The organism is Agrobacterium sp. BT-220-3 (assembly GCF_025910175.1).
GTDB lineage: Bacteria > Pseudomonadota > Alphaproteobacteria > Rhizobiales > Rhizobiaceae > Agrobacterium > Agrobacterium oryzihabitans.
The window spans coordinates 57,672-115,342 of sequence record NZ_JAPAIX010000007.1 but is presented as its reverse complement, the minus strand read 5'-3'; the positions used below and the strand labels follow the sequence as shown (position 1 = coordinate 115,342).

Genomic DNA, 57,671 nt, shown 5'->3' with positions numbered 1-57,671 from the left:
CGCGCTTGGCATCGTCAAGCGTTGCACGCGCCTCGTTCAGATCCTTGTCGAATTCCGGGTTGGAATAACGGCCGCGATTGCCCTGCCCCGCCTTCTCGCCATAGGTTTCGAGGATAGGCCCCAGCACGCCGGAGGCTTCGCCGGTTTCGACAGCGGCGCCACCCATGATGAAGCTGAATTCGAGGTTCGAGGCACGGGTGAAATAAACGCTGCCCGGCAGGGTCGCGACTTCGGTTTTGACGCCGACGCGACTGAAGAACTGGCCGATTGCCTGCGCGACCTTGCTATCGTTCGGATAACGGTCGTTCGAGGCGTGGAAGGTTAGCTGAAAACCGTCGGGATAACCGGCCTTTGCCAACAGTTCCTTGGCCTTGTTCGGGTCATAAGCATCGACCTTGATTGCCGGATCGTAACCGAAATAACCTTCGGGAACGACCTGACCGGCCGGAACGCCCTGTCCATCCATGATGCGGTCAACAAGTGCTTCACGGTTGATCGACAGGGACAGGGCACGGCGTACTTCCGGCTTCAGAAGCGGGTTCTTGCCATCCGGCCCCTTGGCGAACGGCGACTCCTCGCGGGCCTGATCCATGTGCAGATACATGATGCGGTTGCCGGCAATGTTGACGACCTTCAGCTTGTCGGATGCCTCAAGCCGGCGGGTATCGGCCGTCGGAATGCTTTCGATCATGTCGACATCGCCCGAAAGCATGGCGGCAACGCGGGCGCTCGGGTTCTTGAAGACGCGGAACGTCACCTTGTCCCAGGCGGCCTTTTCGCCCCAGTATTCGTCGTTTTTCGCCACCACCACATTATCGTCCGGCGACCAGGAAACGAACTTGAACGGACCGGTGCCGATGACGCCCTTGCCGGAGTTCATCTCGCCCGTCGTTACCTTTTCCATTTCGGCCGGCAGAATGGCGATACGGCTGAGGTTGTTGAGCAGCAGCGGCGTCGGGCCGGCCGTGGTGATGCGTAAGGTCAGGGGATCGACGGCGGTCACCTCGGTGATCGCCTTCACATAGGCCGCAAACGAGCTTGGGCTGTTGGTCGAGGCCAGCGGAATGCGCTTGATGCTGGCAATCACGTCCTCTGCGGTGAAGTCGCTGCCATCATGGAATTTCACGCCTTCGCGCAGCTTGAATTCCCAGGTCTTGTCGTCGACCACCTTCCAGGAGGTGGCGAGCGCCGGTTGGATTTGCTGCTTCTCGTCCTGGTTCACAAGACCGTCGAAAATATTGCGCGCCATCGCGCTGTTCGGGCCGACCACATAAAACTGCGGATCCATGGACGTTGTCGAAGCGGACAGACCAACGGTGAGGTCCTTTGCCTGACCTGCGAGCGGCATGGCGAAAACAGACGCTGCCAATGCGGCTGCGACAGCAGAAAACTTCATGGTGAGGACTCCTCCGGGTTGTTCCAGCGCGCACTCTCCCCGCGCGATCAAGAGGAGTTAACGCTTCTTTATGGAAAAGAAAAATTGCATTTGGTACAGAGTTCATGCCTGAATGTTATGGGAGGAGCAAAGGTTGCGATTAAAACCACGGCAGGTCGAAGCTTTTCGCAGCGTCATGATGACCGGTGGCATCACGGCTGCGGCGGAAGCCATGAACGTGACGCAGCCGGCGGTCAGCCGGTTGATCCGCGATCTCGAAGACATCGTACAGATGACCCTGTTCGAAAGAGCGGGCGCCCGGCTGATGCCGACTGCCGAAGCGACAAAACTCTATCGCGAGGTGGAGCGCCTCTATCTCGGGCTTGACCAGATCGGGCAGGCCGCCGCCGACATCCGGCTGCACAAGAATACAGTTCTGCGCATCGCCAGCGTCACATCGCTGGTGCGGCCATATCTGCATCAGGCGATCATCGACACGATCGGCGACCGGCCGGATATTCCGCTCGTAATCGACGTGGAGAACAGCCGCTACATCTGGGACATGGTCGAGCAGAACCGTTATGATCTCGGCCTCGTCTTCAGTTCTCCACGGATGGTCGAAAAGAATGCCGTCCGCCTCCACAGCGCCGGCGCGGTCGCCGCCATGGCGCCGGGCCATGAACTGGCCGGACGCAGCGTCATAACGCCGGCCGACCTCATGGATGAACGGGTGCTTATTCCGGGCAGAAACTCACCATTGAGGCTTTCCCTCGACAGGGCCTTTTCGCGTGAAGATCACCAGCCTGTCAGCACGATGGAAACATCCATGCTGAACTGCTGCCATTTCGCAGCAGCCGGCATGGGGATCGGCATCGTTGACAATACCAGCCTCCGCTCCGCCGGGGCCGAGGTTGTTGCAATTCCGTTCGAGCCGAGGATCGAAGTCTCCTATTTCGCGATCCGCCCGAGCGGCGGCCAGAGGATTGCCATTCTCGACGAAATCGTCGGGCGAATGCAGGAGATGCTGCGAGCGGAATGAATGAAACCGCAGACCGCACGGTCATCGGCCCATGCCCTCCGGCATTTGCTCCGCTCAAATGATGCCGCGGCTGCTCAGCCTTTCCTGATCCGCAATCCTTCCAGAAAGGCCCGGAAGCTTTGCACGGCTCGTCTGGACGTCGTTTCGGGGTCGTCGGAGTTGGCGATCCACTGGGCGGCACTGCTGCTCGCCGCATTGATAAAACGGGCGCATGCTTCAGGATCAATGTCGCCGATAGTCCCCTCCTGTTTCAGCGCATCGAGGCTTCGTGCAACGGCCGAGATACAGCCATTGGCATTTGGCCAGCGGGAGGGGTCACCCAGCACGGCCGGTCCGTCGCGGAACATGATACGCTGGATTTCAGGCTCCAGAGCCATGCGGACATAGCCGACATTCTCCTCGATGAAGCCCTCCCATCGCGTCTCGGCCCTTGACGAGATGTCACAGAGCCTCTTCGTCATTTCGGCATCGATTTCACCCACGACCGCCAGCAACAGGCCTTTTTTATCGCCGAAGTGGTGATAAAGCGCACCGCGGGTCAGTCCCGCTTCGGCCGTGAAGTCGTCCATGGACGCGTCGGCATATCCGATGCTGCCAAACGCCTTGCGGCCGGCGGCCAGAAGCTTCGCCCGCGTCTCGGCAATCATTTCGCTGCGGGGTTTGCGCATTTTTTCTCCTTGCTCGACATACGCCACGTATATTAGTTGACATACGTCGCGTATGCAATTATCTAATTTACATACGCCACGTATGTGTGTGGTGGATACTCCCTAAACAAGGTCCATCCCGATGTCTAATCCATACAGAGAAATTTTCCGGGCTCCCGGCGCCAAAGGCTTTTCCGCCGCAGGTTTCTTCGCCCGCCTTCCGATTGCGATGGCCCCGATCGGCATCGTCGCCATGCTGTCCCAGACCCATGGCGAATACTGGCTTGCCGGTGCCGTTTCGGCGACCTTCGCGCTGACCAATGCGGCTGTCGCGCCGCAGATTTCCCGTCTGGTGGATCGCAGGGGCCAGAGCAGCGTCCTCATCCCGGCCACCACCCTATCGGTGATCGCCTTTGCGATCCTGATCATTGCCACGAACCAGAAGTGGCCTGTCTGGACACTGTTTCTTTCGGCCTTCCTCGCCGCCGCCATGCCGAGCATCCCCGCCATGATGCGCGCCCGCTGGACGGAGATCTTCCGTGGCCGGCCAGAGCTCAACACGGCCTTTGCCTTTGAATCCGCCGCAGACGAGCTGGTCTACATTTCCGGCGCATCGCTTTCCGTCGGTCTTGCGGTCTCGCTCTTTCCGGAAGCCGGGATGATGATCAGCACCACCTTCCTTGCGCTTGGCACCTTTGCCTTCCTTCTGCAAAGATCAACGGAACCCAAGGTGCGCCCGGTTGAAAGCGGAGGCAGGCAGCGTTCCGCGATCTTCCTGCGTCCCGTCCAGATCATTACACTTGCCCTGATCTTCGTCGGTTCGACCTTTGCCACGGCCGAGGTGAGCGCAGTTGCCATCACCAAGGCACTCGGCCAGCCTGAAGCTGCGAGCCTCGTCATCGGCGTCTATGCCATTGGTTCGTTCGTCGTCGGCCTGCTTCTCGGCGCGATCAACCCCAGGATACCGCTGCATCGCCAGTTGCTGATTGCCGTCAGCGTCCTTGCGCTGACGGCTCTACCGCTGCTCTTTGCAACCACGGCAGTAGCCCTGCTGGCCTTCGCCGTGTTCCTCAGCGGTGTTGCAATCTCCCCCATCTTCATCACCGCATTCGGCCTGATCGAACGCCGCGTGCCGGAATCGATGCTGACGGAAGGCGTGACCTGGGTGATGACCGGCATCGGTATCGGCATGGCGCTCGGCGCCTTCATCTCCGGCTGGGTGATCGACAATTTCGGTCCGGACAATGGCTTCTGGGTGTCGGTTGCCGCAAGCCTGTCGACAGTCACCATCATCGCCCTCGGTCAGCGCAACCTCTCCTCAGAGGGCAGGCACACCGACACGATATCCGTGGCGCAGCCTGCCGAGTAGTGCCCTCAATCATGGACTGCCGCGATCCTCGCGGCAGCTCGTCTCAGGTGGGGCCTGCCGGTGTTTCATTGGACGGTTATCCGCCTCATCCAGACCATGACAGCCACCGCGCCGCCATCTGCATGCCCCTTCGCGCGTTCGCCGAGATAGCTGGCGCGCCCGAGGCGCGGCGTCATGTCCTTCGTCGCTTCCGCTCCCGCCTCACCGGCTGCGACCGCTTCGCCCCACGCAACCTCGACGGACTGCCCCTCGGCCAGCCTGTCACGGAAAGTGGCGGCAGCGGGATGAAGGGCATCCACCATCGTTCTGTCGCCGGGCTTTGCACCGCCAAGCTCGGAAACGGCCTCAACCGCAGCGACGAATGCCTCCGCCAGCTCTTTTGCCGTCGGTGCATCTGAGCCCGCAAGATGCCGGGCGGCCCGCATGAGGCCCGTTGCGTAGAATGGGCCTGAGCTACCGCCGATCGCCTTCCTCATGGCATCACCCATCGCCGACAGCCCGCTCGATACATCCGCGAAGGCCTGAGCCGGAAGCGCGAGGACCGCTTCGGCGCCACGCTTCATGCTGGTGCCGAGATCGCCGTCGCCTGTAACGCTGTCGAGGTCCGTCAGCTGCTGTTCAGCGGCAATCAGGGCCTTTGCGACATCTTCCGCCACCTGCCGAAGACGCGCGCCTGCGGCGGTCATTTCCCGGTCTGGCTGGGCTTCAACCGGGAGTATGGACGAGGCAAGCATGCGATGTCTGTTTACAGCACCACCGCGTGGCCAGGCGGTCGCATCCGTTGTCGCGTCGATGAGTTCGAGAGCCCGGTCATCGACCTGCATGATGGAAAGCGAAAAGCCCGGCATGTCCAGCGCCGACAGGAACGTGCCCGCCCACGCACGCTCGGCGCTTACCCCTTTCGCCTCGAGAATACTGAGCGCCGAACGGGCAACAATCGACAGCTCCATTGGCGGCGTCGAGCCCAAACCATTGACGAGGAGCACGACGCGATCTCCGCTCTTCAGCTTTCCGTCGGCCTCGATCGTGTTCAGCACAAGCGATGTCAGATCATCCGCAGAAGCGATCTCCATTCTGCGGACACCCTGCTCGCCGTGAATGCCGAGACCGACCTCGATCTCCCGCTCGCCAAGCGTAAAACCGGGTTTCCCGACAGCCGGCAGGGTGCATGAACCGAGCGAAATTCCCATTGACGAGAGCCCGGCCACAGCCCCTCGCGCCACCTGCGCAACTTCGCTTAGAGGCAACCCAAGCTCGGCTGCAGCACCGGCCAACTTGTGCACCAGCACCGTTCCGGCAATGCCGCGGCGGCGGTCGGTGGGCACGGTATCTTTCAACGCCACATCGTCGGCGACGACAACGATCTCGACGGGAATTCCTTCCGCCCGGGCAAGCTCCGCCGCAAGGCCGAAATTAAGCCGGTCGCCCGTGTAGTTCTTGACGATCACGAGCGCACCCGCCGGCCCCGCAGAAGCCCTGATTCCCGCCAGCACGGCATCGGTGCTCGGTGAGGTGAAGACGTCTCCGGCCACGGCAGCCGTCAACATGCCGGCCCCCACGTAACCCGCATGCGCCGGCTCATGGCCGCTGCCGCCACCCGAAAGCACCGCGACCTTTCGCTGATCCGCTTCCGGAAGTCCGGACCGTATCACCACGTTCTCGTTGGCAAGAAGGATGCTGGCCGGGCTGAGAGCCACGACGCCCTCCAGCATGTGGCGGACGACGGCAGACGGATCGTTGATCAGCTTCTTCATTCTTCTCTCCCGAAAGACGCTTCAGTTTGCGAGCGCGAGGATAGAGTGCTGATCGGCCGTGTCAAAGGCGTGAATGGGTCTCGTCCGGACATAATTCAAAACGAAATCAGTCCCCGACGCATCCTTCTCGTTCGCCGAGATCATAGATGCGCCCGGTGAGCCAGGCGGGCCAGTCCCGTTCAAAGAAGGATTTCCGGCTTTCATCAAAGACGCGGTTGGGGCGCGTCGATATCACCATGCCCTCATCTTTGAGCCTGACGATGATCTGCTCGCTCCGATGGTCATCTTTCTCCCTGCGAAAGCGGAATTCCTGCAGCGGGCCTGCGGCAACGTTCGGAACCAGTTCACCGTCAGCATCGCAGATCGCGCGTGCGCCCCGGCTGCCGCCGCCGTTGCGAATGAAGTGATCCAACGCCGCAAGCACTGCCTCGGAAGCAACCGCCATTTGTTGCCACTGAACGGCGCGAACCGCCTCGGCGGCCCGTCCGTAAGCGATCCCGTTCGAGCGGATCGTCACATTGAGCGAACGCGCCTCGGCAAGCGCCTGCGAAACGCTTTCGGCATCGCATATCATCCCGGCCTTGTCGCTCATGCGAGACTGGATTTCGGTGCGGATGTCCCTGGCGGACAGGCGACTATCCTCCTTCAGAATGGCGAGAAGGTCGTTCAGCCCCGCTAACGCCACCGCTTCAATATATGCCGATGACGAGGATTTCGCACGACCACTTGCGCCGATGTGTTCGGCAACGCGTGTGCCGAACACCTGCCCGGCATTCAGTGCTGCTCCGCCCGGTCGTGTCACGCCATGAGTACCTGCGGCCTCGCCAACGGAATAGCATCCCGCCAGATTGGTCCGCCCCCAGGTATCGACCATGATGCCGCCGTTCATGTGCTGGTTGTTCACCGCAAACTCAAGCGGTTCGCTGGCGATGTCGATTTTGTAGCGCCGGTAGAGTTCGATCGCGAGCGGATTCATATGCCGCAACCGGTCGATCGGCAGTTCCTTCATCGCGCCGGCGTTTTCGATGTAGCTGCGGACATCGGTGTCGAGACGATCAAGGCTGAAAGGAAGATCGCCGGTAACTGCCAGCGGATTGCGATTGAAGTCCATGAAGACCCGCCGCCCGGCCGCCGACTCACGGAAGATCGCGAGATCAACCAGACTTGAACCGAAATCGAGCATGCGGGTCGAATGGAAGGGCCATTGATAGCCCTTTCGGAAAATGTTGGACGCCATTTCCTGTGTAGTGCGATAGTAGTTCGCCAGAAAATGATGCTCTTTGCCCCCGGCATCCAGCGAATAAATATGCGGGACGGCCTGCACGTATGTTCCCGACAGGTTCCAGGGAAACCCCTCTCGCCGCGTGCCAATGCCGAACTGGCTTTCCGTCAAGTTGACGAGGTCTATCCCCGCCTCCAGCGCCAGCCCCAGAGAACCGAAACAACCATTGGGATAGACGCTGTCGCGATAAAGTTCGCCCGGCCCTCCGGCTGCAAGCACAATCACCGGACACACGAAGAGAGCGATCCCGAACGGGTTGGTATCGCTGCGTTCATGGGGCTGCATGGCGAGAACGCCGACGACCCGCCTTTCCTCGCTCAGACCTTCGGTCAATATTTTAACGACGGTGGTGTGATTGTGAAACGGGATATCCAGACGGATTGCTTCATCCGCGAGAACCTTGACCATCAGCCGCGATGTCCTCGGACCGCAGCTGGTCGCGCGGCCGACTTCGTCGTGATCGGTCTGATATCGGAGCGTCCCGCCCAGCGGGTCCTGCGGCAGGGGCAGTCCGAGGAATTGCAGCGAGGCCATCATGCGCGTAGATCCGACCGCCTCGACATAGGCGGTGTCCTCGTCCATGGCGCCGCCACTACGGATAGCCTGCGCCATTGCCTTGAAGTTGTCGCCCTGATCGGCCGTGTTCGCGGTGTGGAGGGTTTGTTTGTCGGATCCGGAACAGGCCGACGTTCCGCCCCACGCGCTCTGGCTGAGGATGACGACATCATCGCCGCGTCGCTTCATTTCCACTGCGGCCCGCAGCCCGGCGGCACCGGAACCGACCACGACGCAGCCGGCGCGATGAACCGGGACATCAATGCCGCCGAGCACGATCATCTCTTTCGGGCCGGCCGCATTCGGCAAACGCGGCATGTTCACATCCGTGAGCGCGTCAAGAATATGCTGCGGGACGGTCGCGTCCATGAGCGTTGTACTCCTCGTAAATTGCCTTGCAGGCTTCGTCTCGAATTTGCCTGATCCGCGAAATGACTATCGAACCTGCGCGCGCGCCCTCGGGCGCGTTTCATTGCGTTCGTGCGAGAAAATCGCAGGTGCAAGGGGGCCAAGGCCTCTTATCAGGTCAGCACCCTTCTCTCCGACCATGATCGTCGGCGCATTGGTGTTGCACGAGGGGACGCGTGGCATGACGGAGGAATCGCAGACGCGCAGCCCTTCCAGACCATGCACCTTGAGGTCGAGGCCGACGACGGATTCCGGCCCGTTCCCCATCTTGCAGGTGCCGACGGGGTGATGATCGGTCTTGGCATTCGCGCAGCCGTAGTCGAAAAGCTCATCATCCGTCATGACCTTGGGGCCGGGAAGACGTTCCGCCAGAATATAGGGCTTCAACGCCGCCTGCTGGAATATTTCACGGGCGATCTTGAGACCTTCCAGTGACATCTTCCGGTCATGCGGATCGGACCAATAATTGGGATCGATCAGCGGCGCGGCGGCCGGATCAGAGGATGACAGCCGCACGGTTCCGCGCGATCTGGGGTGAAGATAGGCGGAATTCAGCGTGACCCCGGCGTTTTTCAACCGCTCCACGCCCGCCTCGATACCCGACCCCAATCCCAGATGGAACTGGATATCCGGCGAGCGCGCATCCGGGTCCGCATACCAGAAACCGCCCGTTTCAAACAGCGAGGAGGCGACCGGCCCGGTACGGAACAGAACATATTCAAGCCCCGCCCATATCGTCCGGTGAAGCTTGGCAACGCCATCATAGGTATGGTCGCCGGTGCACTCGGCAATCACGAAAAGATCGAGATGATCCTGCAGGTTCGAACCGACGCCGGGCAGGTCATGGAGCACCTTTACGCCCACGGATTTCAGGTGATCCGCCGGGCCGATACCTGATTGCAGCAGAAGCTTGGGTGAGCCGATTGCGCCGGAAGAGACGAGGACCTCCCGTTCGGCGCGGATGATTTCCGAGCCGGATTTTCCGACCACCTCAACCCCTATGGCGCGTTTTCCTTCCAGCACGATGCGGGAGACGCGTGCACCGAGTTTGATCGTCAGGTTCTTGCGATGCCGGATCGGGTTGAGATAGGCGAGTGATGCGGACGATCTGCGGCGGTTGCGCTGGGTGAGCTGATAGAAGCCGACGCCGGCCTGCTGCCGGCCGTTGAAATCGTGATTATAGGGCATGCCGAGTTCCTGGCCTGCTCTGATATAGGCATCGCAGATGGGCAGGGCCGAAACCGGCATCGAGACCCCAAGCGGTCCGCCATAGGAATGATAGTCGTCGGCAAAACGCTGATTGTCTTCGGCGCGTTTGTAATAGGGCAGGATGTCGCGATAACTCCAGCCGTCGCAACCATCCTCAGAGACCCATGTGTCGTAATCGGCCGCATTGCCGCGCGTATAAAGCTGGGCATTGATCGATGAGCCGCCGCCCAGCACCTTGGCCTGGGTGTACCGCAACACCCTGCCCTTCATGTGCTTTTGCGGCACCGTCTCCCAGCCCCAGCTCGCCACGCCTTTGGTCATCTTGGCAAAACCGGCCGGCATGTGGAACAGCGGGTTCCAGTCTCCCCCACCGGCTTCGAGCAGCAGGACGTTGACATCGGGGTCTTCGCTCAAACGGTTGGCGAGCACACATCCAGCGGGGCCGGCACCGGTGATGATATAGTCGAAACGCATCGAACTATCCTGTTACACTAGAGGGATCTGATGGCCGCCGCCGGCATAAAGCGACATCGCGGTCATGACATGCGAGGGTGTCAGCCTCATGGGGCGAAATCCTCCGTCGAGATATGATGGGCAACCCTCAGCGCCTGGCTTGCAATGGTGAGCGCCGGATTGACGGCGGCCGACGTCGGCAGAAAGCTGGCGTCGACAACGAACAGGTTGCGGTGATCATAGGAACGGCAGAAGGGGTCGAGCGGCGCGGTCGCCGGGTCGTTGCCCATGCGGATCGTGCCGCACTGATGCGACGGCGTGCGTTTGTCGAAGGGTTTCGACAAGACGATCGGGAAACCGATCGATTTGAGGATGCCTTTCAGTTTTGCAACCAGCGCCAGATGAGCGTCCCAGTTGGTCCGCCGCCAGTGGAGGACGATGCGATTTCCGTCAACCATGATCCGGCTGTCGGGATGAGGAATGTCTTCGCTCATCGCGTAGAAATCGATCGCGTGTCCGGTCAGCTGCCGAAGCAGCCATTCCGGCATGCGGGGCATTGCTCCCTTCAGGATCGCCGACGAAATTTTGCCGAGCAGTTGGACGTTGCCAAGAGGCGGCCCGCCCTCGCCGTCGGACAGATAGAAGTCATTGAAGCCGAATGTCTTTTGATAGACGGCCGTGTTGCGGAAGCTTGGCGACACGGCGATCACAGCCGACGAATTGTGATTCATGAAGTTTCGCCCGACCTGATCGGAGGAATTCGCGAGACCCTTCGGATATCGCTCATCCGCCGAGCGCAGCAGCAGCACGGTCGACTGCACGGCTCCCGCAGACAGGATGACCAGTTTTGCCGTGACCGAGCGGGCCTCGCCGTGCTGCTCATAATTGACACGCTCAATGCGACCGCCCTCTCCAGCCTCAAGTCTGGTCACTCTGGCGGCGGTTTCGATTTTGACGTTCGGATATTCAAGGGCTTTGAGAAGTGCTGCGGTCTCCGCATCCATCTTGCCATCGCGAGAATTAGGATGGGCGTCCCATGGGGTCCGGCCTTTCGAAAGCCATTTTTCGATATCGATGGCCAAAGGCAGGGAGAAGGGATGCAGGCCTTTCGCCTTCAGGCGCGCCCGGACATCCGCCACCGGCGGCTCGTCCGCAACGGGGGAAAATGAATATGCGGCGGAATGTTCGGGTTCGGTCGGGTCCGCGCCCAGCTCGCCGCGAACCTGATACATCGCCTCCGCCTTGCTGTACCAGGGCTCCAGCTCTTCGTAAGGGAACGGCCAGGCGGGCGAAACGCCTTCCCTGTGCCGGATTTCGCTAAAATCTTCCTTGCGATAGCGCGACAGCACCGCGCCGTAGAATTTCGAATTTCCGCCGACATTGTAATAATTGCCGGGATTGAACGCAGCGCCATTGGCCTCGTACCAGCTCTCCTTGGGGCGAAAATGGCCCTTCTGAAAGATGGCGCGCTGGTCGCGATTGACCGGGCTGTCGGCGATATAATCACCGGCTTCGAGGATCAGGATGTCGGCGCCTGTCGCCGCAAGACCTGCGGCAACCGTCGCGCCGCCGATACCGGAGCCGATAATGATAATGTCTGGACTGTTCATCATGCCGATCCATCAAATATTCAGGCGATACGCGCCTGGCTCGTCGGATCGAAGAACACGGCCTTGTCGAGGTTGAAGGCAAGACGGGCGTTCTGGCCGGCGTGAATACGGGCATCGGCGCGCAGGCGGGCAACGACCTCCTTGCCGCCGAGCTTGGTGACGGCGAAAGTATCCGATCCGGCCGGCTCCACGACCTCGATGTGGCATTCTCCCTCGGCAAGCGTGCGGGCGTTCCTGTCCGCCCCTTCCGGGTCGGTCAGAGCTTCTGGACGAATGCCGAAAATGACCTGCCGGCCCGCATGGGACGCCAGCGCCTCCTTGCCGGCCGCAACGGGAAGACGCATCGGCGCTCCATCCGGTCTGGCAAGAGAAACGGAAAGTCCGGAGGCATCCTGCTCGATGGTGCCGGTCAAAAGGTTCATGGCGGGCGAGCCCATGAAATCGGCGACGAACATGTTTGCCGGATTATTGTAAATCTCGGCGGGCGAGCCGAACTGTTGCAGAACACCGTCCTTCAGAACCGCGATCTTCGTCGCCAGCGTCATCGCCTCGATCTGGTCGTGGGTCACATAGACGATCGTCGTCTTCATGCGCTGGTGAAGCCGCTTGATCTCGGTGCGCATGTCGACGCGCAGCTTGGCATCGAGGTTGGACAGCGGCTCGTCGAAAAGGAAGACCTGGGGGTTGCGCACCAGCGCGCGGCCCATCGCGACGCGCTGCCGTTGACCACCCGACAATTGGCTCGGCTTACGGTCGAGGAGATGGCCGATCTGGAGAATATCGGCAACCTGCTTGATCGCCTTCTCGCGCTCTTCCTTCGGAACCTTGCGGATCTCCATTCCAAACGCGATGTTTCCCGCAACGGTCATGTTGGGGTAAAGCGCGTAGGACTGAAACACCATGGCGATGTCGCGCTGCGACGGCGGCAGGCCGGCAACGTTGCGGCCGTTGATCGAAATCGTGCCCGACGTGATGGGTTCCAGCCCGGCAATCGTGTTGAGCAGGGTGGACTTGCCGCAGCCGGAAGGCCCGACGAGCACCAGAAAACCGCCCTCCTCGATTTCGATATTGATGTCCTTTAGAATTTCCAGCGCGCCGTAGGATTTGCGCAGATGAGAGATTTCGAGAAACGACATGGTTTATCCTTTCACAGCGCCGGACATGAGACCCCGTACGAAGTAGCGGCCGGAGACGATGTAAACGATGAGGGTTGGGAGGGCGGCGAGGATCGCGCCCGCGAAATGGACGTTGTATTCCTTGACCCCCGTGGACGAGGACACGAGATTGTTGAGCGCCACGGTCATCGGGGTGGAAGACGCGCCCGAAAAGGAGGCCCCGAACAGGAAGTCGTTCCAGATATTGGTGAACTGCCAGATGACCGAGACCACGATGATCGGTCCCGAGGATGGCAGAAGGATGCGGCGGAAAATCTGGAAGAAACTCGCACCGTCGATCTGGGCCGCCTGAACGAGTTCCGTTGGGAAGGCTTCATAGTAGTTGCGGAAATAGAGCGTGGTGAAGCCGAGGCCATAGATCACGTGCACCATGATCAGACCCCAGATCGAACCGGCCAGACCCAGCGTGCCAAGGATGCGCGCCATGGGGATCAACACGATCTGGAACGGGATGAAGCATGAAAGCAGCAGCAGCCCGAAGAAGACGTTCGAACCGCGAAAACTCCACTTGGTCAAAACGTAACCGTTCAGCGCGCCAACGATGGTGGAGATCGCGACAGCCGGAACGACCATCAGGATCGAATTGATAAAGAAGGGCTTGAGACCCGTCGGCTGAACGCCGATCTGCGCCGTGGACCAGGCGGAGAGCCACGGCTCGACGGTCCACACCTGCGGCAGGTTCAACATGCCCCCCTGCCGGATTTCGTCCAGGGGTTTCAGCGAATTGACCACCATCACGTAGAGCGGCAGCATGTAGTAGATGGCGAAGAATATCAGCGCCAGATAGATCAGTGCGCGCGTCAGATGGCCGTGGCTGATTGCGTTTTGTTGGTTTGGAGCGCCGCTCATCAGCGTTTCCCTCCGCGAATTTCCGAATAGAGATAGGGCACGATGATCGAGAAGATCATGATGAGCATGATGATCGCCGACGATGCACCGATGCCCATGGAGTTGCGCGTGAACGTGTAGGAATACATGAATGTCGCCGGCAGCTCGGTCGCCTGCCCCGGCCCGCCGCCGGTCAACGCAACCACAAGGTCGTAGGCCTTGATGGCGAGGTGCGCGAGAACGACGAATGCTGACAGGAAGACCGGCCGCATCAGTGGAATGATGATGCGGCGATAGGTCATGACGGTCGAGGCGCCATCGATCTGGGCCGCCTTGATGATCTCATTATCGACGCCGCGAAGGCCGGCCAGAAACATCGCCATGACAAAGCCCGATGATTGCCAGACGGCGGCGATCACCACGCAGTAGATGGCGTAATTGCGGTCCTTGATCCACGCAAACTGGAAGCTTTCCCATCCCCACAGATGCATGGTGTTCTGCAGGCCGATGCCGGGGTCCAGAAACCACTTCCACGCTGTACCCGTGACGATGAAAGACAGTGCCATGGGGTAAAGATAGATCGGCCGTAGGAAGCCTTCACCCCGGATTTTCTGGTCGAGCAGGATCGCCAGAAACAGGCCGAGAACCGAGCAGATGATGATGTAAAGCGACGCGAAGATCGCCAGGTTGCTGATCGCCCGCCACCAGTGCGGCAGCGCCCAGAGCCGCTGGTAATTCAGAAGCCCGACGAAATTGTAGGAGGGCAGCATCTTACTGTCCGTCAACGACAGGAAACCCGTATAGGCGATGAAGCCGTATACAAAAATGATAATGACGACGAAGCTTGGAGCCAGAACAAGCTTCGGTAACAGCTCCTGAAGTCGACTACGACCAGTCATCGCGCAGATATCCTTGATCCTTGAAACAGCGCCCGATGCTTGCCGTTTCGGTCAGTTGGGTAGCCGAAGGCGACAGGCTGCCTGCGAGGCGCCCGGACCGGTTCGACTGCGATTTCATGCGAGTGTTGGTGTGGTGGGGAAAACCCCCACCGCACTTTCCGCGTTTACTTTGCGGCTGCGACGGCAGCTGGCAGTTCGACGATTGCTTCATCAGCCGTCAGTTCACCGTTGAACTCACGGGTAACGACGTCATAGATCGCGTTCTTGACGGCAGCCGGGTTGGCGTGACCGTGGGCCATCGAGCCGAAGAGCTTGCCGCTCTTGTCGGCCTCTGCAAGATCGGCGATCGCCTTCTTGCCGCAGGCGTCAAAGGCCTCGTTGGACACGTCGGACCGGGCCGGAGCCGAACCCTTCACGACATTGAACGCCGACTGGAAGGTCGGGCTTTCAATTGCGGCGGCCATTTCCATCTGCGCCGGCACCTTGTCGGCAGCGACCTTGAACATGGCGAACTGGTCGGAGTTGAACGTCACCGCCCCTTGCGTTTCAGGATAACGGACGCAGACAAAGTCCGTGCCCGGCACCTTCTTCGCCTTGACGAATTCACCCTTCGCCCAGTCGCCCATGAACTGAACACCGGCCTTGCCTTCGATGACCATGGCGGAAGCAAGGTTCCAGTCGCGACCGGAGAAGTTGTCATCCACGTAAGTACGAAGTTTCGTCATGCGCTCGAAAGCGGTTTTCATTTTCTCGCCGCCAAGTGCTGCCGGATCGAGGTCGATGAACGCCTGCTTGTAGAAATCCGTGCCGAGCGACAGCACGACCGCGTCGAAAATCGTCGCATCCTGCCATGGCTGCCCACCAGCGGCGATGGGCGTGATGCCCTGCGCCTTGAAATTGTCGAGCATGGCGACCAGCTCGTCCCAGTTCTTCGGCTCCTTGCCGCCAGCCTTGTCGAGCGCCGCCTTGTTGATCCACATCCAGTTGGTGGAATGCACATTCACAGGCGCGGCAATCCAGTGGCCGTCATATTTAGAGAAGCGCTGCAGGGCTTTCGGAATAACCTTGTCCCAACCATCCTTGGCCGCCAGCTCATCGAGGTTGCCGAGAGCGCCTTCTTTCGCCCAGTCCTGAATGTCGAAACCGAGCATCTGAACGGCGGTCGGCGCATTGCCGGCGGTAACGCGGGCGCGCAGCACCGTCATGGCTTCCGTGCCGCCGCCGCCGGCGACAGGCATATCGGTCCAGGTAATGTTCTTCGCCTCAAGGTCCTTCTTCAGGACGTCGAGTGCGGCCGCCTCGCCGCCGGATGTCCACCAATGCAGAACTTCGACATTTTCCGCCGCCTGTGCAGCGCCGGCCATCATTGACACTGCCAATGCAGTGGTTGTCAGAAATTTGCGCATATGTTCCTCCCATTGTCGCAAATTAAAGCGAGGAGATCCCCGCCCCGTCACCCGTCCTCCTCAGACGCAGTCAGTCTAACCGGCTAGGCCGGTTTTTCAGTCTGCGGCATCCACCAGCTGGTTCGGCCGCCAATATGCATGTTCAGGGTCTTGGTTTCCGTATAGTCCTCGACCGCATGGCGACCGAGTTCCCGGCCGAGACCGGACTGCTTGTAGCCTCCGAACGGCAGCTCGCTCGCGCCATCCATGAAGGTATTCATCCACACCGTACCGGCCCGCACGCGGCGCCCGATCGTCAGGCATGTATCGAAATCGCGGCTCCAGACGCCTGCGGACAGGCCGTAATCGACGGAATTGGTGATCTCGATAGCTTCTGCGGTTGTCTCAAATGTCAGAACCGAAAGGACCGGTCCGAAAACTTCCTCACGCGCAACGGCCATGGCCGGCGTGACATCCGATAGAATGGTAGGCGCCATGAACTGACCCATTCCCAAGTCCAGCTTTTCTCCCCCATGAGCGATCTGTGCGCCGCTGTTTTTCGCATCTGAAACGTAACCGGAGATTTTTTCAAGATGCTGAGGCGTAATGATCGCACCGACCTGTGTCGTCGGGTCCAGAGGATCGCCTACCTTAACATTCCTGGCAAGCTCGCCGACACGCTTGACCACATCCGCCGCGATGCTTTTGTGAAGAATAAGGCGCGACCCGGCGTTGCAGCACTCGCCGGCATTAAAATAGGCCCCGAAGACAGCCGCATCGATGAACGCATCAAGATCAGCGTCCGGAAATACGATCTGCGGGTTCTTGCCGCCCAGCTCAAGCGACACCTTCTTCAAGGTCTGCGCGGCATTGACCATGGTCAGCTTGCCGACGCCCGTAGAACCCGTAAACGAGACCATATCAACGGACGGATGCGAGGTCATGATCGAACCGACTTCGGCACCGGTTCCCGTGACGATGTTGACCACACCCTTCGGCACACCCGCTTCCTGCAGGATTTCGCCGAGAACAAGCGTCGAGCCGGAACTGAGTTCCGAGGGTTTTACAACCGTGGTGCAGCCGGCCGCTAGCGCAAAAGGCAACTTCTGGCCGACAATCAGGAAAGGGAAATTCCACGGCGTGATGATCGAAACGACACCGATCGCCTCACGCAGGACGACACCGAGCGTGCCGTCACCGAGCGTATTGTAGCTTTCGCCGTGCAAATCTCTCGCAAGTGCGGCGGCATAACGCCAGATATCGACGGAACCGGCGATTTCACCACGCACCTGGGTAATGGGTTTTCCGGCCTCGATGGCGTCGAGATAGGCAAGCTCTTCGGATCGCGCGGCAATGAGGTCCGCAGCCTTCAACAGAATAGCCGAACGTTCGGAAGCAGTCATGCGAGGCCATGGGCCAGTATCGAAAGCGGTGCGCGCGGCCGCTATCGCCCGTTCCGCATCGGCCTTGGTTCCGGATTGAAAACGACTGACGACGGAGCCGTGACCGGGCGCTATCCGCTCGATAGGATCGACATTGCCTTCGATCCAGTTGCCGTCAATGAGCATCTTGAAATCTCGGGCCGTCCGGTCGCTCAGCATTTTCGGATTGATCAAAACCGTCATCACCATTCTCCGTTAAATATTGCCGGGCGCTTTGCGCCAAATGCCGCCACGCCTTCCTTCAGATCGCCGGTCTTGGCAGCCAGGATGGAGCCCAATGCTTCGACCGCCGTGCCATTGTCTTCTCCGCTTGCCGAAGCGATCATCAGTTTGACGATCTCGGACGCGGCCGGACCACGCGCGGCGACGCGCTCCGCATAATCTTTCGCAGCGGTCAGAGCATTGCCGGTTGTGGTAACGGCATCGACAATCCCAAGCGCGAGCGCTTCCTGCGCGCTGAATGTCTCACCGCCGAGCGCCATCCGGCGCACGGGCTGTGCGCCGAACCGCTTCACCAGCCGCTGCGTACCCGACCAGCCCGGCACCATGCCGAGGCTGGTTTCCGGCAGACCGATCTTGATCTGCTCCTCGGCAATGCGAATGTCCGCGATACCCGCCAGTTCAAGGCCGCCGCCAAGCGCATGGCCGTTCAACGCGGCGATCAACGGCATCCGCAGGGTTGCAAGACGTTCAAAAACCCGGTGACCGTGGCGAACCCAAGCGTGACCAAATTCCTGAGGCTGCATGCCGCCCCATGCCTTGATATCGCCGCCGGCCGAAAAGCCCTGCCCCTCGCCCGTCAGGATCGCCACACGGACCGCATTGTCTGCCTCGACCTCGTCGGCGGACGCCATTAGCGCGCCGAGCATGTTCAGATCGAGCGCATTGCGTTTTTCCGGCCGCGACACCGTCATGACCGCGATATGGCCGTCGACCTCGACGCGAACCGTGCCGTTAGCCATGGAAGGTTCCCTCCAGCACACGAGCGCTTTTTTTAGGCAACGCAAGCCGGATATTGGCTTCGGCAAAAAGCGAGGCGTCCATCACCTTGAGATTGTCGGCGACGATAAGCTCGAACTCCGACTGGTCGAGAATCTGGGTCTGCAAATCGATGCCCGGCGCGATCTCCGTCAACACGATGCCTTGCGGCGTCAGTTTCATGACGCAGCGCTCGGTGACATAGGTGATGTCCTGACCCTGTTCGATTGCCCTGCCGCCGGAGAAGGTAACGTGCTCGACCTCATTGACGAGCTTCTTCAGCTTTCCTTCCTTTTCGACAATCAACCTGCCGTCATTGATCGACAGCTTTGCCCCCGCATTGAACATGCCGGAAAAGACGATTTTTCTCGCCCTCGCCGTGATGTCTACAAAGCCTCCGGCCCCGGCGGTCACATGCGGACGGAAGGAAAGCTTCGAAACATTGACGGAACCGTCCCTGCCGATTTCGAGGAAGGACAGCAGCGATGCATCGAAGCCCGCCCCCTGAAAATAGGTGAACTGATAGGGTGACGGCATATAGGCGTCGGCGTTGGAGGCACAGCCGAAGGCGAAATCCAGCAGCGGAACCCCGCCGACCGCCCCCTGCTCGATCACCCAGGTCACCGCGCCATGCAGCCCTTCTTCCAGCAGAATTCTCGGCACATTCGCAGAGATGCCGAAACCAAGATTGACGCAACTGCCAGCCTCAAGTTCCTGCGCCACACGACGGGCAATCACCTTCTGGATATTGAACTCCGGCACCTCGAATGAATCGAGCGGATGGAAGACCTCTCCCGATATCGCCGGATCATAGGCCGTCTGGGTCGTCTGCTTCTGATCGGGATCGACCACCACATAATCCACCAGCATGCCGGGAACCCGCACATCGTGCGGCTTGAGCGAGCCTTCCTTGGTGATGCGCTTTACCTGCGCAATGATGATGCCGCCATTGTTGCGGGCGGCCAGCGCCTGATCGAGACCCCCGAGATAAGCGCCCTCATGTTCGTAGGAGAGATTGCCGCGCTCATCGGCGGTCGTCGCGCGGATGATCGTCACCTGCGGAATGATTGAGGGGAAATATAGCCAGTCCTCGCCCTCGAAAGTCACCCGTTTGACGACAGGCTCGGCCGCAGCCGAAGCATTCATCGCACAGCCCTGACGGGCCGGATCGACAAAGGTATCGAGGCCGATTTTGGTAAGCACACCGGGGCGCTTTGCAGCCGCCTCGCGATGCATGTCGAACATGATGCCGGATGGAATGTTATAGGCCGGGATTTCATCTCCGGTGACCATCTGCCAGATCAGCGGCGGCTCGGCGCTGGAAGGGCCGGACGGGTATGAACCGCCGATGATCCGCTTCAGCAGGCCCTTTTTCGCGATGTGATCGACACCCTTGATGCCGCTCATGTCACCGGCGGCAATTGGATGAAGTGTCGTGATGTCCTTCGGATGTCCGGTCGCATCGAAGCGGTCACCGATCGCCTTCAACATCAGATCGGGGCAGCCGAGACCGCTGGACGACGAGACGGAGATAATAGCACCGTCTGGAATGAGCTCCGCTGCCTGAGCTGGAGTGATGTGTTTTTTCATGACCGGCTCTCGATTCCCGTTTTGACCCGAACAGCGGTTCCGCTTTTTGAAGCTTCGACGACGGCAAGCCCGGTCGCCAGCGACCAGATGCCGTCTTCAGCAGTCGCGGCAGGCTTGCCGCCCGTGATGGCCGAGTGAAAGGCTTCGAGCGCGACCTCATAAAGATTGTCGGAACCCGTTTTGATGTCTTCCTCACCAGCCTCGGTGCGCAGCACGACAGTGCCGACCGACTTCTGGGTCATCACATTTCTGGCGATCAGGGAGCCTTCGGTGCCATGAACCTCAAAACCGGTCTCGGCATATCTGGTCGTGAAGCCATCGTGGAACTGCGCGATAAGACCATTTTCGAAACGGATGACACCCATGACGGCGTCTTCCAGTCCCTCCCTGCTCATGCCGCCGGCCTGAGAAAACGCGATGACCTCGACCGGATCAGCGCCCAGCACAAAGCGAAGCGTGTCCACGTCGTGCACGGTAATGTCGAGGATGACGCCTCCGCCCGCAGACGGCTTGTCCAGCCGCCAGCCCTGCAGATGCGGCGGCAGGTAAACCGCATGAAAGACGCGCGCACTCAGCGGCGTCCCGATCGTGCCGGCAGCGATTGCATCGCGCATCGCCCGATGCGTGGGCGCATTCCGGAGATGATGATTTGTCGCCAGAACGACGCCTGCCTTACGGGCCGCGTTTGTCATCGCATGAGCCTCGTCGAGTGACAGGGCCAAAGGCTTTTCGCAAAGAATGTGTTTTCCCGCCCGGGCAGCAGCAAGCGCCTGCTCGCAATGCAGATCATTCGTCGTCGAAATATAAACCGCATCTATGGCCGGATCGGCAAGGAGCGACGCCAGATCGGAAGCGACGTTCGGGATGCCGTTTGCCGCCGCATATTCCGCCCCGCGAACAGGGTTGGAACTCAGAACGGAAACAACCTCGCCGCCTGTTTTTCTGATCGCGTCGATCACCCACTCGCGCGCGATCGTGCTTGCGCCGATCAATCCCCAACGCACCGTCATGCCAATGTCCTCCCGACTTCATGCCGCCCTGCCCCACAGCTCTCCCGCACAACGAGCCGAACCGCCGTTGTCACCGCCTCCGCATCGGCCTTCTCCGAATTGATCTGCTTGAGAAGCAGCTGCGCTGCCCGCCTGCCAATCCCCTGGGGGTCGACGGCAATCGTGGTCAGAGCCGGAACCGTCGTCTTGGCTTCGATGACATCGTCAAAACCGACGACCGCGAAATCCCGCCCCGCCTCCATGTGCCGGGCGCGCAGCCCGTCGCAAACGCCAAAAGCCACGGCATCATTAAAGCAGACGGCGGCCGTGACCGGATCGCTTGCTTCGAGCACGCGTCCAATCGCCTCGACTCCGCCGGCACGCGAGGGCGCGCAGGGAACAACCGCCGCCTCCTGAAAAGGCAGACCGGCGACAGCCAGGGCATCCCGAAAGCCGCTGACCCGCTCGTGAAAAACCGCCGTATCGGGAAAGCCGCCCATGAAGGCGATGCGGGTGTGACCGAGCGAGGCTAGATGGGCAACCGCCTGCGCCATGCCGGCCTGATTGTCGGATGCCACCGACGAGACTTTCGCACCGGGCAGACTGCGAACAACGACCACGACAGGAATGCCGGCAGCAATCAGCGGCTTGAAGTCAAGCGGATCGGTCGCACGGGCGGGCGACACGATCAGCCCCGAGATGCCGTGTTCCCGCATGGAGGCAATCACCTCGCGCTGCCGGTCGATGCTTTCGCTGGTATTGGCAAGAAACTGAACATAGCCGGCCGATTGCACGACGGTATCAACGCCAACGGCAAGCTCCGCAAAGAAGCTGTTCGTCAGATCGTTGACGACGACACCGATGATTTTCGATTTCGCACTGGTCTGGCGCAGGTTCGCGGCGCCACGGTTATAGACATAACCAAGCTCGCGCATCGCCGCATTGACCTTGGCCCGCGTCCCCTCATTGACGAGCGGAGACCCCCGCAGCACCAGCGAGACGGTCGATTTCGACACGCCTGCGGCCTGCGCGATATCTATAACGGTTACCCGTCCGCCAGTCATTGAAGCCCTCCCATGCCTTTCCTCGAAATTGAGGCTAATTAATTGGAACGTTCCAATTTTGTCAAGCGACATTGCCGAACCAAAAATGAAAACAACGGGAAAGAGAATACAAAACTTCCAATAATTTATTTATTTCAATGTATTATTGGAGATTTTTGATTTTTGTAATTTCCTTGAATTCTTCGAGATTTGCGGCGGCACGCGCTTGAAAAATGGAACGTTCCAAAATACGCTAATGTTTCTTCCCAACAGGAGCGATGTTTATCAGGCCTGCAATGCCGGGCGAACGCGACGTTCAGCAATGCACGACCGAGCCCAAGCGACAATGCTTGCCCTTCAGTCACTATGGACAGTAGTTTACCGTCAAACGCTCAGCCTGATGAGCGATCGACCCTCATTCCGGAGCAATGAATGACAATAGAAACGCCTTCACTTGACGCCTTGCGGGCAGAACTCGCAGCGCTCCAGCTCAACACATTCAATTACGATTTCGCATGGAAACTGGGCAGCCTGATAAGACAGCGCGCGGCATCACAGGAGCTCCCTGTAGCAATCGAGATACGGCATGGTACCGACGTGGTCTTCGCCACTCTCCTGCCCGGCGCAACCATAGACAATTTCGGCTGGACACGCCGCAAATGTGCCGTCGTTCATCGCTTTCATCGCAGCTCGCTTCAGGTCCGGCTCGAATCCGAACTGAAGGGGTATGACTTCAACACCCGGTTTGGCCTGCCGACGAGCGATTACGTCGCGAGCGGCGGCGCGTTTCCGCTCACCATCCGTGGAGGCACGCTGATCGGGGCGGTGGGCGTCAGCGGACTGCCTGACGTTGAAGACCACAAGCTGGTTACACTCTGCCTGACGGAGATGCTCGCAGGCTGATTGCAAGACTGCTCTCGGATATGCGTTTTCACTCATCGTCTATCCGAGAGTTCCGCACGCTACTGCTCAAATCGTTAGTCCACAACCAAGCGATTGATTATAAAGAATTTTTCAAAACAAATGAACTATGAAGCAAACCACATATGGTTGTGTTTCCTACTGCATTTCGCCCGGTAGTTTTTCAGGTCCCGACGTTAAGGATTTGTTAACTCAATCGAAGAGAATATTAGCACATTCTTATTACCCGCTATTCGGGTGATGATTTGCTGCGGATCGCCGGGAAAATCGGCGGTGCGAAGGCATGGGGAGAGAGCATGAGGTTCGTGAAATCACGCCACATCGCATTGCTTGCAGCATTGATCTCTGCGCCCGCATCAAGCGTCGCGCAGACGTCCACCACGTCAGACTTTACAGTGCAGATCACCATTCAGGCGGCATGCCAGATCAATTCCACGACTTTGCTGAATTTCGGCAATAGTGGCTTCATCGCGGCTGAAGTGGATGCGACCAGCCAGATTGTGGTGCAATGCACCTCAAGCACACCATACTCGCTGGGGCTGAGCGCCGGAGCAGGGACTGGCGCTACGGTTGCAAACCGCTTGATGACCGGCCCCAGCGGCGCGACCGTTTCCTATTCCCTGTACCGGGATTCCGGCCACACGCAGCTGTGGGGAAATACCATCGGCACGGACAGGCAGACGGGAACGGGAACGGGCGCGGCACAGACATATACCGTTTATGGGCGGGTGCCAGCCCAGACGACACCCGTACCGGGCGTTTATACGGACACAGTAAGGGCCACGCTTACCTATTGATCGCCAGAGGGAGGATCGCGCATGCGTCTTTTTACCTTAGCGGCTGCGTTTATTGCCGGTTTGTCTGTTTCACCTTCATACGCCACATCTTTGCGGGTCTCGCCCGTTATTCTTGATCTCAAGGCACCGGCAGCGGCATCCAGTCTTCGAATATGGAATGATGCAAAAACGCCCATCAACGTTCAGGTCAGAATTTTCCGCTGGACCCAGCAAAACGGAGAGGATGTCTTAACGGCAGCAGAGGACGTCGTTGCCAGCCCGCCCATGACGCAGCTGAAGCCGGGAGCGGAAAACCTTATCCGCATCGTCCGGCTCTCCAAAAAGCCCATCAGGGCCGAGGAAAGTTACCGCGTCATCGTCGACGAATTGCCATCAAGGAGCAAATCCCCGTCCGGCACGATCACGCTGGTCGTTCGTCACTCCATACCCGTTTTCTTCTCGAATGCGGCCGCCGGTGATGCGGAGGCAACGTGGTCGGTGACGCCGCAGGCCAATGGTTATCGCGTGACGGTTTCCAACAAGGGTCTGAAGCGGCTGCGGATTGCCAACCTCAAACTGCTCGGTGGTAACGGGCAGGCAGTCGCCCAGCAGCAGGGGCTGGTGGGCTATGTGCTCGGCCAGTCCGGCACAAGCTGGGTGGTGCCGGCATCGAGTGGAAAACGAGCCGGCGGCACAATGAAGATTTCGGCGGACAGCGAAGGCGGCCCTGTCAATGCGACGGCGCGCGTCACCGGCGGATAGCCTTGCCGTTTTGGCGATTGCAGGTTTGACGATCATTTCATCGAGCAGTTTTTCCATGGCGCAGGATTTATCCCCTGCGGCATCACCGGCCCTTTTTGCCGCAGAAGAGCCGAGACAATTGCAGCTCGAAGTCTACATCAACGATGTTTCGACAGAACTGATCGCCACATTTCGTCAAGACGACACCGGCGCGCTTTTCATAGAGCCGGTCCAGCTGAGAAATGTCGGAATTACGCCCGTTGACAGTGCCGTTCGCGGCGACGGCTGGGTCGATATTTCCAGACTGCCGGATGTGACGGCACGTTACGACGAGAGCAGCCAGTCCGTCTATTTCACGCTGCCGATGGCGGCACGGGCCAGCAAGCTCATCGACGCATCCGGTAAAAATGACCGGGATGAGGACGAAGAGGCGGAGACGAAGGCCACAAGCGATCTGGGAGGTCTGGTGAATTACACGATTTACGGATCATCCGGTGGCGAAAGATGGTCGGATATTGCCGACTTCAACGGCGTTTCCGCCTTGCTGGAAGGTCGCGTCTTTGGTCCACTCGGCGTATTGTCCTCGTCTCAGGTGCTGAGCACTTCGCAGCTCGACCAGTTCGATACAAGACGGCTCGACACCACCTGGAGCTATTCCGATGAAGACACGCTGACGACCTATCGCGCCGGTGATCTGATCACGGGCGGGCTTGCATGGACACGCCCGACGCGGCTGGGTGGACTGCAAATACGAAGAAATTTCGATCTGAGGCCAGATATCGTGACGATGCCGATGCCGGCCTTTGCCGGTTCCGCAGCCGTACCATCCACTGTCGATGTCTATGTGGATAATATTCGCCGCATCTCGCAGGATGTTCCGGAAGGTCCGTTTTCCATCACCAATCTCCCCGTCGTCAGCGGTGCGGGCAATGCGCGGCTGGTGGTGCGTGATGCGCTTGGCCGCGAGACCGTGTCGGAAACACCGTTTTTTGCCTCGGCGGATTTGCTTGCAAAAGGGCTGGTCGATTTTTCCGCCGAGCTTGGCTTTGCGCGACGCGACTACGGCACCTCGTCCTTTGATTACGATGAAAGACTGTTGGGATCGGCCACGGTCCGCTACGGCTTTTCAGACAAGCTGACACTGGAAGGCCACGCGGAAGGCGGCGCAGACTTCTACAATGTCGGGTTTGGCGGGGTCTTCACACTCGGCAATTTCGGATTGGGTACGGTCTCGGGCGCAACCAGCCATTTCAAGGATGAAAGCGGTTATCAATTGTCGGCAAGCGTCGAGGCGGAATTGCTCGGCATTCAGTTCGTCGCCCGCTCACAACGCACCTTCGGTGACTACCACGATATCGCATCCGTCTCCGCAAACACGTCAGAAAACAGGAGGATATCGGGTCTTCTCAGCGCGCGTGCCCCGCGTTCCCTCGATCAGATTTCCGCTTCCACCCAGCTGGCTTTCGACGAGACGAGCCTGAATTTCTCCTACACGCAGCTTGAAACCTTCGATGAAAGGAAATCCCGGCTGCTCGGTCTTTCCGCAACACGACGGTTTGGCGAAAACGGCAATATCTTCATCACTGCCTACAAGGACCTTGAAGACGATGGTTCCTATGGCGTTTACGCCGGTCTTTCCTGGACCTTCGGGGGCGGTATTTCCAGCTCCGTCGGTTTGTCATCCAATGCCGATGGCTATTCCGTGACGGCGGATATCGCAAAATCCGAGCAGCAGACCGAGGGAAGTTATGGCTGGCGTTTGCGTGGCTCCATGGGCAACAGCGATATCATCTCCGCTTCGGGCAGCTATCGCGGCAGCGTGGCCCGCGTGGCGGCGGGTGTCGATCAATTCAATGGCACCACACAGGCCTATGCGCAGGTGGATGGATCGATCGCGATTGCAGGGGGAGATGTTTTCCTTGGCAACCGGATCGATGATGCCTTTGCCGTTGTGGATGCGGGTGCCCCCGGCGTCGAAATCTTGCTGGAAAACCGCCCCATCGGACAGACCAACCGCCGTGGCAAGATATTGCTGCCAAATCTGCATTCTTACGATGTCAACACGATCACGCTCGACCCCGGCAATCTTCCCGTCGATGCGCGTATCGACCGGACGAAGCAGACCGTCATTCCTTCGGAGGGAAGCGGGGCGGTTGTCGATTTCAAGGTGGAAACCGGGGGGCGCGTGGCGCTCATAACGCTGAAGAACGAAAGCGGCAACTTCATCGAAGCGGGATCGACAGGCACGATCGATGACAGCCGCGATTTCGTGGTTGGTTATGACGGACAGGCCTATCTCGACAATGTCTCTGAAAAACACCGGCTTCTCATCACGCAGCCGACCGGTGGCGAGTGCGAGGCGCAGATCGTTCTTGGCGATGCCGCCGAAACCCGCACGACCCTCGAAGCCATTTGCAGGAGCGTTCAATGACGATGCTGACCCGTGCCGGCCTTGCCCTCTCCGCTTTTCTTTTTGCCTCTCCCGTGCTGGCGCAGAGCTGTAGTTTCGGTATGTCGGATATGAATTTCGGCTTCGTCAACCTTACAGGCGGGAGTGCGGTGGACAGTACCGCGACACTGAACATAACCTGTTCCAACCCATTGTTGACGCTGGGCCTTTCCATTCGAATCTGCCCGAACATCAATGCGGGAAGTGGAGGCCAGTCGGGCGGGATTCGCAGGATGCTACAGGGCAGCAACGTGCTCAATTATCAATTGTATCAAAATTCCGGGCGAACGACGTCCTGGGGCTCCCTCGCTCAACCTGCGCTCGGATCGCCGCCGCCGATCGATCTGGCGCTACCCCTCCTGGTGAATAATACAAGCCGTACCGTTTATGGCAGGATTGCCGCCAATCAGGCATCTGCGGCGCGGGGCCCATATCTCTCCAGCTTTGCTGGCGCCGAGACCAGCTTCACCTATACATCGTATCTTCTACTTGCGCCGAGTTGCTCCACTGTAACCCAAAACCCCACGCAAGTACCGTTCAACGTCACGGCTGTGGTGGAGCCGACCTGCCTTGTCACAGCTCAACCCATCAATTTCGGCAATCACGGCGTTCTCAGTACCGCAGTCGATGCGAACGGTGCGATTTCGCTGACCTGCACGGCAAATCTCGCCTATAGCGTTGCTCTCAACGGCGGGCTGAGCAACAGCCCGCCGGCTTCGCGGCAAATGGTGCTTGGGGGAGCCTCGATCACCTACGGCCTTTACCGTGACACAGGCCGCACCAATGTCTGGGGAAGTGCGGCCGGGCAGATAGTCACCGGTACCGGAACGGGCAGCCCGCAGACGCTGACCGTCTATGGACGCGTGCCGGCGCAGACTACGCCGGCGCCGGGAACTTACTCGGATACCGTTGTTGTGACGGTGAGTTATTGAGGACGCACGCTCAGCGCCCGGCCAGATGAAGCGTCTCAGGGTTTCCCCTGAACACCCTCATGCAGATGGATGGGCGCATGGTGCAGATAATGCGCCACCTTTCGCTTGGCGGCGATATCGGTCCAGACGAACCGGACATTGTCCTCGCTGAGGCCGGCAGCTTTGGCGATCTCGGCCGACGGCCTGTCGTTTTCCAGGCCATAGAGGCAGATATCCATCTTGTCGTAAGGCAGAGCGAAATAGAACTCTTCCTGCGTCTGCGGCATGGAATAGGTATCGGTGGTCGGCGGGCGGGAACGGATTTCTTGCGGGATGCCGAGGTGGGCCGCGAGCTGGTAGACCTGCGATTTGTAAAGATGGGCGATCGGCTTGATATCGGCTGCGCCGTCGCCGTTCTTCACGAAGAAGCCCTGGTCATATTCCAGCCGGTTCGGCGTGCCGAGCACCGCGAAATTCAGGCGGTCGGCGTGATAATATTCGAACTGCTTGCGGGTGCGCTGCTTCATGTTCGTTGCCGCGACGATGCCCAGATAGGCTTTCGCCGTGAGACGAATCTTGCGTGTTTCACCTGATGGCGAACGAACGACCAGCGAGGAAATATTATAGGCGCCGGTGCTCATGGCATTGTCGAAGACGATCTTGGACGTCCAGCCCGGACCATATTCTGGAACGACCTCGCGGATGAAACCATCGCGCCTTTCATAACACCCCATGGCGGCGAGCGAAGGCCCGATATCTTCCAGCACACAATCCATGCCGAGCATCGTCGCTACCGCCTGCCCCAGCCGCAGGCTTTCCGGGTCGGAATCGTTTTCCGGCATGAACAGGCCAAAAACATTTGCGGCTCCAAGCGCATGAACGGCGAGTGCTGCACTGACGCTGGAATCGATGCCGCCGGAAAGGCCGAGCACCAGCCCGCGCTTGCGCAGGTCGAAACGAAGCGATCGGCGGATTTTTTCGGCGATGCGTTCGACCTCCGCCGCCGCATCGAGTTCAAGCGGCGAGAAAGGCATGCTGTGTGCGTTGTTCGTCATCGATTGTTCTCCGTATCTTGAGCAGCAAGGCGACGGCTGACCTTGCCGGTATCCGTCGTCGGCAGGAAATCGCGAAATTCAACTATTGTCGGCACCATATGGACTTCCAGATGCCGGGCACAGTGGCGCATGACGTCTTTTTCGGTGATCGCCGCGCCGGGAGCGATGACGATTGCCTTGATCGCCTGGCCGAAAACCTCATGCGCAACGCCGATGACCAGAGCGTCGGATACGCCCGGCATGGTTTGCAGCACGGCCTCGACCGCCTGCGGCGCAACCTTTTCACCGCGGGACTTGATGATATCGTCCTTGCGGGCAACGAAGGTCAGATAGCCCTCGGCATCGCAGGTAAAGAGATCGCCGGTGTGAAGGCGCATCCTGCCCGTTGCCGCGTCAGTGCGAAGCGCACGGGCCGTTGCCGCCTCGTTTCTCCAATAGCCGCGCATCACATGCGGTCCGCTGACGACGAGTTCTCCGGTGGTGCCGGGCGCTACGCTGTCGCCCATCTCGTCCACCACCTCGGTCGAAGTACCGGGTATGGCGATGCCGACCGAGTCACGTTTCCTGTCGAGGTCTTCTGGTGGCAGAAAACTGATGCGCGTGCACTCGGTCTGACCATACATGCGGAACAGCCCGACATGCGGCAGGAACGTCCGCAGCCAGTCGCCATGGACGGTCGGCAGGGGTGCGGCGGCGGCGGTGACGTAGCGCAGGCTCTCAAACAGATTTGGCGACAGATCCCGCGTCTGCATCATGATGGAGAGCATGGTCGGCACCAGCGCGAAACCGGTAATCCGTTCTTCGCGGACACGCTCGAAAATCAGATGCGGATAGGCGAAGGATTTTTCGATCACCAGCGTACCGCCGACAAAGACGCTGGAAAGCAACTGGTTGAGGCCATATCCGAATGAAAGAGGCAAGACGCCAAGAAGGATATCGTCCGAGGTATTGCCGAGATAGGAGGTGATCGAACGGACGGCCGCGTCGAGATTGTCATGCGCCAGCATCACACCCTTCGGCTCGCCGGTGGAACCCGATGTGTAGATGATCACCGCCAGATCGGTTTCGGGCAAATTCTGCGGCAGCGCGACGTGAGCTTGTTCCAGCAACGCGTCAAAATCGACACCATCGCCAGAAGGGTTCGAAACGCCGGACACGATGCGCAACAGTTCGGATGAACCGGCGGTATCCGAAACCATCTTCTCAAGACGTGCCTCCGCAACCACGGCAAAGGGCGTGGAGGTGTCCAGAATTTGAGAAAGACGGGCTTCCTTTGTCGACGGATTGACCGGGCAGACGACGGCGCCCGCCATCCAGCAACCGAAAATCGCCACCGCCATGCGCCAGCCATTGTCCATCAGAAGGACGACACGGTCGCCCGGAGTTGCACCGCGGACGATCAGAGCGGCGGCGAAAGCCTCGCTCATCGTCTTCAACTCAGCGTAATTCAGGCGCGTCTCACCAGCCACCAGCGCCGTCTTGCCGGCATGGCGCTCCGCACTTTGATGCAGGTAGTGGTCGATACGCAATGGCGCTTCCCGAAATTGTCAGGCGGTCTTCATGCGGCCGATGAAGGCCGCGATGTTGTCGATCGTATCGAGATTGGCCGGCACGATATCGGCATCGGCAACGCGGACGCCGTAGCGTTCCTCGATGAAGCTTACCAATTCGAGAATTCCGGTGGAATCGACCATGTCATTGTCGATCAACGAAAGATCGTCACCAAACGGCCGGCTTTCGTCGCCGAACAGAAAGTTTTCGATAATGAAACCGCGAATTTCGGCTTTCGTTCCGGTACTTTCAGTCGTCATATGGAGCTTCCTTCAATGTTTTGCGATGGTGTTGAGGCATTCGAAGTCGTGGCGGCATGTATAAGCTGCGTCGACAATATTCCGACGAATGCGGCGTTGTCGCGAAAGCCGGTCGCCTGCTTTTGACGCACCTTGGTTTTCAGCTTTTCGACCGCCTGGGCGTTGAACAGGCCGGCGGTCTTGAGTTTATCGGCAGAAAGCACGGTGTCGAGATAGCCGGCATCCGCAAACGCTTCCGCATCCGGCGCGCGATAGGGCTGTTTGGGCCGGTTGAGGATAACATCCGGCACCAGCTCGGTTGCTGCCTGCTTTAGGATATATTTTTCCTTGAGACCGCGCAGTTTCGCCTCCGGCGGGAGCGCGGCGGCAAAGTCCACAACGCGGGGATCAAGGAACGGAAATCGGCCTTCCACCCCGTTGGCCATCATCACCCGGTCGCCCTGGCTGGAAAGAATATAGCCGGGCAAAAGGAATGCGGTTTCGAGATACTGGGCCTGGTGCAGCGGGTGCCAGCGACGGAAATCCTCCGGCAGCTGCGCCGCGAGATCGGCCGCCGCGTCATAGTCACCCAGCTCATCCCTCAAACCGGCGGAAAAGAAGATTTTCGCCGCCGCCGTTGAACGCAGGCGAGGCCGGTGGGAAAACAGCGGCTCGTCGGTCGCTTCCGCGCCGAAGGAGAAAAACCGGGCCAGATAATCCGGCGTCTGCTGTTTCAGCCCCGGCAGATAGGGGTAAAGCCGCTGGAACAGTTTGGGACGGCGAGAAGATTGCGGCTGGCGGCTGCAAAACCGCCTTACCCGCGCCTCGCGAAAAATGTCGTAGCCGGCAAACAGCTCGTCAGCACCCTCGCCGGTCAGCACTACCTTCATGCCCCTGTCGCGTACGTGCCGGGAAAGCAGATAAAGCGGAACGGGCGCGGTGCGAAGGATGGGCGTCTGCACATGCTCCATGACCTGAGGCAGGTATTGCGCAATGTCCTCAGTCGAGCACTCGGTGGTTTCGGATGCGACGCCAAGATACTCGCTCATCGCCTTCTGCCAGATACGTTCGTCGTGCTCAGCACTTTCGAACGCCAGCGAGAAGGTGCGCAGACCCTGGCGGACGTTTTGGGCAGCAAGGGCGGAAACGAGTGAGGAGTCCAGCCCACCCGACAGATAGGAGCCGACCGGCACGTCGGCGCGAAGCCGGATGCGCGTTGCGTCGGCCAGAAGCGCCGTCAGTTCCTCCACCTGATCATCGAAGCCTGCCGACGGTGCAGCGTCCTTGCCGTCTGGATAGGAAAGCTGCCACCAGCGCCGCACGGTGGATGCGCCGTCGCACAGGATCATCATATGGCCGGGCGGCAACTCGTGGATGCCGCGAAAGGCGGTGCGCGGCGGCAGCGGGAACCAGAATGTGAAAATCTGATCCAGCGCAACCGGATCGATTTCGGCGGTCATTCCCGGCAAGGCCAGAAGCGCCGCCATCTCGGATGCGAAATAAAACGTGCCTTCATGCCAGGTATAATAAAGCGGCCGGACACCCATCCGGTCGCGGGCCAGCAGCAATGTGTCGTTTCGGGCATCGTGCAGGGCGAAGGCGAAATCGCCGTTGAACTCGCTGAGGCAATCGAGCCCCTTGTCGCGATAGAGATGCAGGATGACTTCGGTGTCGGAATGCGTACGGAACTTGTGACCACGCGCGGACAGTGTTTCGCGCAGTTCGACGTGATTGAAGATCTCGCCGTTAAAGGAAACGGCGAGATCGTCCTCCACCGTGCGCATCGGTTGCGCGCCATCGGCAATGCCGACAATGGCCAACCGGGCATGGGCAAGCCCGACATCACCGCGCAGCAGGCTGCCATGCGCATCCGGACCACGATGCTTGAGGCACGAAGCCATCAGCGCGAGGCGCTCATTTGCGCGATCGGCCGGCATGTCATGTCTGTAAAATCCGGCAATTCCGCACATTTACTCGCCCGCCTGATCGAAACTATCGCCGATGAGGCGCGTCCAGCTTTCGCCGGAAAAACCGTTGAAGAACGCTTTTCCATCCGTCGCGGATTTGATGAGCTCCGCGTCGCGGGAATGCACGATGGTGGACGCCGCATGGAGAAACGAACATTTCTTGCCGATCATCGCCTGAAGAATCGCCGGCTGGGTGCGGCCCCTTATAGCAACGAGACCGCGCTCATAGGCGTTGCGGATCAAGCGGTCGATGACGATCTGCTCCTGCCCCGGCAGAGCCATGACCTGCAACGTGCGACCTATGCCCTTCGGATTGCCGTGATAGAGAAACAGCCCCACCGCCCTGCCGCCGCGGGCTCTCACGATACGCTGCACCGGCTCACCATGCAGACGCTTGCGTCTGGCATGCTGGAGCATGGTCAGCAGACTTTCCTCGCTCCACACCGGGCGAAGCGAAAACTGCCCGACGAGTTCACGCGCGAGATGCGCGAATTCGGCATCGCTTGCCTCTTCGTCGGTAAAGCTGTCCACCTTGTCTGGATGCGATGCATAATAGGACAAGGCTCGCCCGTGGCCTCTTGCCGAAATGGCCCGGTCGATCATCACACTCAACGGCGTCAGCGCGCGGAAAGCGCTGGAAAAGCGCGTAGCAGCGAGCTCGGCTCCCAAGGACGCCGGGCGCAAAATCCGCAGCCAGTCCAGACTGTAGGTGGACAGCAGGTGGCCGCGCATCGTCTTCCACATTTCGGTGGAAACATCGTTGATCGTCTCACCGAATGTCAGGTCCTGGGGACCCGCAAGAACCTCGCGCAAGAGACGGGCTCCGGCAAACGGATCGGTTTCGCGGTCTTCAGCGACAAAGGAAGAGCAGACCGCGGCGTTTATGATCCTGCCATTGAGCTCCATCGCCATGGGCAATACGCCCATAAAACCGGATACGCGCCCGTCGTCGAGCACATGGACCTTGGAGCAAATATCCGGGTTTGTGTTTGAAGTATCGAGGAAAAGCGTGCGCAAATATGAAGTCAGGTCATCCGTCGCGGCGCCATCTTTCTTCCGCAGGACACGGTGAAACATGTCGGCCACGGACACAAGATCGTCCGCAATAAATGAACGTATCTGAGGCATAATCGCCGCTTCTTGCCGCACAGGCGTTTAATCGAGAATAGTAATATCACTGCTATTCTGCCGCAGGCGTATTAATCAGAAGTTATGTGTCGGCGCAATTTCTCGTTGATAAGTGCGTTTCGCAACTATTTGACAGTAACCCGGACCCTTCAAGGCAATCGAGTCTGAAGGATTCAGATGACTTTACAGTGCACCGCGAAGGCGGCGTCTTCGCGATGCACAATATTCCAGAATCTGGCCCTTAGTAGTGGACAGACAGGGAATCGATCGGAGTAGTTTTCGGCGGAGCGAACTTTGTCAGGTCTATTCCGTCGACGGCGTTCAAGTACTCGTCCATGCTGGGGGTGCGGCCAAGGATCGCCGAAAGCACCACGACCGGGGTCGACGCCAGCAGCGATTCACCCTTCTTCTCGGCGGTGTCTTCAACGACGCGGCCCTGGAACAGGCGGGTCGAGGTGGCGAGAACCGTATCGCCCTTCTCCGCCTTTTCCTGGTTGCCCATGCACAGGTTGCAGCCCGGACGCTCGAGATAGAGGATATTCTCATACTCGGTGCGGTTGGTGGTCTTCGGCTTCAGATCATCGAACTCGAAGCCCGAATATTTCTGCAGGATTTCCCAATCGCCTTCGGCCTTCAGCTCATCGATGATGTTGTAGGTCGGCGCGGCGACGACCAGCGGCGCCTTGAACTCGACCTTGCCTTCGGTTTTTTCGATGTTCTTGAGCATTTGCGCGACAATCTTCATGTCGCCCTTATGCACCATGCACGAGCCCACGAAGCCGAGGTCTACCTTCTTGGTGCCGCCATAATAGGAAACCGGGCGGATCGTGTCGTGAGTATAGCGCCGGGAGACATCGGCATTGTTCACATCGGGGTCCGCGATCATCGGCTCATTGATCACGTCCAGATCCACGACGACCTCGGCGAAATATTTCGCGTTGGCATCGGGGGTCAGTGCGGGCTTTTCGCCCGAGCGGATTTCGGCGATGCGTGCATCCGCCTTGGCAATCAGGCCCTTCAGCGTGCCGACGGCATTGTCCATGCCCTTGTCGATCATGATCTGGATGCGCGACTTGGCGATTTCCAGCGATTCGATCAGCGTATCGTCCTGCGAAATACAGATCGAGGCCTTGGCCTTCATCTCGGCTGTCCAGTCGGTGAAGGTGAAGGCCTGGTCGGCGAGCAGCGTGCCGATATGGACTTCGATGATACGACCCTGGAAGACGTTGTCGCCACATTGCTGGAGCATCTGCGCCTGGGTCGCATGGACCACGTCGCGGAAATCCATGTGAGGACGCATCGTGCCCTTGAAGGTCACCTTGACCGATTGCGGGATCGGCATCGTTGCCTCGCCGGTGGCGAGCGCCAGCGCCACGGTGCCGGAGTCTGCACCGAAGGCCACACCCTTGGACATGCGGGTATGGCTGTCTCCGCCGATGATGATTGCCCAGTCATCCACGGTGATGTCGTTCAGCACCTTATGGATCACGTCCGTCATCGAATGATAGACGCCCTTCGGGTCGCGGGCGGTGATAACGCCGAAATTGTTCATGAAAGACATGAGTTTCGGAATGTTCACCTGGGCCTTCTTGTCCCAGACGGATGCCGTGTGGCAACCCGACTGGTAGGCGCCGTCCACGAGCGGCGAGATGACGGTGGCCGCCATCGCCTCAAGTTCCTGCGCGGTCATCAGGCCGGTCGTGTCCTGCGAACCGACGATGTTGACCGTCACGCGCACGTCGGAGCCCGCATGCAGTACCTTGCCCGGGGTCACGCCGACGGCGTTGCGGTTGAAGATCTTCTCGACTGCGGTCAGGCCCTGACCTTCGATCGAAATTTCCTTGTTCGGAGCAAAGACCGGGGTCGGCTCGACGCCGAGGGTCTGGGCGGCAAATGTCTGGAGCTTCTTGCCGAAGACGATCGCGTAAGAGCTGCCGGCCTTCATGAACTCCATCTTCTGGGGCGTGAAGGCGGCAGCGACATCGACCAGTTCCTTGCCGTTCTCGTCGCACAGCTTCTTGTTCTTGGCGTCGATCTTCAGGACAGTGCCGGTCTCGACCGAATATTTCTGCTCGAGGATCGGGTTGCCGTCATTGTTGAGGATCGGCTTGCCGTCTTCACCGGTCTTCTTCACCCAGTTCTTCAGGTTGATGCCGATGCCGCCGGTAACGTCGACGGTGGTCGCGAAGATCGGCGAAATGCCGTTGGTGCCAGCGACAACAGGGGCGAAGTTGACGAAGGGCACGTAAGGGCTGGCCTGCTTGCCGGTCCACAGCGCCACGTTGTTCACGCCCGACATGCGCGACGAGCCCACGCCCATCGTGCCCTTTTCGGCGATCATCATCACCCGCTTGTCCGGGTGCTGCTTTTGCAGCGCGACGATTTCCGCCTGCGCTTCCGGCGTGATCATACACTGGCCGTGCAATTCACGGTCCGAACGCGAATGCGCCTGGTTGCCGGGGGACAGAAGGTCGGTCGAGATATCGCCTTCGGCGGCGATGAAGGTCACGACCTTGATTTCATCTTCGACATCCGGAAGCTTGGTGAAGAACTCGGCCTTGGCATAGCTCTCCAGAACGCCCCTGGCGACGGCATTACCGGCCTTGAAGGCATCGCGCAGCCGGAACATGTCGGCATCATAAAGGAAGACCTGCGTCTTCAGCACGTCACCCGCCTGCGCGGCCAGTGTCGCGTCATTGCCAAGTGCTACATCGAGCAGCACTTCGACGGACGGGCCGCCCTTCATATGCGACAGCAGTTCGAGTGCAAAAGTCGGCGTGATCTCCGGGACCACCGTTTCGCCCAGAATAATCTGCTTCAGGAAGGCAGCCTTCACACCCGCAGCGCTCGTGGTGCCAGGCAAGGTGTTATAAATGAAGAACTTGAGGGCATCTGCCCGGTGCTCGCTGCCGGCATCCTTGATCAGTGTAATGATTTCGCCGGTCAGTCCGCCATCGTCAATAGGTTTGGGAGCGAGCCCTTGATTTTCTCTGCTTTTGATCTCAGCCAGGTAATCCAAGTAAAGGTTCATCGCAATCCCAATGTCATGAGGTGTATGGCGCCGAAACGCAGCGCCACCAAACCGTATTGTTGATAGGCCCAGGGTCTTTTATGGGTTTTCGAGTACGCCAACCGAGGCCGGATGACAAGATACCGCATTTCAGTAAAAAAGTGGTAGATCGGATTGAGCATCGATCGGTTAAAAATGACCGGGCGCGTGCCTTTCGAATTGGAACGATGGAAACTCCCGCTTTGCGCCGCTGCCAATCGGTATTGGTGCCTCTTTGTCAGTAGAAAACTAATACGGCCTCCCCTTTCAGAAAAAGTCGTCCCCATACGCCGGGCGTCTTTTCAGGCTTACCTACGAGTACCACCCGACCGGCAATGTCAACGAGATCGACAGGCAGATGCTGTATCGGAGCATGATTGAGCCTTTGGAGGTCAAGAAGCTGCCCACTCAGATTTGCCAATCTCGACGTATCCTGCAACAGCCGCGTCTTTTCAGGAGCAGGACTACCAAAAGCTCAAAATCATCATCCAGCACCATCTCGAAGATTCAAAACAGACGATTCTGGCCAAAATCGAAGCCAACGGCGGACAGATCTGATGTGCCGCCCACAGCTCACGTCCCCACACGGGTTAACAGAAGTAAAAGTCACACGGATGTGACTGGAGACAAGGTCCTGCTTTCCCCCAATGCCATGTCGGCTATCTGCGCCAGTGTCGTCTCTGCATATCGCGTCACAAGCTGTTGTTCGGCAGCGGCATGAGCCGCCTGGATAATCGCGTTGGAGGCTTTCTCCACAGGACAGGATGGATGGTCGTGCGATACGGGCGCAGGCAGGATAAGACCGGCATTCAGGGCTCGCTGAACGTCCAGAACCGTCACGTCTTCCAGTGGCTTGATCAGTTTCCAGCCACCGCCTCGACCACCTTCGGATGCCACGATACCGTGGTCACGTAAATCTCCAAGCGTGCGCCGAACGACCACCGGATTGGTGTTGAGCATCTGCGCGATCCGTTCGGATGTCTCCCTGCCGCCAAGCAGCCCCATATGGACAAGAACATGCAGCATTCGAGCAAGCCTGCCGTCGGTTTTCATCGTGATCCTTTCCGCAACAAAATTTGTTACGCTATCTTGACGTCAGCATCTTTCCGTAACATTTATAGTTACACGAAAGAAGGAGCGCAATGCATCGCTCAGCCAGTTTTTCTTCGCCGCATCGGCCCCTCGGACATTCCGACCCAAGGCCTTCGGTGAAATGATGAGAAAATTCCAGGGTTAGGAAAATGATCGAGACAATCATCAAGACACGAACGATCGACATGAGCATCCTTGATCAGGGCACTGGTCCCCTGGTGCTGCTCTGCCATGGATTTCCAGAAACCAAGCATGCGTGGCGGCATCAGGTGGCAGCGCTGGCTGACGCTGGTTTTCGCGCCGTTGCGCCTGACATGCGCGGCTATGGCAAAACGGAGGCTCCTGAACAAGCGGATCAATACACGGTCTTTCATTGCATTGGTGACCTCATCGCTCTCATGGATGCCCTTGGTGAAAACGAAGCAGTGATCATCGGCCATGACTGGGGTGCAACCATTGCCTGGCAAGCTGCTCTTCTGCGTCCCGACAGATTCAGGGCCGTCGTCGCACTATGCGTGCCGATGATGGGCCAACCTCCGGTTCCGCCCTCAAGGATATTTCCGCAAAATGACCAAGCGCTGTTCTACACGCTCTTTTTCCAGCAGCCCGGCCTGGCGGAAAAAGAGTTCAGCCGGGATGTTGGCCAAACACTCAGCAAGATTATTTACGCAGCAAGCGGGGAAGCGGGACCGCGGCAGCCGGGCGACGGCACTCCTAACCCTTTCGGTATGGTCAGCCGCGACAAGGGCCTTCTCGCAGATTTGCCCCTCCCTGCGGAAATGCCCGACTGGTTACCTCCACAGGACTTCGCCAGGCTCGTCAATGATTTCGAAACCTCGGGTTTCACGGGCGGCCTGAACTATTATCGAAACCTCGATCGAAACTGGGAATTGCAGCAAGCGACAAACGGTCAGACGATCAATGTCCCGGCGCTGTTCATCATCGGCGAACGTGACCCCGGCCTCACTATGCCCGGCATGGAGCAGATCATCGCTTCGATGCAAGATCTCGTCCCGCATCTGATTGGGTCACACATCATTTCCGACGCGGGACACTGGCTCCAGCAGGAGCGAACAAGCGAGGTAACAACCCTCATCCTGTCATTCCTCAATAAAGTCGCCCCAGTTGGCAGTCAAAAGTTGGAATCTGATGAGCAGATCAATTTTTCCACGTGAAGCGAAGGAAATCTGATGACTGATTTCAAAGGACGGCAGGTTGGTTATATCGAAGGTGCAATCCGCCAAGTCCCCGGCCTTGAAAGTCTACACCGAATGACGTCGATGCTGCTTGGCGAGAAAGCTCCCCATAACGGCAGGATCCTGGTAATCGGTGCTGGCGGCGGGCTTGAGCTCAAAGCTCTTGCCAAGGCTAACAATGGCTGGACTTTCGACGGCGTCGACCCCTCACCCGACATGCTGGCCCTCGCTCGGGATACGACCAGAGACTACGCAACGCGCATAAATCTCCATGAGGGCGATATCTCAGCGGCACCGGACGGGCCGTTTGACGGCGCAGTCTGCCTTCTCGTGTTTCATCACCTCCCATTGGAAGAACGCATCAAAACCCTGAACGGCGTGCGGCAACGCCTCTGGCCCGGCGCACCGTTCGTGCTTGCCCATGTCAGCTTTCCGCAGACCGAGCCGGAACGTTCGCTCTGGATCGATAGGCACATAAGCTATGGCGCGGTGGACGGAGCGGATCCTGCGAAACTCCAGGCGGCAAGGGCCGCAATGCACGAACGACTAACCATTCTGGAGCCGGAGAAGGAACAGGAATTGCTCCGCGAGAGCGGTTTTGATGGCGTCACGAATTTCTATGCGGCATTCGGTTTCAGAGGCTGGGCCTCCTATGCTCAATAGTTACCTGCCTCATGCGGCACAGCGCGCTAGGGTGGAAGCGAAGAAAATTTCCTTATGAATTCAAGGCGAAGCTCTATCCGGTTTTGAGCTTGCTCCGGCGGATTTTTTAACGTGCTCCCCGAATTCGGACGAACGGGAACTGGTCTTTCCGGGTAAAGGCACAACAACTATCTCAAGAAGTAGACGCTTGATCTCCCAGCGCGTCAGACCAGCGCATTGTTACGCCATTTGTAGCAGGGAGCGGCCAAAGTTCCTCCCTTCTGGCAGGTTCCGTGCTCTCCTCGCTCAAAAAGAGATGCGATCTGCGTTTCCGAAGATTACCGCATCTCCATCGAATTTTTCCCTTCCCCCAAGGGAATCGCAAGTGGAAAATTCCAGTTTCAAGCCGAGCAATTTAACGGAAGACCACGTTATTTCGCAATGCCGCCCAAAATAATACTACAAGTATTATTGACGTATCCACAGAATTGAATAAAGAAGTCGCCAACGAATATTGGCCAGTATCGGCGCAATTCTTAGTTTAATGTTTTAGAATTAGTTCATGTAATATTGCCTGACTCAGAATATTGGACTAATATACTGAAGAGAGAAATTCTATGCGCGTATTTGCAGGCAGCCTGTTGATCTCATCGATATTGCTCTTACCCATGCCCGCATTTTCCGGCGTTGCCGAAGGAATCGGAAAGCTCGAGAGCGGTGATGTCGCAGGGTCCGTGAAGGAGTTTCAAACCGCTTTCGAGGCGGGCGATGCTGATGGCGCTTTCTATATCGGCCGGCTCTTCGAGCTCGGCCTCGGCACGGATCGCGATCCGATGCGTGCGACCGAACTTTATGCCGCAGCGGCAGCGCAAGGCAGCGCCAAGGCACAAAACCGGCTCGGCATGCTGTATCTATCTGGCGAGGGCGTGCTTCAGGACTACAGCAAGGCATCGGACTTGATCTGCAAGGCCGCCGATGCCGGTGACGCCAACGGGCAATTCAATTGCGGGCTTCTTTACTCGGACGGCAAGGGCGTCAGTCAGGATTGGGCAAAAGCACTCGCCTACTGGAACAGGGCCGCAGGGCAACACCACGTGGCCGCCATCAACTATCTCGGACAGGCGGCCCAGAAGGCTCAGGGCGGCCCGGCCGATCCGGGTAAGGCATTCGGATATTTCCAGAAGACAGCCTCGGCCGGCAATCCGCTCGGCCTCTTCGAAATCGCAAAATCCTACGAACAGGGTAGCGGCATCGTCGCCGATCCCGTCAAAGCCTATGCCTATGCCAATCTCGCGGCGGCACGCGGTCTGACGGAGGCTGCCACGTTGCGTGACCGGATTGCGGCAACGCTTGTCGCCGCCGATATTGCAGAGGCCCAGGCGATGGCGCGGGATTGGAAACCGGTTCCCATCGAAAACGCGAGCAAATAAGCATGGGCCGGGGTCTCGTCTTTTCCCTGCGGATCGCAGCCTGCTGCCTCGCCGCCTCTGTTAGTTGGCACACATACGCCGTCGCGCAACCTGCAGCAGACGATTGGCAAGTTACGTGCCCGACGGCGGAGCGCTGTCAGCTTACGCAGGCTCCGGTTGCCCCCGATGGGGGCGTTCCACATTTTCTGATGGCGGTTTCAAAAGCCGATACCGGTCAGCTTTACGGCGTGGTCACCGCACCGCTATCGGTTTACCTCGTTCCGGGGATCGAGTTCCAGGTCGATCAACGCCGACCGTTCAAGGCGCTGTACGAAATCTGCGACAATCTGGGTTGCCATGCCGGCTTCAAGTTTTCCGGAACCGTGCTCGAGGCATTCCGCAAAGGCAATTCCGCGCGGTTGCGTATCGCCGTCAGCAAGACAAAGGCCATAGACGTGTCCTTATCGCTCAACGGGTTTTCCGAAGGGCTGAAAAAGCTTGAGGAACAGCGGCCATGACCTTGCGCCTCCGATTTCCCGTCCCGCCTTGTTTCGGCCTGCTTGCCCTTATGATTACCACGCCCGTTGCCGGTGCGGAGCTTGAACGCGCCCGCCTCGCCTTTCAGAACAGCCAATATGCCGAAGCCTACGAGCTTTTCTCAAAAGGAGAAGCTGAAGGCGACACGGAAAGCGCTTATTTGAAGGCACGCATGATCGAGCTTGGACTTTCAGGCAACAGTGCGTCCCCTCAGTCCGCTGGCGCGATTTATCTGCGCGGCGCAGCCCAAGGGCACGCCCCTTCGATGAACCGGGTCGGCCTGATGTATTTCCGGGGCGATCTGGGGATCGCCCGCAACGACAGACAGGCGCTCGGATATTTCGAACGAGCAGCCCGCGCCGGCAACGCCAACGCCCTTTTCAACCTCTCCCGTTTTCATCTTTTGGGAACGGGGGTTACCAAAAACGAGGCCGAAGCGCTGAGGCTTATGCGGCAGGCGGCTGACAAGGATCACGTGCTGGCGCTCAACACGCTCGGCGCCATTCTGGCCGGTAGGCCGGATACACGCGACCGCAAACAGGCGCGCGCGTATTTCTTGCGATCGGCGGCGCTTGGTAACGCTGTCGGTTTGTTCCAGACGGGCCTTTATGCGCTGCACGACGGTGGCACACGGGAAAATCTACGTCTGGCCCATCGTTATTTCAACCTCGCATCAGCGCGGGGTCATCCCGAGGCGCGACGCGTGCTCACCGAAATCACCGCACAGCTTTCCGAAGAGGATCGCCTGATCGCCCAGTCGCAGGCGCGTGACTTTCGCGCGCAAGATCCCAAGACAGGGGAATAAAGATGACCCGTCTCTCGCTTATGTCTTTTTCACCGGTTGCCAGCCTGCTGCTCGGCTTGGCCGGGCCCGCATGGTCGCAAGATACCGAGCGGCTCGGACAAAACCTCGGCGACAGGCTGCAAAACCAGAGCAATGCGGAAACCGAAGCGGAACGCCGGCGGCTGGATCGCGCCCGCGCTGCACGGGACCGGGAGTCCGATCTTGCTGTCGAAACCGCACTGCCAGGGCCAAAACCGGGCGGACCGTGCTTTTTTATCCGGTCGTTGCGCATCAGCGGCCATGAGCCATTCGGCAAGAAGCCGGGAGGCTATTCAGGCCTGATCGGAAAATGCGCCACCGCTGCGGATATCGCGGCGGCAGTCGGCCAGATCAACGAATACTATCGGGCGCGAGGCTTCATAACGACGCGGGCTTATTTACCGGTTCAGGACATCTCGAAAGGCGTGCTCGAAATCACAATCGTTCCCGGCCGCGTCGAGGGTTTCGTTTATGGCGACGGACGTCAGGCCGACAGCCGCATCGATGCGGCGTTTCCGAACGAGCGGGGAGATTTGCTGAACCTGCGCGATCTGGAACAGGGGCTGGACAACTATAACGCGCCCCAGTCAGCACGCGCCAAGTTTCGGCTCATTCCTGGCGAACAGCCCGGCGGCTCCTTCGTCCAGGTTCTGGCCGAAGACAGCAGACAGTTTTATGGGCGGCTCGCAACGGTCAATGACGGCTTCCGCAGCACGGGCATTGTCAAGACCACCGGCACCCTCGGCGTGGACAATCTGTTCGGCCTCAACGATCAGATCAGTCTCGCGCTCACGAGCACACCGTTCGATGATCGCGACATACGATTTGCGGATGCGGTCGCGGTCAGCGCCAATGTTCCCTACGGCAACTGGCTCTTCGGCCTCGATGTGGGGGCCAGCCGATATCACTTCATGCTGGATGGCATCAATCAGTCTTATCCTGTGAGCGGGCGCACATCGCACGTGTCGCTGACCGCCGAACGGTTGCTGATGCGGGATGAGAACAGCAAGCTTTTTGCCTATGGCGCTCTCAAATTAAGCCACTCTCGCAGCTTCGTCGAGGGATACGAAATCGAGAGCCAGAGACGCGATCTGACGACCGCCACGCTCGGCTTTCGTGCCGAAAGCACCTTCGATTTCGGGCGCATCGATTTCGACATCGGTTCCCGTTTCGGCATCAATGCTTTTGGCGCCAATGTTCCGCCGAAGAGCGCGGTTGACCCGCAATTCGATCTATTTTTTGCCCGTCTGGGAGTGAAGGCTCCGCTTGGCGACAGTCCCTTCACCTACAAGGGCACGCTTTCAGGTCAATGGAGCGACGACAGCCCTCCAGGCAGCGAATTTTTCTCTGTTGGAGGATGGGGTAATGTTCGCGGCTTCCACGACGACAATATGTACGGCCCGAGCGGCATCTATCTGCGCAACACGTTGGAATGGCAGGCATGGCAGACCCCGGACGTCAACCTCACCTTCCGTTCCGGCGTGGATGTCGGCTACGTCGAGCCGCTGGCGCTCCGGGTCTGGAACCAGAAGCACATCGTTGGCGCGAGCCTTGGGGCTGAGCTGGAATTCGCCGGCGGCCTCAAGCTGACTGTCGATGTCGCCCACGCGCTCGACCGCCCGTCCGATTTCAAGGCCGGCAAGACGATCGGATACGTCGGGCTGGTGGCAAAGTTCTGATAACACTCGGTAAAAGGGGCCGGATAGCCGCCCTTCGATAAGCCGGGACACACCGGACAGCATGCCGGGTCCTCGGATCTGAGACTGTTCGCAAGCACAACCAGAATAAAACAGCCTGCTCGGATGATCCGAACGGGACGGAGAGACTTTGGCCATGAACAGCCTGATCAAACGTTTCATTTCCAGCTTCATGGCTGGGCTTATCGCTTTTCAGCCCGTTCTCGTGCGCGCCAGCGACATCAGCAACGTTCGGCCGGACACCGGCCCCCGCCCCCACCTCGACCAGTCCTACAATGGTTCGGACGTTCTCAACATTGCCCGTCCGAATGACAGCGGCGTCTCCCACGACGTCTATAACCGGTTCTCCGCCGGCGACCTGATCCTCAACAACTCGCCCGTCAATTCCAAGACGCAGCTTGGCGGCTGGATTGAGGGCAATCCCAACTTCCAGCGCGGTGACGCGGCGAAATTGTGGATCGGCGAAGTTATCGGCGGATCCGCCTCTCAATTGAACGGCGTTCTCGAGGCCGCCGGCAGCAAGCTCGATATAGTCCTCGCCAACGAATACGGCATAACGTGCAACGGCTGTGGCTTCGTCAACACAGATCGTGTGACGCTCTCAACCGGCGTCCCCCGGTTTTCTGCGTCCGGCGCCTTCGAAGGACTTGACGTCAGACAAGGCACGGTAACGATCGGTGAGGCGGGCCTGAACCCGGAGACGCGCGTCTCTCTCTCCGACGTCTCCCGCGTCGATGTCATTGCGCGCGCCGCCGCGGTCTACGGCAAGCTGCGGGCGCAGAATCTCAATATCGTCGCGGGCTCCAACGCCGTCGATTACAACTGGAGCTATGATGCCGCCACCGGCCAGGTGAACGGTGTCAGGCCGCTCCTAGGCAAAGGCGACGCACCGGCCCTTGCCGTCGACGTTTCAGCGCTCGGCGGCATGTATGCCAATGCGATCCAGATGATCGCAACCGAACGTGGCGTCGGCGTGCGGCTCGACGGCACCAGGGCGTCCGGCTCGGACATCGTGCTCGATGCCTCCGGACGTCTCAACGTCGTCGGCCAGGGGATCCAAGTAAAGCAGCGAGTCATAGCCCGGGCCAAGGGTCCAATCCTGCTCGAAGGCTCCATCATCTCCGAAAACAACGATCTTGTCAGGGTCGAAAGCAGGGACACGCTTACAGTCAGAAAACAGGTCAGTGGCGGCGCAGTCATTCTAGAAGGCGCCGGCGACACCTTTATCGGGGCGGTCGTCAAAGGCCGCGAATCCCTTGACGTTCGATCGGTAGCCGGCAACACGACAATCGCCGCCGATGCGTCACTCACCGCAGCGAAGATCGAAATCGCCGCCGGAAATTCTGCTACGGTTTACGGTTCCGTCAAGGCGGATGAAACGTTGCGCATAGCCGCCACCGATCAGGCCGTGACGGCGGACGGCGCGCAGCTAGGCGGAAAGAACGTCAACATCGAAGGCGGTACCGTCCACACCGGCGGCCGTATCGACCCGGAAGGCGATCTCACCATCCGTTCGGTGAAAGAGGCGACCAATACCGGCGAGCTTTCCGCCTCCGGCGTGTCGGTCATCTCCGGAACCAATTTCACCAATCGCGGTACCATCGTTGCACGCGATATCGCCAAGCTCGATGTTGGAACACTGCGCAATTCCGGCAAGATTACCGGTACAAGCCTGACCGGCGACGCACGTGGCGATATCGAAAATTCCGGCGTGCTGGCGGCAGATGGCGCCATCAATCTCAAATCGGCCGGAGCACTCAGCACCCTCATCGGATCGGATATTTCGGGACAGGACGTTGACCTGTCGGGCGACCGTATCGACCATACCGGCACCCTTGTGGCACGCGAAAGCGCATCCCTCATTGCCGGCCCGGCAGGGCTCGACAATCGCGGCACCATCAAGGCGCAATCGGCGCTTCTCGAAAGTGCCGCCGCGATTACCAATGGCGCTACGATAGCGACGGACGGCAAAACAACGATCAAGGCCGCCACCCGCTTTGACGCCCTTGCAGGCTCGGTGCTGCGTGGCGGATCGCTCGTCATCTCCGCCGATACGGTCTCGACAGCCGCTACCATCGCCGGAGTGGATCGGGTCGACATAGTCGCCGGCTCTGGCGGCCTCGATCAGAGGGGCACGTTGAGCGGCGGGGTCGTGGCGATCACCTCCACCCAAGGAACGATTGCCAATAGCGGGATCATCTCCGCCGGCACCCTGCTGACTGCCGAGACGCAGTCTGCAATCACCAACGCCGCCGTCCTGATCTCCGGCAAGGACATGCGTCTTTTCGCACGGCAGATATTCAACAATGGCGGCGTCATCTGGGCAAACAATTCCGTCACGCTTGCAGCCAATGCGGCTCTCGCCAAGGCCCAGCTCGTCAGAAACGAAACCGGGCGGATCGAAGCCTTCCAGGGCGATCTCGTGATCAGGGCCGACGAGGTGCTGAACCTCGGCAAGGCGCCTTCGCTTTCGACAGGCCAGATCATCAAATGGACCGAGAAGGGCGAGTCCGAAAAAATCAACCCCCTGGAACAGATCGTCAAGTTGATCGAGCCGACTTTTCTCGGTGCCGATGGCAAGGTGCTTCCACAATATGCCGGCGCCTATGCCGCCTTGTGGGCCGATGTCGTCAGGGGTGGCAAGACGCTGTCCGGTCAAAGCCGGTTGATCCTCAAACAAAGCGTCACGACTGAAAGCGGCGCAAGCCTTGCTGACAATTTCCAAACGCTCTGGTCCGGCATGTTCGCCAGGGCCAACGCCGCGGGCACGCCAGACCCGGCACAAGCCATGCGCGCGCTCGTCAATCCGGCGATATTCGATGCAAATGGGGTGGTCCTGCCCACCCATGCAAGCGCCTATGCGGCGCTTTGGGAAACGCTTGCCAGCGGCGGCAGCACCGTTTCCAATGCGGTGAAAGCGATCTTGAAACCATCCTCGCTGGTGGTTCTGGAACAGAGGACGGACCCCGTGACACGCGTGGTCACGACGATCTATTCCAACACGCTGGTCAACGGCCCGGCCGGCATGTGGGCCGCCATGATGGCCGAAGCGGGCGCATCCTACGATATCGTCAAAATCCTCTACCAGGACCGCTTCGCCAAGGACGGGCGCGCCGCCGAATTCGTTGCCGGGCGCAATATCGATATCGAAGCCGGCAAGATCGACAATATCCACGGCACCGTTTCGGGCGGCAAGGATATCCGCATCGTGGCGAACGAGATCAGGAACGAGGCGTTGGGCGCATCGCAGTTCCTTGTCGAGGTTCACAAGAAGCCGAGCTGCTTCACCTGCCATTCAGGCAAAACGGAATTCTACGACACATTCGGCGGACGTATCGAGGCCAACGGAAAGCTCTCGATCCAGGGAAACCTGCAGAACATCACGAGCAAATCCTCCGAGCTTTCGACAGCAGACGTGCTGCAAAAGCTCAACGACTATATCGCGCAGAAGAAGGCCGAAGGCGATGCCGATCTTGCCGGGGTTCCTCCGGCCACGCGCAAGAATTTCGAGTTTCATGAAAACCGGAAGGACGATTTCTCAGGCCCGGTTCAGGGCGACGGAAACGATATCCGCACTGTCAAAAGCGCTGATACCGGCTCCAGCACCACGGTCGATACCGGCACGGATCCGGCCATCACCGCGGTCGATATCGCTGAAATCGCCAACTCGCTGAAACCGCTCGGCCCCATCGATCCGAGGCTCGATCCCACCGCCACCGTCGACATGCTGCTTTCCGCCGGTCTTAACACGCTAGCGGAAACCAACCCCGAATATACCGAATACGCCAACTTCATCACCTCCAACTACATGATGAAACAGGGCCGGCTGGCCTATCGCGACGACATCGTCAACAACACGCAGGAGACGATCCGCACTGCGCTCTCCAAAGCGGAACAGCGCACCCCCGCCGTTCCCGATACTGCCTGGCGGGATAAGGCCGTTCAGGTGCCCGCGCCCGACGGTTCTGGCATGCGTACGGTCTATCCCGCCTCCGAACCGCTGACGCTCAACCCCGGCGGCGCGCTGATCCGCGCAGGCGAGGTCACCGTCGCCGGCGGCCGCATCGACACCAGCGGCCGGATCGAGGGCCTTCGCGGCGTCTCCCTGTCGGCGAATACCATCGAGGCAAAGGGCGGCGCGATTACAGCGGCCGACGGCAAGGTGTCGCTCACCTCCGGCGGCTCCACCCTGCTCGATCAAACCGTCATTGACGCCCGCGCCGTCGATATCGTCGCCGGCCGGGATTTCACCGGCAAGGCCATCTCGATCTCGGCCCGCGAAAACGCCTCGATTCTCGCGGCCGCTGGCGCCAGCATCACCGCGCTCGAACAGCGGCTTTCCGGCAAGCGCGGCAACGCCACTTACACCACCGTCAGCCATTCCACCTCCTCGCTCAAGGCCGGCGGCGATCTTTCCATCGTCAGCCTCGGCGATCTCACCCTTGCCGGCGTCGAGGCCAAAGCCGGCGGCAGCCTCAGCCTCACCGCGATGGGTGATGTCACCCTCGCCCCGGTCGAAAACAGCCTCGAGCTGAAAGACCACGCGAAGAAATCGCGCCTCGATATTTACGAGCTCGACAGCGTCGTCACTTCGCTGTCCGGCGGCTCCGACGTCTCCATCACCGCCGGCGGCGGCGCGACGCTCATCGGCACCGATATCGACAGCGGCGGCAAGGTGCGCATCGCCGCCGAAAACGATGTCGTGCTCGCCGCCGCCCAGGATATCTACTCTTACGAGCGCGAGACGAAATCCGGCAACTGGTTCCGCAAGAAGCAGACCCGCGAGAGCGAGACCCGCGTCACCAATACAGGCACCGATATCTCCGCCAGCGGCCATATCGAAGTGGTGTCCGCCGCCGGCAACCTCGTGACCGCCGGCTCACGCTTCGCCTCCACCGAGGGCAACGTGGCGCTCAAAGCCGTCAGGGGCGACATCTATGCCGGCACCTATACCGATATCTTCCGCAAGACCCATGAAAGCCGCAAAAGCTACCTCGGCGGCCTGTTCAGCTCAAACAGCCGCTCGCTCACCGACAACCGCTTCGCGACAGGCACGGCGGCCCTTGCCGGTCTCGACCTGACGCTGGTCTCCGGCGGCGACACGACGCTGGTCGGCACGCAGCTGAAGGCCGGCGGCCGGCTGTCCGTCGAAACCGGCGGCGATTTCTCCATCACCGCCGCCATCAGCAGCATGAGGAAGGAGTATTTCTCCCACAGGGTCGGCGCCATCACCATGACGACGATCACCGAGAACAGTTTCAAGGAGATCGCGACAGCCGCCACCCTGATCGCCGGCGGCGGCATCGGCTTCGACATCAGGGGCAAGGCCAGCCTCACCCTTTACGATTACGCCGGCGTCGACAGCAAGGAACTGCGCACGCTTTATCCCGACGAATTGCTGAAGATCGCCGGGCTGGAGCTGATCAAAAAGCCGCTGGCCGACGAATATTTCTACGACAAGAAGGTGGCGCTCTCGCCGGCCTTCAAGGCGCTGGTGGCGCTCGTCGTCAGCACCTTCATCGCGCCCGGCATCGTCGGCGCCATCGCGCCGAACCTCAGCGGCGCGCTGCTGACGGCTGCGAAAGGCTTCACCTCCTCGCTCCTCGTCGGCAGCCTCGAAGGCGCCGTCTCCGGCAGATTCGATATCGGCGCCATCCTCAAGGATGCAGCCTTCGCCGGCGCGACCGCCGGGTTGACCAGCGCCGTCAGCATCAAATTCCCGGAAGGCAGCCTGCTGAATCAGAGCCTGCTTGGCGGCTTCGGCAACGGCCAGCTGACGATGGGCAACATTCTCAACGGCGCGCTCGACGGCGTCATCAAATCCGGCCTCTCCTCCGCCTTCTACGGCACCGACTTCGGAACCGGCTTCACCAAGGAACTGCTCAACACCGTCGTCAGTCTCGCCATGGCCGATGTGCAGGGCGCGATCGGCGACCTCGGGCTCAGGCTCGGCTTCGAGGACGGCTCGCTGCCCTCGATGCTGCTGCATGGCGCTGTGGGCTGCGCCGCAGCATCCGCCACCGGCGATGCCTGCGCGGCCGGAGCGGCCGGGGCCATGGCGCAATCGCTTTTTGCCGGCTACGTCAAATCAAAGGCCAATGCGCCGAAGCTTGCCGATTACGCCACGCCGCAGGCCTATCAAAAGACCCAGGCCGAATGGAGCCAACGGCAGGCCAAGCACGCCTCGGTCGTGGGTGCTGCCGCAGGCTACTTCTTCTCGGAGGGCAAGGGCAGCAACGTCTCCGCCGCCGCAGCCATAGCCAGATCGGGGTTCGAGAACAATTATCTTGGGCTGCATGATATCGAGGCCTACAAAAAAGCTTTGGCCACCTGCGAAAGCGCCGCCGACTACAAGGCTTGCGCGAATAGCGTCTGGCAGAATGGCGGCTTCGCCGAAATCTATGTGGCGAACCAGCAAAGCTTCATCGCCTGCATGGCGGCCAACGACTATGCCTGCGTCGACAGACACGTCAACAGCATCACCGAAGCCCGGACCAAAGCGTTGGAACTGCGCCAACATATGGTCAACCGGATGCCGGTCGGCACGGTCAGCGATCCGAACGCCTATGCGTTGCTGCAGATCGAGGCCTATTACGGCGTTTCCGTCAATGACGCTCTGCTGTTCCGCAACCGCATCTGCGGCGGCGTAACAACTGCGGAATGCAAGGCCAGCCTCAACGATATTGGTGATCTGAGGAACGAGGAGAGTCTGCGAAATCTCGGCCTGCTGCTGCTGGCGGGCACGGCCGGGGCGGCGCTCGCTCCCGAAATCGCCCTCGCCTGCCTTGCAAGCCCGCTGTGCGTGCGCGCCCTTACCGTGCTCGACACCGCCGGCACCGTCACCGCCCTGCAAGGCTGCGCCGAGGGCGATGCGATCAGCTGCGCCTTTGTTCCAAAGCTGGGCAAGGCTGGCGGATATGCCGATGATGTTGCCGGGGCCGGCAAAGTAAAGAGAACAGTCTCTGTTGACGATATCCCAAGTATTGGCCCCACACCCGGTAAGGGAGGTTTCTCTGACTGGTTTGATGACTTGAATGCTGATGACTTTGTTGCATATTGGTCCAATCCCGCGACAAAAGCCAAAATGCAACGCCTGCTTCGCGAGCCAGGTGGATTCCATGAATGGGCCATGGTTTCAAGAGCGGATAAGTTTCACGATTGGGGCTTCAGTGCGCGGGATATTTGGTCATTCAGGACTAGCACTAAGAATTTGACATGGATAAATCCGCAAACTGGCTTGCCCGGCAAGCATGGAGGGAGTGGTTCTGGTACTTTTCACTTTGAACTTGGTCAACTGATCGATAATAGTAGCAATGTTGGAGAGTTAAATTCAGGTCTTATTAGCCTTGGACATCGCTGGAACATTCCAAACATCTCCACTCTAATTAGGAAATAGTGTATGCATACAATATATCTCGGTTACTCGGCAGTTTTGTCGGGAGATGAAATGATAAGGTATTTTGATATTGACCCAGATCACGAAGAGGGCATTTCAAAATTTGAGCAGTCATTTGGCTCTGAATATATCGAGCCGGGTAGCTTTGAAGTTTATGATAGAAAAGAATATGAAGAATTTTGGTTTGATGTTGATATATTTGCTAAGCTTGCGCCTTTTGAACCAGATTCGGGGCTAGTTTCTAAGATTGATTTTTCTTCTGCCAAGTCAATTTTTTACATTGAGACATCGATCGTTGCGATAAAAGAGAATGATGTTATAAAATTAATTGGACCAATGACTATTAGTAAATTTGATTTCGAATAATGTCCTATATCTTTCGAAAATGAAGGCGCAAACCGGCGGTGACTGGCAAGCATTCACTTTGACGATCGACGCGGACTGCTGTGATCGACAAAGTTCGAATATCCGGATCGATCCTCACACAGGCGGGCGCTTGAATGTTGGCTTCAACAAGCCCCGTACCATCGCAGCAGCGGACGCTGGCGTGCCGAGCCCAAATCGTCCGTAACCTGACGCGTGAACAGGCTTAGGCATTCCGAAACGCTCGACGGTGCCTACGATACCTTCGGCGCTTACGACGGACCGAGGCTGCCGCAAGGGTTCGAGCCATATCGATGGACGCGCAGGCGAGGTCACCGTCGCCGGCAGCCGGATCGAGACCAGCGGCCGGATCGAGGGCCATCGCGGCGTCTCCCTGTCAGCGAATACCATCGAGGCAAAGGGCGGTGCAATCACCACCGATGGCAAGGTGTCGCTCACCTCCGGCGGCTCCACCCTGCTCGATCAAACCCTCTCGACACCCGCGCCGTCGATATCGTCGCTTGCCGGGATTTCACCGGCAAGGCCATCTCGATCTCGGCCCGCGAAAACGCCTCCATTCTCGCAGCCGCCGGCGTCACCATCACCGCGCTCGAACAGCTTTCCAGCAAGCGTGGCAACGCCGCCTATACCACCGCCAGCCATTCCAATCCGCCACCCCCACTCCTTGCAGCCGACCAAAAAGCACCGGCTGCAACCGCAAACCTAGAATGAACCGGCGAAGATTTCCGCCAGTCGTTCCATGCCGGCCTGATCGTCAGTATCAAATCGTGAGGGCAGCGGGCTATCGAGATCGATGACGCCGATCGTCTCACTACCTCGAAAAATCGGGACGACCAGTTCCGAGCGCGAGGCTGCGTCACAAGCGATGTGGCCAGGGAAGGCGTGGACATCCTCAACCAGGATCGATGACTTCCGCTCAATGGCGGTGCCGCAGACACCGCGGCCAACAGGGATGCGAACACAGGCGGGTTTGCCCTGGAACGGTCCAAGCACCAGTTGCTCGCCCTTCAACAGGTAGACGCCCGCCCAATTGAGGTCAGGCATCGTCTGATAGATCAGCGCCGACATGTTGGCGGCATTGGCGATCATGTCCGTCTCTCCCTCTAACAAACCTTGCAGCTGCTGGGCGAGCGCGCGGTAAAACCCGATCTTGTCGGCAATGTCGATCGACGCCGCTTCAAACATGTCTGTCACCTTCCTCAAATCGTCCCGGCTGACGGCTGATATCAAATACCGTTCTTGGCGACCAGCACGGGCTTCTCGCGAAAATCCCTTGCAAACAGCTTGCGCAGGTTTTCGAGCTTCGGCAGGTCGTTATAGACGATGTAAGGATAGGTCGGATTGTTCGTCAGGAAATCCTGGTGGTAGGCCTCGGCGGGATAAAAAGCATGGCCGGGCTCGATGGTCGTCACGATCGCCGCGTCGTAAAGACGTGCCTTGTTGAGCTGGGCGATGTAAGCTTTCGCGACACGGCCCTGATCCTCGTTTTCGGGAAAGATGGCGGAGCGGTATTGCGTGCCGATATCGGGCCCCTGCCGGTTGAGTTCGGTCGGATCGTGGGCCACGGAAAAATAGATCTGCAGCAGATGGCCATAGGTCACCTGCTTCGGATCGTAGGTTACCTTCACCGCCTCCGCATGGCCGGTCTTGCCGCTTCCGACCGACTCGTAATTCGCCGTCTGCCTTGCGCCACCCGCATAACCGGAGACAGCGTTTTTGACGCCGCTCACATGCTGGAAGACGCCCTGCACGCCCCAGAAACAGCCGCCTGCAAAGACCGCCGTTTCGGTGGCTGCAGTGCCTGGGGAAACATCTGCCGCAGGCGCCGGAAGGGCTATGCCTTCCTGTGCCGATGCGACATTCAGACCTGCCAGTATTATCGCGGATCCGATGGCCAGCCTGGCCGTTACCGCTTTCCAGGCAAACATGCGTCTCATGACCTTTTCCTTTCAACCGAAGGTGAATGCATAGGCTTCGGGATCAGCGTCCAGAAAGCGGATTGCGAATGTGTGATCCTCGACCGGACCGTTCTGGCGGACGAGTTGATAAAGGCGCTGTTCGGTAATGGTGCCGTTTCCTTCAGCGTCGATATCCATGCCATGATCGCCACGCGGCGGTTTGCCATCAATCGTGACCTGGAAGCGAACCGGCTTGCCGTCTGCACCCGGACCAAGAACCAGATGCAGGTCCCGAGCCCGAAACCGATAATAGATGCCGCCACCGCTGGTATTCAGTGCCGCATGTTCGGCGCCGACGGTCCAGTTGCCCGTCAGGCCCCATTCGTTGCGCCGGGGCTTTTCCTCGATATAGGCATGGGCCTCGTCGTTGACGATACCACCTGCACCGATGAAGTTCTGCGCCCGTTCGTAACCGACATAGGTTTCCGGCGATTGCACGTCGGCCGTGTCGGAGGCCGCCTGTGCACCGCCCGCATTGACCGCAACGATATCCGAGCCGACATCCGTCTTTCCCGCTTCTGCGAGAAGCTGCTGGATGACGCGCTCCGACCGGTCATAGTCTCCCTCACCGAAATGATGGTAACGGACCCGCCCCTTTGCATCGATGAAGTAATGTGCCGGCCAATATTGATTATTGAATGCCCGCCAGATCGCATAATCATTATCGACGGCCACGGGGTAACCGATGTCGAGATCGGCAATTGCCTTTTTGACATTGTCGATGCGCTTTTCAAAAGCGAATTCCGGCGCATGCACGCCGATCACGACAAGTCCCTGATCCCTGTATTTCTCGGCCCAGGCGCGGACATAGGGGATGGCTCGCAGGCAGTTGATGCAGGAATAGGTCCAGAAGTCGACAAGCACGACCTTGCCCTTCAACTGCTCCATGCTGAGAGGTTGCGAGTTCAGCCATTCAACTGCGCCCGCAAGCGACGGAACGGTTTCTTCGACCGGAAGCTGTTCTGCGGTGGATGTCGACGGCTTGCCCAGCATCATCGCGTTCGAGCCGCTCATCGCGGCCGGATTGCCGGGCATCATTGCCGGGCTGTTTGCCTGCATGGCAGGATTGCCCTGCATCGCGCCGCCTTGCATCGTGCCATTCTGCGCGGCATCCTTCGGCATCACCGTCGACGGCTTCATCGCGCCGCCTTCGGCCATATCCTGGCCGGGTCTGCCGCCCAATCCGTCAATCAGTTTCTGTTCGAGCACGGATGTGCTGGCAAGCGACGCCTGCGTCAGGAAGCCGGTATCAAGGCCGAGCCCGATTGCGGCGACCGCGACAAGCACGGCAACGCCCAGACCACGCCGGATCCATTCCCCCGCCCCGATCGAGCGCTTCATTGCCTGGAAAACCCGTCCGCCGATCAAAAGCGCAAGCATCAAAGATGTCGCCGCGCCAAGCGCATAGGCAAGCAACAGAACCGAGGTTCCGACATTGGCGCCCTGCAGTGCCGCTCCGGTGAGAATGAGGCCAAGGACCGGTCCTGCGCAGGGGGCCCACAGGAGGCCAGTGGCAACACCGAGGATCAACGATCCGACAATCGCCGAGCCGCGACTTGTTTCCCGGTCTGCTGATTGCGAAAGCCTCGCGCCCAGCGCCACCAGCGGCCGCGTCAGACGCTCCGACAATGACGGGAACAGCAGGAATAGGCCAAAGACCGCCAGCAGGGTGATGGCGGCCATCCGTCCATATTCATTGGCTTCGACCGCCCAGCCACCCCCAACTGCGGCGAGCGTCGCCACACCGGCAAAGGTCGCCGCCATGCCGACCAGCATGGGAAGAATGCTGGTCATGAACGGTCGGCCGGCGCGCGCAAAAACAAACGGCAAAACCGGCAGGATGCAGGGGCTGACGATCGTCAGCACACCGCCGACATAGGCGAGAAGAAAGAGTAACATCACAATATTCCCTGTCGGTCAGGCCGACGCCGGATGGAAATTCAGCGCCACGCCGTTCAGGCAATAGCGAAGGCCCGTGGGCTTGGGACCATCATCGAAAACGTGACCGAGATGGCCGCCGCAACGCGCGCAATGGACCTCCGTTCGCACCATTCCAAGAGAGGCGTCCTGCGTGGTGCCGACCGCGTTTTCCAGTGGAGCCCAGAAGCTGGGCCACCCGGTTCCGCTTTCGAATTTGGTGGTCGAGGAAAACGCCTCCTGATCGCAACCGGCACAGGCGAAGTTGCCGCGGCGCTTTTCATGCAGCAATGGGCTGGAACCCGGATATTCCGTGCCCTTTTTCCGCAAAACCTCATATTGATCCGGGGTGAGGCGTTTACGCCATTCCTCATCGGTCAACGTTATGGGAAAAGAACCCGTCGCGGCAAACGCCCGCCCACCACCGAGCTGAAGTCCAATCGCTACGAATGCTGCGCCTTTGAGAAGCTCTCGTCTATTCACCATTGCTCGATCCTCCCGTTGAACCAGTTCTCAGAGTATTTACGAGGGCGAAGCCGAGGAAGTTACAGCCCTCGGAGCACATGTTCGTGATCGTAAGGCCCGCATATTTCCGCCCCTCTGGACTAGCCGTTGCTCACGCTGTTTGTCGTCCGCCATCACGACCCTGTGTTGATGCAGCATATAGCCGCCGATGCACTCTCTGGCATCGATATATTTTGCGCGATATATCGATGCATAATCCCCTGCCAAATGCGCGGACAGCGAGAGTAACCAATCATGACAAGTCTAAACCCTGTCAGCATTGAGCCGATCGCAACCTGCCCTCGGATCGATTTAAGCCTACTCGCTTCCAGGACAAGGGCAAGTCGCACAATAATCGAGTGTCTCCAAGAGATAGCGGATACAGCATACGCGGCGCAGACGTTTGGGCCCATCATCTTTTATGGGATAGACAATAGGCCGATGAAGTGGGTTGCGAGTCCCGTCAGAAAGACGGCTTGTCTCAAGAAGCACGAACGCATGGTCCAGACCGCTTGTTCTGGATTGCAGAAGCGCTTCGCAACTGCGCGCAGTTCCCTCGAACATGTTGCCGGCATTGCTCCACAGGACGTTGCGTGAAAGGCCGCTCGCATCCGCAATCGCGCTCACGACCACGGCCAGATTGTCCCTGACCAGAAAGTCGAAGCGCTCTTCCGGTGAAGCTGCTGCAACAGGACCACCAAAGGACGAGAGGCGCACCGAAACGATGTCACCATCACCATTCACCTCAAGGCTTATCTTCTCCGGCGTGAGCGGGACACGCCAATCGGCAAGGATCGCCGCAGCAACCGCTGGCTTCACAATGGAAGCGAAATACCGTTTGGACCATTCACTCGCGACTGCTTCGTAAACCGGGTGGCACCCATGTCGGCGACCATAGTTCCTGAGTAGCCTCTCGAAGCGACGCGGCTCCAGAAGCTCGGCAAGGAGAAGATCGCCACGCCGTTTTCGCTGAAACAGCGAACGGGAACCGACAGGGGTCGATTGTTCAAAAAGGCAGCTCAGTATTTCTGTCCGCAGCATCAGCCGTCCAGCAACTTCAATCGAACTGACTGGTAATCTCGCCGACCAGCTTCTGCAATGACGCCGTCGAGCCGAATGGCCAGGTCGTGGCGCCTGCCACCATGACATTGCCTTGCGCGACGATCGGGAGTACCGGCCAAAGTGCGGCGTTGCGGAGGTCGTCCGGTATCGACTCCGACAGTATGAACAGGGTGCACTGACCATCCAGCGCGGCGAGCCCTTCGAGGTCGATCGTCGTAAAGCCGAATGGTTGCGGCG

44 protein-coding genes (2 of these 44 cut by a window edge) are annotated in these 57,671 nt (G+C 59.2%); 15 read left to right on the top strand and 29 right to left on the bottom strand.

Translation table 11 applies throughout. The features are described 5' to 3' along the window. Nucleotides 1-1,396, bottom strand: partial view of an ABC transporter substrate-binding protein gene (locus tag OK142_RS18120; protein ID WP_498684375.1) — the 5' portion only. It extends 155 nt beyond the left edge of the window; 1,396 of the gene's 1,551 nt are visible here — the first part of the coding sequence; its start codon is at nucleotides 1,394-1,396; its stop codon lies off the left edge, out of view. A gap of 133 nt (nucleotides 1,397-1,529) precedes the next feature. Between OK142_RS18120 and OK142_RS18115 the strand changes: the two genes are divergently transcribed. Next, entirely contained in the window at nucleotides 1,530-2,414 is an 885-nt protein-coding gene (locus tag OK142_RS18115; RefSeq protein WP_035243114.1) for a LysR substrate-binding domain-containing protein, read from the top strand. 74 nt (nucleotides 2,415-2,488) lie between these two features. Here OK142_RS18115 and OK142_RS18110 read toward each other — a convergent pair whose 3' ends face one another. Then, nucleotides 2,489-3,082, bottom strand: coding sequence for a TetR/AcrR family transcriptional regulator (locus tag OK142_RS18110; protein WP_003498846.1), 594 nt, complete (start codon nucleotides 3,080-3,082; stop codon nucleotides 2,489-2,491). 121 nt (nucleotides 3,083-3,203) lie between these two features. On the opposite strand from OK142_RS18110, the gene OK142_RS18105 reads away from it, so the two are divergent. After that, on the top strand, nucleotides 3,204-4,430 hold the full coding sequence (locus OK142_RS18105) for an MFS transporter (protein ID WP_498684371.1): 1,227 nt from the start codon (nucleotides 3,204-3,206) through the stop codon (nucleotides 4,428-4,430). 65 nt (nucleotides 4,431-4,495) lie between these two features. Here OK142_RS18105 and dhaL read toward each other — a convergent pair whose 3' ends face one another. The 13 genes from dhaL to OK142_RS18040 all read right to left on the bottom strand — a co-directional run bounded on the left by dhaL (nucleotide 4,496) and on the right by OK142_RS18040 (nucleotide 22,051). Continuing rightward, nucleotides 4,496-6,184, bottom strand: coding sequence for a dihydroxyacetone kinase subunit DhaL (dhaL, locus tag OK142_RS18100; protein WP_498684369.1), 1,689 nt, complete (start codon nucleotides 6,182-6,184; stop codon nucleotides 4,496-4,498). A 106-nt stretch (nucleotides 6,185-6,290) separates the two neighbouring features. After that, nucleotides 6,291-8,390 (bottom strand): FAD-binding protein, encoded by a 2,100-nt coding sequence (locus OK142_RS18095; RefSeq protein WP_498684367.1) that lies wholly within the window; start codon nucleotides 8,388-8,390, stop codon nucleotides 6,291-6,293. Between the two features lie 66 nt (nucleotides 8,391-8,456). Next, nucleotides 8,457-10,112, bottom strand: a complete 1,656-nt coding sequence (locus tag OK142_RS18090) for a GMC family oxidoreductase (protein WP_498684365.1) — start codon at nucleotides 10,110-10,112, stop codon at nucleotides 8,457-8,459. Between the two features lie 86 nt (nucleotides 10,113-10,198). Next, nucleotides 10,199-11,704: an FAD-dependent oxidoreductase gene (locus OK142_RS18085; protein WP_137039539.1), complete on the bottom strand. Its 1,506-nt coding sequence runs from the start codon at nucleotides 11,702-11,704 to the stop codon at nucleotides 10,199-10,201. A gap of 17 nt (nucleotides 11,705-11,721) precedes the next feature. Further along, nucleotides 11,722-12,837, bottom strand: a complete 1,116-nt coding sequence (locus tag OK142_RS18080) for an ABC transporter ATP-binding protein (RefSeq protein ID WP_137039538.1) — start codon at nucleotides 12,835-12,837, stop codon at nucleotides 11,722-11,724. A gap of 3 nt (nucleotides 12,838-12,840) precedes the next feature. Then, a complete protein-coding gene (locus OK142_RS18075) occupies nucleotides 12,841-13,725 on the bottom strand; it encodes a carbohydrate ABC transporter permease (protein ID WP_498684363.1) in 885 nt (294 codons plus the stop codon). Beyond that, nucleotides 13,725-14,603 carry a carbohydrate ABC transporter permease gene (locus OK142_RS18070; protein ID WP_003504335.1) on the bottom strand — a complete coding sequence of 293 codons (879 nt, stop codon included), beginning with the start codon at nucleotides 14,601-14,603 and terminating at the stop codon, nucleotides 13,725-13,727. The genes OK142_RS18075 and OK142_RS18070 overlap by 1 nt, the downstream gene beginning before the upstream one ends. A gap of 164 nt (nucleotides 14,604-14,767) precedes the next feature. Then, nucleotides 14,768-16,009 (bottom strand): ABC transporter substrate-binding protein, encoded by a 1,242-nt coding sequence (locus tag OK142_RS18065; protein WP_498684360.1) that lies wholly within the window; start codon nucleotides 16,007-16,009, stop codon nucleotides 14,768-14,770. 83 nt (nucleotides 16,010-16,092) lie between these two features. Then, complete coding sequence (locus OK142_RS18060; protein WP_498684359.1) at nucleotides 16,093-17,613, bottom strand: aldehyde dehydrogenase family protein; 1,521 nt, start codon at nucleotides 17,611-17,613, stop codon at nucleotides 16,093-16,095. Further along, nucleotides 17,613-18,392: an enoyl-CoA hydratase/isomerase family protein gene (locus OK142_RS18055; protein ID WP_498684357.1), complete on the bottom strand. Its 780-nt coding sequence runs from the start codon at nucleotides 18,390-18,392 to the stop codon at nucleotides 17,613-17,615. Before OK142_RS18055 ends, OK142_RS18060 begins: the two co-directional genes overlap by 1 nt. Continuing rightward, nucleotides 18,385-19,998 (bottom strand): acyl CoA:acetate/3-ketoacid CoA transferase, encoded by a 1,614-nt coding sequence (locus tag OK142_RS18050; RefSeq protein ID WP_137039534.1) that lies wholly within the window; start codon nucleotides 19,996-19,998, stop codon nucleotides 18,385-18,387. Before OK142_RS18050 ends, OK142_RS18055 begins: the two co-directional genes overlap by 8 nt. After that, the gene (locus OK142_RS18045; protein ID WP_498684356.1) at nucleotides 19,995-21,008 is read right to left on the bottom strand and encodes a Gfo/Idh/MocA family protein; all 1,014 of its coding nucleotides are present in this window, start codon (nucleotides 21,006-21,008) and stop codon (nucleotides 19,995-19,997) included. Before OK142_RS18045 ends, OK142_RS18050 begins: the two co-directional genes overlap by 4 nt. Next, nucleotides 21,005-22,051, bottom strand: coding sequence for a LacI family DNA-binding transcriptional regulator (locus OK142_RS18040; RefSeq protein ID WP_498684355.1), 1,047 nt, complete (start codon nucleotides 22,049-22,051; stop codon nucleotides 21,005-21,007). The genes OK142_RS18045 and OK142_RS18040 overlap by 4 nt, the downstream gene beginning before the upstream one ends. A gap of 411 nt (nucleotides 22,052-22,462) precedes the next feature. On the opposite strand from OK142_RS18040, the gene OK142_RS18035 reads away from it, so the two are divergent. From OK142_RS18035 to OK142_RS18015, 5 genes are all read left to right on the top strand, one after another. Further along, nucleotides 22,463-22,933 (top strand): heme-degrading domain-containing protein, encoded by a 471-nt coding sequence (locus OK142_RS18035; protein WP_444759027.1) that lies wholly within the window; start codon nucleotides 22,463-22,465, stop codon nucleotides 22,931-22,933. Nucleotides 22,934-23,247: 314 nt separating this feature from the next. Beyond that, nucleotides 23,248-23,748: a spore coat protein U domain-containing protein gene (locus OK142_RS18030; protein ID WP_318283677.1), complete on the top strand. Its 501-nt coding sequence runs from the start codon at nucleotides 23,248-23,250 to the stop codon at nucleotides 23,746-23,748. Nucleotides 23,749-23,769: 21 nt separating this feature from the next. Beyond that, nucleotides 23,770-24,489 (top strand): fimbrial biogenesis chaperone, encoded by a 720-nt coding sequence (locus OK142_RS18025; RefSeq protein ID WP_498684354.1) that lies wholly within the window; start codon nucleotides 23,770-23,772, stop codon nucleotides 24,487-24,489. Continuing rightward, complete coding sequence (locus OK142_RS18020; RefSeq protein ID WP_498684352.1) at nucleotides 24,461-26,899, top strand: fimbria/pilus outer membrane usher protein; 2,439 nt, start codon at nucleotides 24,461-24,463, stop codon at nucleotides 26,897-26,899. Before OK142_RS18025 ends, OK142_RS18020 begins: the two co-directional genes overlap by 29 nt. Beyond that, nucleotides 26,896-27,849 (top strand): Csu type fimbrial protein, encoded by a 954-nt coding sequence (locus OK142_RS18015; RefSeq protein ID WP_498684350.1) that lies wholly within the window; start codon nucleotides 26,896-26,898, stop codon nucleotides 27,847-27,849. The genes OK142_RS18020 and OK142_RS18015 overlap by 4 nt, the downstream gene beginning before the upstream one ends. A 35-nt stretch (nucleotides 27,850-27,884) precedes the next feature. Here the strand turns inward: OK142_RS18015 and nadE are convergent, their stop codons facing one another. The 7 genes from nadE to OK142_RS17980 all read right to left on the bottom strand — a co-directional run bounded on the left by nadE (nucleotide 27,885) and on the right by OK142_RS17980 (nucleotide 37,870). After that, entirely contained in the window at nucleotides 27,885-28,883 is a 999-nt protein-coding gene (gene nadE / locus OK142_RS18010) for an NAD(+) synthase (RefSeq protein ID WP_498684349.1), read from the bottom strand. Continuing rightward, a complete protein-coding gene (locus OK142_RS18005) occupies nucleotides 28,880-30,412 on the bottom strand; it encodes a class I adenylate-forming enzyme family protein (protein WP_498684348.1) in 1,533 nt (510 codons plus the stop codon). Before OK142_RS18005 ends, nadE begins: the two co-directional genes overlap by 4 nt. Before the next feature lie 18 nt (nucleotides 30,413-30,430). After that, entirely contained in the window at nucleotides 30,431-30,694 is a 264-nt protein-coding gene (locus OK142_RS18000) for an acyl carrier protein (protein ID WP_003498798.1), read from the bottom strand. After that, nucleotides 30,691-32,643, bottom strand: a complete 1,953-nt coding sequence (asnB, locus tag OK142_RS17995) for an asparagine synthase (glutamine-hydrolyzing) (protein ID WP_216331864.1) — start codon at nucleotides 32,641-32,643, stop codon at nucleotides 30,691-30,693. The genes OK142_RS18000 and asnB overlap by 4 nt, the downstream gene beginning before the upstream one ends. Further along, a complete protein-coding gene (locus OK142_RS17990; protein WP_498684345.1) occupies nucleotides 32,644-33,552 on the bottom strand; it encodes a hypothetical protein in 909 nt (302 codons plus the stop codon). Between the two features lie 457 nt (nucleotides 33,553-34,009). Next, a complete protein-coding gene (locus tag OK142_RS17985; protein ID WP_216331860.1) occupies nucleotides 34,010-36,799 on the bottom strand; it encodes a bifunctional aconitate hydratase 2/2-methylisocitrate dehydratase in 2,790 nt (929 codons plus the stop codon). A 624-nt stretch (nucleotides 36,800-37,423) separates the two neighbouring features. After that, nucleotides 37,424-37,870: an RrF2 family transcriptional regulator gene (locus tag OK142_RS17980; RefSeq protein ID WP_498684343.1), complete on the bottom strand. Its 447-nt coding sequence runs from the start codon at nucleotides 37,868-37,870 to the stop codon at nucleotides 37,424-37,426. Between the two features lie 188 nt (nucleotides 37,871-38,058). Between OK142_RS17980 and OK142_RS17975 the strand changes: the two genes are divergently transcribed. The 8 genes from OK142_RS17975 (at nucleotide 38,059) to OK142_RS17940 (ending at nucleotide 51,975) form a co-directional block, all read left to right on the top strand. Then, the gene (locus OK142_RS17975) at nucleotides 38,059-39,084 is read left to right on the top strand and encodes an alpha/beta fold hydrolase (protein ID WP_498684341.1); all 1,026 of its coding nucleotides are present in this window, start codon (nucleotides 38,059-38,061) and stop codon (nucleotides 39,082-39,084) included. Between the two features lie 96 nt (nucleotides 39,085-39,180). Beyond that, nucleotides 39,181-39,768, top strand: coding sequence for a class I SAM-dependent methyltransferase (locus tag OK142_RS17970; RefSeq protein WP_498684456.1), 588 nt, complete (start codon nucleotides 39,181-39,183; stop codon nucleotides 39,766-39,768). 596 nt (nucleotides 39,769-40,364) lie between these two features. Then, nucleotides 40,365-41,177, top strand: coding sequence for a tetratricopeptide repeat protein (locus tag OK142_RS17965; protein ID WP_498684339.1), 813 nt, complete (start codon nucleotides 40,365-40,367; stop codon nucleotides 41,175-41,177). After that, entirely contained in the window at nucleotides 41,141-41,674 is a 534-nt protein-coding gene (locus OK142_RS17960) for an invasion associated locus B family protein (protein ID WP_498684338.1), read from the top strand. The genes OK142_RS17965 and OK142_RS17960 overlap by 37 nt, the downstream gene beginning before the upstream one ends. Then, a complete protein-coding gene (locus OK142_RS17955) occupies nucleotides 41,671-42,498 on the top strand; it encodes a tetratricopeptide repeat protein (protein WP_498684336.1) in 828 nt (275 codons plus the stop codon). Before OK142_RS17960 ends, OK142_RS17955 begins: the two co-directional genes overlap by 4 nt. 2 nt (nucleotides 42,499-42,500) lie before the next feature. Then, nucleotides 42,501-44,195 (top strand): ShlB/FhaC/HecB family hemolysin secretion/activation protein, encoded by a 1,695-nt coding sequence (locus tag OK142_RS17950; protein ID WP_498684335.1) that lies wholly within the window; start codon nucleotides 42,501-42,503, stop codon nucleotides 44,193-44,195. A gap of 154 nt (nucleotides 44,196-44,349) precedes the next feature. Then, the gene (locus tag OK142_RS17945; protein ID WP_498684334.1) at nucleotides 44,350-51,609 is read left to right on the top strand and encodes a two-partner secretion domain-containing protein; all 7,260 of its coding nucleotides are present in this window, start codon (nucleotides 44,350-44,352) and stop codon (nucleotides 51,607-51,609) included. 3 nt (nucleotides 51,610-51,612) lie between these two features. After that, nucleotides 51,613-51,975, top strand: a complete 363-nt coding sequence (locus OK142_RS17940) for a hypothetical protein (protein WP_137039518.1) — start codon at nucleotides 51,613-51,615, stop codon at nucleotides 51,973-51,975. 480 nt (nucleotides 51,976-52,455) lie between these two features. Here the strand turns inward: OK142_RS17940 and OK142_RS17935 are convergent, their stop codons facing one another. The 7 genes from OK142_RS17935 to OK142_RS17905 all read right to left on the bottom strand — a co-directional run. Continuing rightward, complete coding sequence (locus OK142_RS17935; protein WP_498684332.1) at nucleotides 52,456-52,635, bottom strand: hypothetical protein; 180 nt, start codon at nucleotides 52,633-52,635, stop codon at nucleotides 52,456-52,458. 60 nt (nucleotides 52,636-52,695) lie between these two features. Next, nucleotides 52,696-53,178, bottom strand: coding sequence for a GAF domain-containing protein (locus OK142_RS17930; protein ID WP_498684330.1), 483 nt, complete (start codon nucleotides 53,176-53,178; stop codon nucleotides 52,696-52,698). 41 nt (nucleotides 53,179-53,219) lie between these two features. After that, nucleotides 53,220-53,921, bottom strand: a complete 702-nt coding sequence (msrA, locus tag OK142_RS17925; protein WP_498684455.1) for a peptide-methionine (S)-S-oxide reductase MsrA — start codon at nucleotides 53,919-53,921, stop codon at nucleotides 53,220-53,222. A gap of 21 nt (nucleotides 53,922-53,942) precedes the next feature. Continuing rightward, on the bottom strand, nucleotides 53,943-55,850 hold the full coding sequence (locus tag OK142_RS17920; RefSeq protein WP_498684329.1) for a cytochrome c biogenesis protein DipZ: 1,908 nt from the start codon (nucleotides 55,848-55,850) through the stop codon (nucleotides 53,943-53,945). Nucleotides 55,851-55,868: 18 nt separating this feature from the next. Further along, nucleotides 55,869-56,354: a peptide-methionine (R)-S-oxide reductase MsrB gene (msrB, locus tag OK142_RS17915; protein ID WP_498684327.1), complete on the bottom strand. Its 486-nt coding sequence runs from the start codon at nucleotides 56,352-56,354 to the stop codon at nucleotides 55,869-55,871. 336 nt (nucleotides 56,355-56,690) lie between these two features. Next, on the bottom strand, nucleotides 56,691-57,413 hold the full coding sequence (fhuF, locus tag OK142_RS17910; RefSeq protein WP_498684325.1) for a siderophore-iron reductase FhuF: 723 nt from the start codon (nucleotides 57,411-57,413) through the stop codon (nucleotides 56,691-56,693). A 16-nt stretch (nucleotides 57,414-57,429) separates the two neighbouring features. After that, nucleotides 57,430-57,671, bottom strand: partial view of an ABC transporter substrate-binding protein gene (locus tag OK142_RS17905; RefSeq protein WP_444759029.1) — the 3' portion only. 634 nt of this gene lie beyond the right edge of the window; the window shows 242 of its 876 coding nt (coding positions 635-876); its start codon lies off the right edge, out of view; its stop codon occupies nucleotides 57,430-57,432.

Excerpts from the sequence above, each read along its gene's own strand:
- OK142_RS18035 (WP_444759027.1), top strand. The coding sequence starts at position 22,463 with ATGACAATAGAAACGCCTTCACTTGACGCCTTGCGGGCAGAACTCGCA.
- OK142_RS18095 (WP_498684367.1), bottom strand. The coding sequence starts at position 8,390 with ATGGACGCGACCGTCCCGCAGCATATTCTTGACGCGCTCACGGATGTG.
- OK142_RS18000 (WP_003498798.1), bottom strand. The coding sequence starts at position 30,694 with ATGACGACTGAAAGTACCGGAACGAAAGCCGAAATTCGCGGTTTCATT.
- OK142_RS18080 (WP_137039538.1), bottom strand. The coding sequence starts at position 12,837 with ATGTCGTTTCTCGAAATCTCTCATCTGCGCAAATCCTACGGCGCGCTG.
- OK142_RS18015 (WP_498684350.1), top strand. The coding sequence starts at position 26,896 with ATGACGATGCTGACCCGTGCCGGCCTTGCCCTCTCCGCTTTTCTTTTT.
- OK142_RS18055 (WP_498684357.1), bottom strand. The coding sequence starts at position 18,392 with ATGGCTAACGGCACGGTTCGCGTCGAGGTCGACGGCCATATCGCGGTC.
- OK142_RS17950 (WP_498684335.1), top strand. The coding sequence starts at position 42,501 with ATGACCCGTCTCTCGCTTATGTCTTTTTCACCGGTTGCCAGCCTGCTG.
- OK142_RS18070 (WP_003504335.1), bottom strand. The coding sequence starts at position 14,603 with ATGACTGGTCGTAGTCGACTTCAGGAGCTGTTACCGAAGCTTGTTCTG.
- OK142_RS18050 (WP_137039534.1), bottom strand. The coding sequence starts at position 19,998 with ATGAAAAAACACATCACTCCAGCTCAGGCAGCGGAGCTCATTCCAGAC.
- OK142_RS18025 (WP_498684354.1), top strand. The coding sequence starts at position 23,770 with ATGCGTCTTTTTACCTTAGCGGCTGCGTTTATTGCCGGTTTGTCTGTT.
- nadE (WP_498684349.1), bottom strand. The coding sequence starts at position 28,883 with ATGACGAACAACGCACACAGCATGCCTTTCTCGCCGCTTGAACTCGAT.
- OK142_RS18045 (WP_498684356.1), bottom strand. The coding sequence starts at position 21,008 with ATGACGGTGCGTTGGGGATTGATCGGCGCAAGCACGATCGCGCGCGAG.
- OK142_RS17935 (WP_498684332.1), bottom strand. The coding sequence starts at position 52,635 with ATGGCTGGCGGTGGTATAGGCGGCGTTGCCACGCTTGCTGGAAAGCTG.
- OK142_RS18085 (WP_137039539.1), bottom strand. The coding sequence starts at position 11,704 with ATGATGAACAGTCCAGACATTATCATTATCGGCTCCGGTATCGGCGGC.
- OK142_RS18030 (WP_318283677.1), top strand. The coding sequence starts at position 23,248 with ATGAGGTTCGTGAAATCACGCCACATCGCATTGCTTGCAGCATTGATC.
- fhuF (WP_498684325.1), bottom strand. The coding sequence starts at position 57,413 with ATGCTGCGGACAGAAATACTGAGCTGCCTTTTTGAACAATCGACCCCT.
- OK142_RS17970 (WP_498684456.1), top strand. The coding sequence starts at position 39,181 with ATGACGTCGATGCTGCTTGGCGAGAAAGCTCCCCATAACGGCAGGATC.
- OK142_RS18065 (WP_498684360.1), bottom strand. The coding sequence starts at position 16,009 with ATGCGCAAATTTCTGACAACCACTGCATTGGCAGTGTCAATGATGGCC.
- OK142_RS18075 (WP_498684363.1), bottom strand. The coding sequence starts at position 13,725 with ATGAGCGGCGCTCCAAACCAACAAAACGCAATCAGCCACGGCCATCTG.
- OK142_RS18090 (WP_498684365.1), bottom strand. The coding sequence starts at position 10,112 with ATGCGTTTCGACTATATCATCACCGGTGCCGGCCCCGCTGGATGTGTG.
- OK142_RS18060 (WP_498684359.1), bottom strand. The coding sequence starts at position 17,613 with ATGACGGTTTTGATCAATCCGAAAATGCTGAGCGACCGGACGGCCCGA.
- OK142_RS18105 (WP_498684371.1), top strand. The coding sequence starts at position 3,204 with ATGTCTAATCCATACAGAGAAATTTTCCGGGCTCCCGGCGCCAAAGGC.
- OK142_RS17965 (WP_498684339.1), top strand. The coding sequence starts at position 40,365 with ATGCGCGTATTTGCAGGCAGCCTGTTGATCTCATCGATATTGCTCTTA.
- msrA (WP_498684455.1), bottom strand. The coding sequence starts at position 53,921 with ATGTTTGCCTGGAAAGCGGTAACGGCCAGGCTGGCCATCGGATCCGCG.
- OK142_RS17975 (WP_498684341.1), top strand. The coding sequence starts at position 38,059 with ATGATCGAGACAATCATCAAGACACGAACGATCGACATGAGCATCCTT.
- msrB (WP_498684327.1), bottom strand. The coding sequence starts at position 56,354 with ATGGTGAATAGACGAGAGCTTCTCAAAGGCGCAGCATTCGTAGCGATT.
- OK142_RS18110 (WP_003498846.1), bottom strand. The coding sequence starts at position 3,082 with ATGCGCAAACCCCGCAGCGAAATGATTGCCGAGACGCGGGCGAAGCTT.
- OK142_RS17945 (WP_498684334.1), top strand. The coding sequence starts at position 44,350 with ATGAACAGCCTGATCAAACGTTTCATTTCCAGCTTCATGGCTGGGCTT.
- OK142_RS17980 (WP_498684343.1), bottom strand. The coding sequence starts at position 37,870 with ATGAAAACCGACGGCAGGCTTGCTCGAATGCTGCATGTTCTTGTCCAT.
- OK142_RS17985 (WP_216331860.1), bottom strand. The coding sequence starts at position 36,799 with ATGAACCTTTACTTGGATTACCTGGCTGAGATCAAAAGCAGAGAAAAT.
- dhaL (WP_498684369.1), bottom strand. The coding sequence starts at position 6,184 with ATGAAGAAGCTGATCAACGATCCGTCTGCCGTCGTCCGCCACATGCTG.
- OK142_RS17930 (WP_498684330.1), bottom strand. The coding sequence starts at position 53,178 with ATGTTTGAAGCGGCGTCGATCGACATTGCCGACAAGATCGGGTTTTAC.
- OK142_RS17955 (WP_498684336.1), top strand. The coding sequence starts at position 41,671 with ATGACCTTGCGCCTCCGATTTCCCGTCCCGCCTTGTTTCGGCCTGCTT.
- asnB (WP_216331864.1), bottom strand. The coding sequence starts at position 32,643 with ATGTGCGGAATTGCCGGATTTTACAGACATGACATGCCGGCCGATCGC.
- OK142_RS17940 (WP_137039518.1), top strand. The coding sequence starts at position 51,613 with ATGCATACAATATATCTCGGTTACTCGGCAGTTTTGTCGGGAGATGAA.
- OK142_RS17990 (WP_498684345.1), bottom strand. The coding sequence starts at position 33,552 with ATGGCGATGGAGCTCAATGGCAGGATCATAAACGCCGCGGTCTGCTCT.
- OK142_RS18040 (WP_498684355.1), bottom strand. The coding sequence starts at position 22,051 with ATGACTGGCGGACGGGTAACCGTTATAGATATCGCGCAGGCCGCAGGC.
- OK142_RS18020 (WP_498684352.1), top strand. The coding sequence starts at position 24,461 with ATGCGACGGCGCGCGTCACCGGCGGATAGCCTTGCCGTTTTGGCGATT.
- OK142_RS17920 (WP_498684329.1), bottom strand. The coding sequence starts at position 55,850 with ATGTTACTCTTTCTTCTCGCCTATGTCGGCGGTGTGCTGACGATCGTC.